Genomic DNA, 55,780 nt, shown 5'->3' on the forward strand with positions numbered 1-55,780 from the left:
TGGCAGGCCGGGCAGCTCGATGGATACGGTCTGGAAGTGCGGCGGGTAGCACACGCCCAGGTCCGCGCAGCCCTGCGAGCGCGCGGTCAGCTCGATGCTGGTGCTGTCGGCCGCCTTGATCGGCAGCTCCACCTGAACCTGGCCGCGATAGGTCTCGACGCGCCCGAAGAATTCGTCCTCCTTGACCTCGCCGTCCGGGATCTCGGCCTCGCCCAGTTCCAGCCCGTCGCTTTCCGGGGTGAAGTCGAACTGCTCGCGGTACATGTAGTACTCGTCCGCGATGTCCCAGGTCAGCCGTACCGTGTCGGCGTCGATCGCCTCGGCGCTCAGGGCGAAGGCGTCATCCGGGTCCAGCAGGTCGTCCTCGAAGAGGGCGTGCGTCAGTCCCGGGGCCAGCAGGAGTGCGACCAGCAGGGTTGCCAGCCAGGTGCGCGGATTCATGAGGTGCATTGCGTTATCCAGTCCAGGTAATCGGGCAGCCCGCGTTCAATCGGCAGGGCGATGATCTCGGGTGTGTCGTAGGGGTGTTGTTCAGCCAGCTGCGTCTGAAGATCGTTCAGGCGCGCAGGCGCGGTCTTGATCAGTAGAGTGACTTCGGAGTCGATTTCGATATTCCCTTTCCACATGTAGACCGAGCGTCCGGGCGGGAGGATATGCACGCACGCGGCCAGACCCTGTTTCACCAGGGTGCCGGCCAGGCTGTCAGCCGTGTCCGGGTCGTCGAGTGTGGTAATGACCAGCCAGGCGCGGGCGCTGGATGGCGATTGCTCATTGCTCATGTATCAGGAATCCCGTTCGATCCGTGCGGGCTGACCCGGGCGCAGTGGTGTGTCGTCCGCCGGCGAGAATTCGACCTCGACGCGGTAACCCCGCTCGGGCTCTTCGCCGGTCGGCTCCCAGCCGATGGTCGCAATGGTGCCGGAAAGACGCTGGTCGCCGACTACGACCGTAACGGTCTCCCCGGGTTCCAGGTCGGCGGCGGTGGCGGCCGGGACGGTGGCCACGGCGCGCATCGGGTCGGTCGTGCCAAGGATCGCCAGGACCGGCGGTAGCAACGCCGGATTGACGTACTGCCCCGTATTGGCGTCGATGCGCACCAGGCGCCCGCTGGCCGGGGCGCGGATGGTCGCGTCCTCGAGATCGGCGCGGATGCGGTCGCGCTGGGCGCGGGCCTCGGCCAGGCGGGCCGCGACGGTCGCGTAATCGATACGTGCCAACTCCAGTTCGCGGGCGGCGATCAGGGTTTGGTCGTAGAGATCCTCGGCCTTGTCGCGCTCGCGCTCGGCTTCGTCCAGCTCCATCTGCAGGCGTTCCATGGTCGCGCGGGCGGCGCGCAGGTCGGCATCACTGCGCCGGGTATCCAGCCGGAACAGGACGTCGTCGGCCTCGACCCGGTCGCCGGCGCGGGCCTCGATTGCCTCGATGCGGCCCGCGATCGGGGCAGTAATGCGGTGGCGCTCACCCCAGTCGAGTTGGGCCGCGAAGCCTTCCTCGGCCAGTAGAGGTATGGGTGCCAGGGCGAGCAGGGCCAGCAGGCCGCCGGTGGTCAGCAGGGATGGGACATGGAATACGCGGGGCATGGTCAGGTCTCCCGTCCGGTCGCCGGTGGTTGGGCGGCTCAAGGGTTTTCGTCCGTGGCGCGGAACGGGCTCAGTTCGTCGCGCCCGCTCAGCAGGGCCAGGCGCTCGTAGGCCAGGGCCAGTTGGAATTCGGTGCTTGCATTGAAGTGCGCCGCGGCGCTTTGCTGGACCATCGAATCGCCCAGGTCGGCCTGGTCCTCGATGTCGTACAGGTAGCGCGCGCGGTCGATGTACAGCTCGCGGTAGTCCATGCGCCAGGCGGCCTCGTCGCGCTGGGTTCGTAGTGCGCGGATCTCGTCGTACAGCTCGCGCAGGCGGTTGCGCGCCTCGATGCGGGCCTCGCCCAGTTCGGCCTCGGCTCGATGGCGGGCGGCGACGGCCTGGCCCACCCGGCTGTCGTGGCGGCGGCCCTCGTACAGCGGGATTTCCAGGACCAGGCCGGCGGCGAACGGGTTGCGATCGCTGCCGCCCAGGTCGCGGTGCCACCAGCCGGATTCGGCCTCGGCGTACAGGCGCGGGCGCCGCTGCGCGCGCGAGGCTGCCACCTCGCGGCTGGCGGCCTCGACGTGGCGGCGCTCGGCCATCAGGCGCGGACTGGTGTTGTCGAGTTCGGCGAGCAGCGCATCCAGATCGGGCAGCTCGGGCAGATCCAGGGGCAGCATGGGGGCGAGTACGGTACGCACGCGCCGGTCCGGGCGGTTCAGGGCCTCGGCCAGCGCGGCCCGGGTGCGGGCCTGGTCCTGCAGGGCGCGGGTACGTTGCACGCGCAGGGTCTGGTATTCGGATTCCAGGCGGAAGACCTCGATGTCCGAGACCTGGCCGCGCTGGTTGCGCTCCTCGGCCCGTTCCTTGGATACGTAGGCGGCGGCCATGGCCTCGGTGTCGCGGGCGAAGGCGAGATCCGCCAGCAGCACGTCGAAGTAGCGCTCGAGGACGTGGATGCGGTGACGGGCATGGGTCAGCGCTTCCTGCTGGTGGGCCGCCTCCAGGCGCTGCTCGCTGGCGGACTCGCGCGCATGGGACTGGCCGAAGTCGCTCAGCAGCTTGCGCGCGACGATGGCGGCGCGGGAGTCGTTGCGGGTGCGGTCTTCGACCAGGTCGTTGGGCTCGATCCAGCGGGCCTCGAGCCGCGCGTCCACGCGCGCATCGCGCTCGGCCCGAGTCGCCTCCAGGGCGGCGCGGGCCTGTTCGCGGTCGGCGCGCGCCTGACGCACCCGGGGGTGCAGGGCGTCGACCCGCTCCAGGGCGTCACCCACCCGCATCGGGTTGGGCAGCGGGCCGAGGCCGGTCGCGCCGCCGGCTTCCTGCGCAGTCGCCGGCCCGGCCAGGGGCCACAGGAGCAGACTGGCCAGTAGCAGGCGAGCCAGGGGCCGCCGGCGTCCGGTGCAGGACGAGCGGGGGTGCATCGGCGACATCAGGCGTCGATCCTCGGGAGTGGCAAGAAGAGGGGTTTAGCGGCCGTCTTGCTCGCGCTTGAAGCGCGTGAAGTTCTGGTCCTTGTAATGCCCCTCGGCGACAAACTCGCCCAGTTGCAGGAATTCGCGGGAGTCGCGGGTGGCCCCGGTGAAGCGGGCGATCGGTTCGCCCTCCAGGTTGAAGAACTGGAACACCGGTGTGGCGCGCACCCGGTAGTCGCGGGTGGCCCAGTCCATCTGGGTCTTGGTCTCGCCCTCGAAGGTGACGATCTCGATGGCGCCCTCGACATCGACGCTGAACACCCGGAAGTGCTCGCTGAAGTATTCCTGGACCTCGGGCTGGTTCAGTACCTGGTTTTTCATGCGGTGGCAGAACGGGCAGTCGGCCATCTCGAAAAAGATCAGGATGCCTTTCTTGCCGGCCGCGCGCGCCTCTTCCAGCTCTTCGGGGAATTCGCCGAAGGTCGGGTCGAAGAAGTGGTGTGTCGGATCGCGCGGGTCTTCGACCGCGGCGGTGGCCAGAGCGGGGACAAGGAAGGCCAGCAGGGCCAGCATCAGGATTGGATTACGCAACATGAGCCGTCACTCTCCGAATATGTAGATAGCCGTATGCACCAATGACGTGCAGGAGACTGGCTTAATTCCCTTTGCCGTGCAAGGACAACGGAGGCGGGCCCCCGCGGGCGCTCTTGATGATATTGGAGTGTCCACGTATCAGCGAGGTTCCAATCGACACCACCCGGGGCGCATGTTCCAATAAACAGGCCTGATCTGCGGAACCCTTGCGATGCGCAACCCCCTCTTTCCCCTGTTTGTCTTTCTCGGTCTGGTGCTGCTCGAGATCTTCGGCTTCGCCTGGGTGGGCGATGCCGTGGGCGCCCTGATGACGGTGGTGCTGGTGATCGTCACGGCGGCGGCCGGGCTGATGTTGTTCCGATTGCAGGGCTTCTACCATTGGCGGCGGCTGCAACAAAGCCTGGCGCGGGGGGAGGTTCCGGCGCGCGGGCTGGTCGAGGGCTGGCTGCTGATGTCGGCCGCCGTGCTGCTGTTGCTGCCGGGGTTCTTTACCGATGCCGCCGGCTTCGTGCTGTTGATTCCGCCGCTGCGCCGCTGGGCGGCCGCCGGCATCCTGCGCCGCGGCATGGTCCGCACGCGCACCGGCGGCCCTGGTGGGCCGCCGGGCGGCGGTACCATCGAGGGCGAATTCCGCCACCACGACGACCGCCCCGAGACGCCCGACGATCGGCTGGACCACGACGACCGTCGCTGATTCACGTTTCTGGCCCCGCTTTCGTAACGCGCGCTCTTGACTCGCCCTTGTGTGCCCCTATTATTAGCACTCGTCAGGGGTGGGTGCTAACAGGGTGCCTGCCCGACAAACCAATTTTCCTGTTTGAGACATTCTAATAAGGAGTTCGCGCCATGAACCTGCGTCCTTTGCACGATCGAGTCATCGTGAAGCGTATGGAAGAAGAACGCACCACCCCCGGCGGCATCGTGATCCCGGATTCCGCGGCCGAGAAGCCGATCCGTGGCGAAGTGGTTGCAGTAGGCAACGGCAAGATCCTGGACAACGGCGAAGCCCGTCCCCTGGACGTGAAGGCTGGTGACACGGTCCTGTTCGGCAAGTACTCCGGCACCGAGGTCAAGGTCGATGGCAACGAAGTCCTCGTGATGCGCGAAGACGACATCATGGCCGTCATCGAGGGCTGAACGCCCCGAACCGCGACCGTCTAACACGAATTTTCAGGAGTAGAACGAATCATGAGCTCTAAAGAAGTACGCTTTGGTACCGACGCCCGTACCCGCATGGCCAAGGGCGTGAACACCCTGGCCAACGCCGTGAAGGTCACCCTCGGTCCGAAGGGCCGCAACGTGGTCCTGGACAAGGCCTTTGGTGCCCCGACCGTGACCAAGGACGGCGTGTCCGTGGCCAAGGAAATCGAGCTGGAAGACAAGTTCGAGAACATGGGCGCCCAGCTGGTCAAGGAAGTCTCCTCGCAGACCTCCGACACCGCCGGTGACGGCACTACCACCGCGACCGTGCTGGCCCAGTCCATCGTCCGCGAGGGCATGAAGGCGGTCACCGCCGGCATGAACCCGATGGACCTCAAGCGCGGCATCGACAAGGCCGTGAAGGCCGCCACCGAAGAGCTGAAGAAGCTCTCCAAGCCGTGCACCGAGCACAAGGCGATCGCCCAGGTGGGCTCGATCTCTGCGAACTCCGACACCGCGATCGGCGAGATCATTGCCGATGCGATGGACAAGGTCGGCAAGGAAGGCGTGATCACCGTCGAGGAAGGCTCCTCGCTGGAAAACGAGCTGGATGTCGTCGAAGGCATGCAGTTCGATCGCGGCTACCTGTCGCCCTACTTCATCAACAATCAGCAGAACATGAGTGCCGAGCTGGAGGATGCCTACATCCTGCTGTTCGACAAGAAAATCGCGAACATCCGTGATCTGCTGCCGATCCTCGAAGGCGTGGCCAAGGCCAACAAGCCGCTGCTGATCATCGCCGAGGACATCGAAGGCGAAGCCCTGGCGACCCTGGTCGTCAACTCCATGCGCGGCATCGTCAAGGTCGCCGCCGTGAAGGCCCCGGGCTTCGGTGATCGCCGCAAGGCCATGCTGCAGGATATCGCCGTGCTGACCGGTGGCCAGGTGATCTCGGAAGAAGTCGGCCTGTCGCTGGAGAAGACCACGGTGGAAGACCTGGGCCGCGCCAAGAAGGTGCAGGTGACCAAGGAGAACACCACGATCATCGACGGCATGGGGTCCAACAAGGACATCAAGGGCCGCGTCGACCAGATCCGTGCGCAGATCGAGGAAGCGAGCTCCGACTACGACAAGGAAAAGCTGCAGGAACGCGTGGCCAAGCTGGCCGGCGGTGTGGCCGTCATCAAGGTCGGTGCTGCCACCGAGATCGAAATGAAAGAGAAGAAGGCCCGCGTCGAAGACGCCCTGCATGCCACGCGTGCGGCGGTGGAAGAAGGCGTGGTCCCCGGCGGTGGCGTGGCCCTGCTGCGTGCCTGCGCCGCGATCACCAAGCTCAAGGGTGACAACGACGAGCAGACCGCCGGTATCAACATCTGCCGTCGTGCGATGGAAGAGCCGCTGCGCCAGATCGTCTTCAACTCCGGTGACGAGCCGTCCGTGGTCCTCAACCAGGTCCTGGAAGGCAAGGGCAACTACGGCTACAACGCCGCGAGCGGCGAGTTCGGCGACATGATCGACATGGGCATCCTGGACCCGACCAAGGTGACCCGTTCCGCGCTGCAGAACGCCGCATCGGTCGCTGCCCTGCTGATCACCACCGAGGCCATGATTGCCGACATCCCGAAGAAGGATGACGGTGGCGGCGCCGGTGGCGACGACATGGGCGGTATGGGTGGCATGGGCGGCATGGGTGGCATGGGCGGCATGATGTAATTCGCCGCTTTACCCGTGCATCGTTGATGTACCTAGGGACCCCGCTTCGGCGGGGTCTTTTTGTCTGACCGGTACCGTTTCCTGGGGTCCGAGTTCGGGTGCCAAATCCGCGGTTTCAGGAACCCTTAGCAGGGTTGTGTGTCTCCCGGAGTACAGCTTGCCGGAATGTCTCTGTGCGATTCGGGTTCTGTCTGTTGCAATATCGAAACAGGGCAGTCGAAAGTCACTGGATATTCGGAAATTTACGGAATGTGACGATGTTGTGATGTCGACACATAATTTGCGTTCCGATGCGTGCAAAACCCGAACTTGTGTGCCACTATCAGGGTACTGTAGGGGGCTTGGCGCAAGGAGCTCGCTGCTTTGGATTGCGGTCGCGGCGCGTACCATGGTGGTCGCGCGGTTCAACCCGGGTCCGACGTCTATTGTTTTTACAAGGAGGCTTTGCAATGAATCATAAGCTCGTTAAGAATCTTCTGGCCGCTTCCGTGGCCTCGCTGGTGCTCGGCGCCGCCGGGCAGGTTGTGGCGCAGGAACCGCCGGCCGCCAACGTGACCGACCGTAGCGGCAAGGTTGTGGTCGATCGCTCCGGCGAATGCGTGCGTACGCGCTCCTGGACGGAAGAAAACGTGAAGTTCCCGCATTGCGCGGGCTACATCGAAGAAGTTGCCGAGGCCCCCGAGCCCGAGCCGGCGGCTGCCCCGGCGCCGGAGCCGGAGCCGGAATTCACCACTACCACGCTGAGCGCCCAGGCCCTGTTCGACTTCGACAGCGCTGATCTGCGTTCCGAAGGTCGTTCCGCCCTGCGTGATCTGGCCCGCAGCCTGACCTCCGACGACGCCGAATACAGCTCGGTGCTGGTCGAAGGCCACACCTGCACCATCGGCCCGGCCGACTACAACCAGGGCCTGTCCGAGCGTCGTGCCCAGGCAGTCACCGACTTCCTGGCCAGCGAAGGCGTGCGTGAAAGCGACATCCGCACCGTCGGCTACGGTGAAGACCGCCCGACCGCCGACAACTCCACCCAGGAAGGCCGCGAAGCCAACCGCCGCGTGGAAGTGACCTCCGACGTGCGCCAGCGCGCCAACTAAGGTCGCCGGCAAGACCCTGACCGCCGGTTCGCCGGCGAGTTGGAATCAGGCCCCGCTCCGGCGGGGCCTTTTTTGTGGGCAACTCGCGGGCGCCCTTCGGCGGACCTTCGGGCCGGCCGGAGCGGGGGCGCGGTTGCTGGCCCTTCAGCCTGCGTTAATGTGGCGGCCCTAGACTGGTTCCAAACACCCAAGGATCCACGATGACCATGACCCTCAATACGAACCTTCCCCGCTCCCCGTTCGGCCCGATGCTTCTGCGCTCCGGTGCCTTGTTGGTCGGCATGCTGCTGGCTACTGCGGTCGCGGCGGGCGGCGTCGAACGCGCAACGGACCTCCAGGCGCTGAACACCCAGGGCGATGGCAAGGCGACCGTGATCATGTTCGCGTCGACTAGCTGCCCGTACTGTGATCGTGCCGAACAGCGCTATCTCGGCCCGATGACCGCGGACCCGGCCCTCGAGGGTGTGAATATCCGCAAGGTCATGCTGGATCGCGAAGAGGTGCGCGATTTCGACGGCACGACCAAGCTGGGCAGTGAGCTGGGTCGTGCCTACGGCGTGCGGGTGGTGCCGACGATCATGGCGTTCGATGCCGAGGGCCAGCCGGTCGGGCGTCCCCTGGTGGGCATCCCCAACGAACAGCTCTACCGCAGCCAGATCCGCGTGCGCATCGACGCCGCGCGCAACGGCGCTCGCGATACCTCAAGCTAGGGAGACTCTGGTCAACGCGCACTTCGCGATCGCGCCAGAAGTGGTGTGGGTATGGAATGACAGGTTTGTCGTTCTGGGCTCAGCGAGGCCACCCCGAAAGTCCGCTGGGTTGCATTCCACGGAGATCGCCACGGCGCTTCGCGCCTCGCGATGACGGGCCAGCACCGGCATTGAGAAGATCTTCAAGGTGAAATCATTCGAGCGCCGATCACCACCGAGAGCAGGTTTGAGCGCCTCCGTGAACTCCGTGTCCTCTGTGGTTAAACCGGCATGGACCTTCTTCGTGTGCTTCGTGGTGAAAAAGGCCTTTGATCCTTAGTCCGCAGCGTCCTCCTAACGCTCGAATCGATAGATCAGGTCTACCGACTGTTCCGTCGTCCCGGAGGCGGTCTCGACGCTCAGGTTGCGGGTCAGTTCGTAGCGCAGCAGGACCTTCGATGTGTTGTCGAACAGCCCGATGGAGTAGCGCAGCAGCAGGCGCGGCGAGAGGTACAGGCCCAGTGTCAGCGCGCTTTCGTCCAGCCCGCCCTCGGTGTCCAGCTCCACCTCGTCCAGTCCCAGTTCGCGGCCGATGCGTTCGGTAATCACGGCCCCTTGTTCCAGCCCGTACGCGGCCGCGGCGGCGGCGATCATGTTGCCGTCGGACTGCGAGGCGCCGGATAGCGGGCGTCCGGTCAGCAGGTAGGACATCGCCTCGGTCTCGTCCATCGGCGGGTCCGAAATCACCCGTGAACGCAGGTTGTCCGGCGTGCCGCGGATCTCCAGCCCGACGGTCACGTTGTACTCGCGCACGGTGCGTACCGCGCGCAGGTCCAGTTCCGGGTTCTCCGCCGGTCCCTGGAAGACCAGGCTGCCGCGTTCCACCCGCAGGTCCTGGCCGTAATCGCTGTACTCGCCTTCGGGGATCGTGATCTCGCCGAACAGCTGGGTCGGTTGCCCGGTGACCTCCTCGACATCCACCTCGCCGGCGAAGCGTGCGGTCAGACCGAAGCCGTCGAAGCGCACGTCATCCCCCAGGCGGATCCGAATGCGGATGTCGGTCTTGAGTCCCTGCGCCTCCGTGATCTCCTCCCCGAGGATGATCTCGTCGCCGGAGACGCGGATCGCTCCGGGCGGAAGATCCGGCGGACGGATGCGCGCCCAGGGCAGGAAGACCTCGCCGCGCACACGAATGCCGTCGTCGGGGGTGAAGACCAGTTGCAGGTCCGGTGTGATGCGTGCCTCCGCGTCGATCCGGTTGACCACCAGGAAGTCCTCGCCGGTCAGGCTCAGCTCGGCACGGGGCCCGGCGTCGCCGAGCTCCACGCGACCGTCGAGGTCGATGCCGCCGTCCCCGGATACCAGGCGGCCGGTCAGGGTGAGCTGCTCGGCCGAGACGACCCGGGCGGTGATCTCAGGGATCAGGATATCGATCCCGGCCTCGGGGATCAGGACCCCGCCGTCACGGAACGCCACTTCGCCCTCCACCAGTGGCGCGTCCAGGCGGCCGCCGAAATCCAGGCGGGCGATGAGCGAGCCGCGCAGGCGCTGGATCTCGGGGCTCAGGGCGCCCAGCCAGGAGAGATCGTCGAGACGCGCCTCGAATTCGCCGTCGAGACGCAGGTCGTCGCCGTCCGGGCGTAGTTGGATATCGCTGCGCGCCGTCCCGCCATCCAGGAAGTCGAGCCGCAGGGAGACGTCCACGTCGCGATCGCGCACCCGGGCGGTCAGCCGCACATCCCGGTAGGGTACCTCCTCCAGGTCTCCGTCCTCGTCGCGGACGATCAGGTGGCCATCGGTCGGGCTCACGATCAGGTCGGCCGTCAGGAGGCCATCCGCGTCCATGCGACCGCTGGCGTCGGCATTCAGCTGGCCCGCGATGGCGAGTTCCGGCGGCAGGAAGGGTTCCAGCCAGGCCAGGTCCACGGCCCGGGCCTCGGCGGCGAACTCGGCCCCTGCGGACCTACTCCAGCGCCCCTCGGCACACAGCCGTCCGTCGTCGCGTGCCAGGCACAGACGTTCGAGGTGTGCGCGTTCCGGCCCGCCCTCCAGTGCGACCGGTTCGGTCAATTGCCAGGGGCCAGCCGTGGGCTGATCCAGTTCCAGATCCGCGATCAGGCCACGCCAGTACAGGGTATCGGGGTCCAGTGCTCCCCGCAGGGTCAGGTCCACCGAGCCCAGGTCCCCCGCATCGGCCATCAGCGTGACACGATGTTCGTCGATGCGACCGGCGGCGCTCAGCCGAAGGCGCTCCACACGCATCCCGTCGTTGCCCTCGAGGCCGGTCAGGCGCAGATCGATCTCGGCCGGGGCGGCGACCTCGAGACCGGCATCGGCCTCCAGTTCCAGGCGCTCCAGGGTGATGTCCGCAAGACGCAGCCCGGAACCGGTGCCACTCGCCACGACGCGCGGTCGGTCGGGCTCGCCGGTGATGTGCGCATCGAGTTCCAGTCGGCCGGCGAGGTCGGGCCAGACCCGATCCAGCTCCGGGGCATCCAGGCGCAGCTCGAAATCCAGGGCCTCGGCCCATTCGCCGTTGGCGGTCAGGGTGTTCCGGCCCAGCGCCAGATCCAGCTGGTCCACTTGCAGATGTCCCCCCTCCAGCTGCAGTTGGCCCTGACCGGATACGGGCTGGTCGCGCAGCGTACCCTCCAGCCGCTGGAGTTGGGCCTGCACGCGCGGGGTGCCGTCGGCGTCGAGGTGCCCCTGGCTGAGCAGGGAAAGGGCGATCTGGCCGGGGGCCTCGGCGACCACCAGCGACGGATCCAGCCCGTCGCCTTCCAGCGCGAGGTCCCAGCGCAGGCCCTCGGACCAGTCGAGATCACCATTCAGGGCGAGCCGGACACCTGTGTCGGTGGCGAGTTGCAGCCGCTCGATCTCGCCACCCGTCTCGGTCAGCGCGATCCGTGCATCGCCCGTGATGTCGATCCCGCGCAGTCGGGCGCGCAATGGGTCCAGGCCAAGCTGCGCGCTCAGGGCGCCGCTGGCGGGGGTGTAGTGGCCGTCCAGCACGAGTCGCAGTTGCTCGATCTGCCCGTCCAGCTCCGAGTGCAGGCGCGCCAGATCCGGGGCCTCCAGATCCAGCCCGAGGTCGAAGACGAGGCGGTGATCGGGGTCGCTCAGGTCGCCCGCGAGGCCCGTGGCCGAAGCGTTCAGGTCCAGCTGCGCGGTATCGCGGATCGTCAGGTGCGTGTCCTCGATCCGCGCCTGACCGTCGACCAGCCAGGCGTTCAGGCTGCCGGTGATGGGTTCACCCTCGTAGTGCCCGGTCAGCTCGTCAAGGGTGAGGCTCGCGTCCAGGGCCGCCAGAGGCGGGGTGTCGGTTCCCAGCGGCAGGGTGCCCTGCAACCGTCCCTTCAGGCGTTCGACCCCGGCATCGAACTCCACACCCATTCCGGACGTGGTCAGGTCCTCGGCCTCCAGGGTGAGGTCCCAGTCCAGGGTGTCGACAAAGCGAATGGGCCCGGCGAGCGTGACCCGCCCGGCCTCGGACTCGATATCCAGGGCTTCGATCTCCAGCGATTCGAGGTCCCCGTGCGCCCGGGTGTTCAGCACAAGCCGTGGCCAGGGCGTCAGGGTGGCCGCGGTCTGCAGACTGAGCGCCCAGTCCTCCGGCGTCCCCTGCAGGTCGAGGCGGCCGGCTTCCAGGGCGATGTCCTGTTCCGGGTCGAGGTGGTAGGTGAAGGGTTGCCACTGCGCCGCCAGTTCCAGCGCCGGGGTGGTGAACAGTTCGTGGGCGCTGGCCTGCAGGTTCAGCTCGATCCCGGCGCGCAGGTCATGTTCGAGCTGCACACGTTCGCGCAAGGCCCCGGTGATCTCCAGCTCGCCCCGCGCCTCTTCCGTGCCCAGGCCCTCGGCCAGGGCCACGGGCAGGGGCGCCTGCCACTGACCCCGCAGGTCCACGGGGTAGTCGCCATCGGCCTCGAGTGATCCGGCCAGCCGGGCCCGGATCTCCGGCATGTCCAGCTCCAGGGCGTGTAGCTCGATGCGTGAGCCGCTGGCCCGCGCATCGGCCGTCAGGCGGGTGATCGAGGCCAGGGGTTCGCCCGCCAGCCGGATCTCCAGGTCCTCCACCTGGAGCTGGCCCAGGCGCACCGCCAGCGGCAGCCGGAAGGAATCGGGCAGGGCGAAGGGTTCGTCCGCGGGTGGTGCATCCGGGTCGGGTGGTGGCAGGTCCACGCGCAGCCCGGTGGCGGCCAGTATCCGGATGTTCAGCTCGCCGCGGAGCAGGCTGCGGGCGCTGATCCCGACGCGTCCGGTGGGCAGGTCGATCACCGGGCCGTCGGGCAGAGCGAGGTGCAGCCCGTGCAGGTGCAGCTCGGTGAACAGGGTCCCGTCGACCCGGTCGATGCGCAGTTCGACGGGGGCCAGGCGCTCGCCCTGTTCGACCAGCCAGCGGGTGCCCGATTCGGTCGCGAGCATGGCCCCGAGGGTGCCCAGCAGGATGATCACCAGGGTAAGGACCGTGGAGAGCCCCCACAGTGTGCCGCGCAACAGGGGTCTCAAAGGTCCGGACCCATGGAGAAGTGGATGCGAAAGTCATCGTCCGAGTCCGGCCCGTGGGCCAGGTCCACGCGGAGCGGGCCGACCGGGGAGCGCCAGCGCACACCGACCCCGACGCCGTAGACGGGGTCGAACTCGTCCCACTCGTTGACGACGTTGCCGGCGTCGACGAAGGCCGCGGCACTCCAGTTGCCGACGACCGGGTAGTCGTACTCGAGGCTGCCCACCACCTTGTGGCGCCCACCAATCACGTCGCCGCTGTCGTTGCGTGGCCCGACCCGCTGGTAGCCGTAGCCACGGATGCTGGCATCGCCCCCGGCATAGAAGCGTAGAGAGCTGGGGAGGTCGCTGACCGAGTCCACGTCGGTGAAGCCGGCATCCACGCGGGCCAGCACCCGGCCGGTGCCGAGGCCGCGGACCACCTTGCCGCTGGCCAGGACCTGGGCGAACGAGGTGCTGGACAGGATCTCTTCGCGCGCGCCCTGCACGGTGGTCTCGAAGCGGTAGCCACGGCGTGGGGTCATCGGTTCGTCCGCGTCCATGCGGCTGATGCGGTAGGACGGGATCAGCAGGTTGCTGCGGCCGCTGTCATCCTCGCCGGCGGTGTAGTCCTCGTACTCGTAGCGCAGCCCCTCGGTGGTCTGCCAGCCGCTGCGGCGCTGCAGGACCCGGTTGGCGCCGACCTGGAAGCGATCGGACTGCTGGGTGTCGGTGTCTTCCGTGCGGTAGGTGGTGAACAGGTTCAGGCGTTCGCGTAGCGGGTCGCGCAGCGGGATCTCGTAGTTGTAGCCGATCCCGGAACGCACCGGCGACGCCTCGATCTCGGCCTGGTAGCGATGGCCGATCCGGTTGGCGTAGCGATGCTCGTAGCGCAGCCGGATACGCGGGCCGATATCGGTGGAGTAGCCGATGCCGGCCTCGTAGCTATGGCGTTTGCGCGGCTCCAGTTCGACCAGGATCGGGACCTGCAGTCCCTCTGCCGCGTCGCGTTGCGGGCGCACACGGACGCCGCCAAAGTAGCCGCTGTCGTTCAGATTGCGCTGCAGCGCGATGATCTGGGCCGAGCTGTATGGGTCGCCCGCCGCGAACGGCACCATGCGCTGGACGAAGTCCTCGGCGAGGATGTCCTGGTCGATGTGGACCCGCCCCACGCGGTAGCGATCGCCGGTATCCATGTGCAGGCGGATGGTCGCGCTGCGGGTGTCGCGGTCCACCTCCAGGCGTCGGGTGTGGAGATCGGCGTCGAAATAGCCGCGATCCGACGCGATCCGCGTCATGCGGTTGCGCAGGGCCTCGTAGCGATCATGGCGCAGGGTGTCGCCCTCGCGGATCTCGGTCTGGCTGAGCACGGCCTCGAAGCCGAGATCGCCGGCTCCCTCGCCGGTGATCTGCAGGTCCACTTGCTCCACCGTGGTCGGCGGGCCGGGGTCCAGGGTGATGCGGATATCCCAGCAGGCCTCGTGGCGCTCGAAGTTGAGCACCAGCTCGGGGTCGTAGAAGCCGATCGCCCGCAGGGCATCGGTGGCGCGCGCCTCGGTGTCGCGCAACACGCGGCTCTCGCGAAACCCGAGCAAGTCGCAGGGGTGGCGAGCCAGGTTGATGCTGTTGCGGATATTGCTGCGCTGAGCGTCGGTACCCCCCTCGATCTGCAAGCCGGGGGTGGAGCCATCCTGGGCACCGGCCGCACCCGGGATGCCCGCCAGTGCGACGAGCAGCATCGCAACCACGCCCAGCCCGGTGCGGGCCGGGCGGCGGACAACAGGGGCGCGGGCGTGGGTCATGAAACGATGATAGCGGTTGCGGAAAGGGGAGCGTGTCGACATCGGAACGCGCGAAATCACGCGAGTTCCCGCTGGGCCTGCACCACCGACCCTGGCGGGCTGCGGAGCGCGCGCGGGTCAGGAGGCCGGGCAGTCGACCCCGCTGCCGCGCGAGAACACTACTAGGTGGGTGAAGTCGAGGCGCAGACGCACGTGCTCGCCGATGACGAAATTGTCGTGGCTGGGCGCCATGCACAGCACGCTGAGGCCGTCCGGCAGGCGCAGGGTGTAGAGGAAGTCCGCCCCGCGGAAGGCCTTGTCGAGGATCTCGGTGCGGATGGTGCCCGCTTCGTTGTCGATCGCGATGTCGTCCGGACGCACGAGGACGTCCACGGCGGTGCCGGGCGGCAGCTGTTCCGACAGCGTGCCCTCGATCTGGCCAAAGGCGGTATCGACCACGTGTTCGGCGCAGACCATGCCGGGGATCAGCGTACCCTCGCCGACGAAGTCTGCGACGAAACGATCCGCCGGGCGATGGTAGAGGTTGTAGGCAGTGTCCCACTGGGCCACGCGGCCCTGGTGGATCACCGCGATGCGATCGGCGAAGGCGAAGGCCTCGTTCTGGTCGTGGGTCACGAGGATGGCGGTGGTGTTCTCCGCGCGCAGGATGCGCCGGACCTCGCGGGCCAGTTCGCTGCGTAGCTCCACGTCCATGCTGGAAAATGGCTCATCCAGCAACAGCAGCTTGGGCCGCGGGGCCAGGGCCCGGGCCAGGGCGATGCGTTGCTGCTGGCCACCGGACAGGGCGTGCGGGTAGGACTCGCCATAGCCCGGCAACCCCACCAGCTTGAGGAGCGAGCGGATGCGCTCGTCACGATCCTTGCGGCTCCAGTCGCGGATGCCGAAGCCAATGTTGTCGGCCACGCTCAGGTGCGGGAACAGGGCGAAATCCTGGAACACCATGCCGACCCCGCGCTTCTCCGGCGGGATCGTGCTGCGGGCATCGCTGACGCTGCGCCCGTCCAGCTGGATGCTCCCCGCCATCAGGGGCTCGAAGCCGGCGATCGCCCGCAGCAATGTGGTCTTGCCGCAGCCGGAGGGACCCAGCAGGCAGCCGATCTGGCCCTTGGGCAGGGCCAGGGATACCTGGTGGACCACGGCGGTACCGTCATAGCCGATATCCACTCGATCCAGGGCGATCAGCGGGGTATGGGGCACCTGTAGTGTGGTTTCGATGGGCTGGGTCATGGCGTATTCGTCGTGCCTGCGGGCATGGCGAGGGGTTTTTGCGGCGATTCTTCGTCCGCCGCGCGGGTCGGGCCCTGCTGGCCGGGGCGCGAGCGGCCGATGGTCACCGACAGCAGGATAACGGGAACCAGCCCGACCAGCACGATGGCCAGGGCGGCGCTGGAGGATTCGGCCAGGCGCTCGTCACTGGCCAGCTCGAAGGCGCGCACCGCGAGGGTGTTGAAGTCGAACGGGCGCAGGATGAGCGTCGCCGGAAGCTCCTTCAGGACATCGACGAATACCAGCAGCAATGCCGTCAGCAGGGTGCCGCGCATGATCGGCAGGTGTACCCGGGTCAGGGTCTGCAGCGGGCGCATCCCCAGCGAGCGGGCGGCATCGTCCATGCTCGGCTGGATCTTGCCCAACCCAGCCTCAACTGTTTGCAGCGAGACCGCGAGGAAGCGCACGGCATAGGCGAACAGCAGGGCGAACAGCGTGCCCGACAGCAACAGGCCGGTGGATACCCCGAAGGTGTCGCGCATGAAGCCGTCCAGGGCGTTGTCGAAGGCGGCGAACGGGATCATCACGCCGATCGCGATCACGATGCCGGGTACCGCGTAGCCCATCCCGGCGACGCGCACGGCAGCCGCGGTGAAACGCCCGCCCTCCATGCGCCGCGCATAGGCAAGGACCAGGGCCAGGACGACCGCGATCACGGCCGCGGCGATGGCCAGCCAGAAGCTGTTGAACACCAGCCGCCCGAAGGCCGGGTTCATCCATTGTTCGGTGGTCTGCACGGTCCACAGTCCGAGCTGGAGGGCCGGCAGCAGGAAGCCCAGCAGGACCGGAAACAGGCAGCCGAGGAAGGCCGCGGTGGCCTTCCAGCCGCGTAGCTGGTAACGCGGCAGGGTCGAGTAGCGGCGGCTGGTGTGATGGAAGCGTGCCTTGGCCCGCGACCAGCGTTCCAGCACGATCAGTACGAATACGAAGGTCAGCAGCACGGCCGCGAGCTGGGCCGCTGCGGCCGGGTCGCCCAGGGCGTACCAGGTGCGGAAGATGCCAGTGGTGAAGGTGCTCACGCCGAAGTAGGCGACTGTGCCGTAATCGGCCAGCACTTCCATCAGCGCAAGGGTCAACCCGGCGATGATGGCCGGGCGCGCGAGCGGCAGGGCGACCCGGCGAAAGCCACCGAAGGGACCGGCACCGAGGGTGCGGGAGACCTCCAGTACGCAGACCGACTGCTCGAGGAAGGCGGCCCGGCTGAGCAGGTAGACATAGGGGTAGAGCACCAGCGTCAGCATGGCCATGGCGCCGCCCAGCGAGCGGATCTCGGGGAAGTAGTACTCGCCGTATCCCAGTCCCGTGAGCTCACGGATCAGGCTTTGTACCGGACCACTGAAATCCAGCATGCCGGTGTAGGTGTAGGCAATGATGTAGGCCGGCATGGCCAGCGGCAGCATCAGCGCCCACTGGAAGATCGAACGGCCGGGGAACTCGCACACGCTGACCAGCCAGGCAACCGGCACCCCGATCACCAGCACCCCGATCCCGACGCCAATCAGCAGGGCCAGGGAGTTGACGACATAGTCCGCGAGCACTGTCTCGCGCAGGTGGGTCCAGACCTCGCCGGCGGGGATGAACACGTGCCCGAAGATGACCAGGATCGGCAGGGCGAGTGTCAGCGCTACGACGATGGCGACTGCCGACCACGGGCTGAACGGCAGGCGCTGGCGAACCGCGGGGTTCGCAGGCGTCGCGGGCGGGTTGGTGGTCTGGGCGGTCATGGATTGCGAATAATAAAGGTTCTTGTTTCGAATACCACTATGGCCGCCTTGTGACTGGCGGATTGTCGTGGTGCTGCGTGACGTGGCTGTGGCCGGGTTGTTTCGGTTGAACTACGGAGGGCACGGAGGGCACGGATGTAGGATGTGTTGAGCGCAGCGAAACGCATCGGGCCTAACCCGCCGGCGCGATGATGCGTTTCGCTGCGCTCAACACATCCTACGTAGTTCCTGAATTTGCAGTTTTCTCCGTGTCCTCCGTGCGCTCTGGGGTGCAAAACAGAGCGCCCCCGGAGGACCGGGGGCGAGAGTGAGTGGGGTGTCGTGGGCGAGCATCAGCGCCAGCGGACGCGGTCCATGATGCGTACGGCCTCGGCGTTGTGGTTGCCCAGGCGGTAGAGCTCGATGTCGTCGGACCGGAATTCGCCGAAATTCTGGAGGATGTCGCTGGCCGGTACGTCGTCGCGGATTGGGTATTCCTGGTTGACCTCGGCGTACCACTCCTGCGCCTCGGTGGAGGACAGGAATTCCAGCAGGCGAATCGCGTTGTCCCGGTTCGGGGCATGCGCGGTGACGCCGGCGCCGCTGATGTTCACGTGGGTGCCGCGGCCGTCCTGGTTGGGCCAGAACACCCCGATCTGCTCGGCGACCTCGCGATCACGGCCCTCGCCGCCCAGCATCAGGCCCAGGTAGTAGGTGTTGGCAATCGCGACGTCGCAGACCCCGTCGGCCACGGCGCGGATCTGATCGCGGTCACCGCCCTGCGGCTGACGCGCCATGTTGGCCACGATCCCGGCGGCCCAGTCCTGGGCGGCCTCGGCGCCCTCGGTGGCGATCATCGCGGCCACCAGCGACTGGTTGTACACGTTGCTGGAGGAGCGGATGCAGATCCGGCCCTCCCATTGCGCATCGGTCAGGGCCTCGTAGGTGGAGAGTTCCGCCGGGTCCACGCGGTCCTTGTGGTAGAGGATGGGGCGCGCGCGCGATGACAGACCGAACCACTGTCCGTCCGGGTCGCGGTAGCGCTCCGGGATATTCTCGCGCAGCACGTCCGATTCCACCGCCTGCAGCACGCCGGCCTCGCTGGCCTGGTGCAGACGCGCTGCGTCCACGGTGATGAAGAGATCGGCGGGTGAGTTGCGGCCCTCGTGGCGCAGGCGCTGCAGCAGGCTGTCCGCCCCGCCGGTCACCAGATTGACCGGGATGCCGGTCTGATCAGTGAAGTCGTCCAGCAGCGGCTTGATCAGGTTTTCCTGGCGCGCCGAATAGAGGTTGACCTCGTCCTGGTCGGCGGGGCTGCAGCCGACCAGGGGCATGCTGACGGCGATGGCGGCGGTCGTGGCGATCAGCCAGGCAAACGGGCGAAAGTTCATGGCGAGCGATCCTCGTGTGGATTCATTCGGCGGATAGCCGTGTAGACGATAACGATTGTTATTTGTGTTCTCATCCAAGTCAATACCCCGCGACCGGTACGTGGCATGGGGTGGCCTCCCCGGGTCGCAACGCTGATACGCTTGGCACATGGACAAGCCCCTGCCCGAATCCCCCGCTCGCCTGTCGCCGCCGCTGGAGCAGGAGGTCCGCGATCTGCTGGCCGAGCTGGACGAAAAGCTCGCCTGGCCGGACACCTTCCTGGCGTCGACGCCGGCCCCGTTCGCCTTCAGCCACTACCTGATGCAGACAGTGCGTCAGCATCCGGAGTACTTGCTCGAGGCGCTGGATCCACACGGCCAAATACCGGCTTGTGACGATGCGGACTTCGAGCGCACGCTGCAGGCGCGCCTGGAGGCCGTGACCGACGATGCCGGGCTGCGTCACGCGCTGCGCGAAACGCGGCATCGCGAGATGATCCGCATCGCCTGGCGCGACCTGGCCGGGCACGCCGACCTCGACGAGGTCATGCACGACCTGAGCCGTCTGGCCCGCTCCCTTATCGAGGGTGGCCTGCAATGGCTGGACCGCCATTTGCAGGAGCGTTACGGCCAGCCGCGCAGCCCCGCGGGCGAGCCCCAGTCCATGGTTGTTCTGGGGCTCGGCAAGCTGGGTGGCAGCGAGCTCAACTTCTCCTCCGATATCGATCTGATCTTCGCCTTCGAGGAGGCGGGGGAGACCGATGGCAAGCGCGTGATCGAGAATCAGGAATTCTTCCAGCGCCTGGGGCGCCAGCTGATTGCAGCGCTGTCGGACGTGACTGCGGACGGCTTTTGCTATCGCGTGGACATGCGCCTGCGCCCGTTCGGGGATTCCGGACCGCTGGTGATGCACTTCGACGCGATGGAGGACTACTACCAGGCCCACGGCCGCGAGTGGGAGCGCTACGCCCTGATCAAGGCGAGTCCGCTGGCGGGCGACCCGGAGGCCGGGGCGCGCCTGATGCGCCGGCTGCGCCCGTTCATCTACCGGCGCTATCTGGACTACGGCACGCTGGCCAACCTGCGCGAGCTGAAGCAGATGATCAACGACGAGTCGGCGCGGCGCGGTCGCTTCGAGGACGTGAAGCACGGCGAGGGCGGGATCCGCGAGATCGAGTTCATCGCGCAGTCGTTCCAGTTGATCCGCGGGGGGCGCGACCAGGGGCTGCAGCGGCGTGACCTGCTGGGCGTGATGACGGCATTGCAGGAGCGCGACCTGCTGCCCGGCTATGCCGTCGAACAGCTGGAGCGTTCCTATCGCTTCCTGCGTCGGGTAGAGAACCGTCTGCAGATGCTGAATGACCAGCAGACCCACCGTCTGCCCTCCAATGGCCAGGACCGGCATCGACTGGCGCTGTCGCTGGGGTTCGACGACGAGGCGGCCTTCGAGATGGCGCTGTTGCGCGAGCAGCGGCGGGTGCATGCTCACTTCGAGCAGGTATTCAGTGCCCCGCAGCGCGCGGACGGGGAGGCCATGGAGGCCTCGCCCGAGACCGGGCGCGAGCAGCAGCTCAATCGTCTGTGGCAAGGCTCGCTGCCGGAGGCGGATGCCCGGGCGGTGCTGGAGGCGATGGACTTTCAGGATGCGGACGAGGCTCTGCGCGGGATCGCCGATCTGCGCGAGAGTCCGGGCGTGCGCGCGATGAGCGTGACCGGGCGCCAGCGCCTGGACCGCCTGATGCCGTTGCTGATCGGGGCGATCGCGGAGATGGACGCGCCGGATGCGGTATTGCCGCGGGCGCTGCAGATGGTGCGCACGATTGCCCGGCGCTCGGTGTACCTGTCGCTGCTGGTCGAGAACCCCCTGGCGCTGTCGCAGCTGGTCAAGCTGGTGGCCGCCAGCCCGTGGATCAACGAGCAGTTGACCCGCCACCCGGTGCTGCTGGACGAGCTACTGGACCCGCGCGCGCTGTACGCGCCGCCCGATCGTGACGGGCTGCGCGAGGAGCTGGAGGCCGAGCTGGCGCAGTTCCCCGGGCAGGACCACGAGCAGATGCTGGACCGGCTGCGCCAGTTCAAGCAGGTGCAGACGCTACGCGTGGCGGCCGCTGACATCATGGGCTTTCTGCCGCTGATGAAGATCTCCGACCATCTGACCTGGCTGGCCGAGGTGCTTCTGGAGCGGGTGCTGCAGCTGGCCTGGGACAAGATGGTGGAGCGCCACGGCGAGCCGCAGTGCGGGGCCACGGATGCGCGCCGCGTCGCGCGCTTTGCGGTGATCGGGTACGGCAAGCTGGGTGGCTTCGAGCTGGGCTATGGTTCGGACCTGGACGTGGTGTTCCTGCACGACAGCGAGGGCGACGAGGCGCAGACCGCGGGGCCCAAGGTGATCGACAACACCGAATTCTTCGCCCGCGTCGCCCAGCGGGTGGTGCACCTGCTGGGGGCCTTTACCCCGGCGGGCCGCCTGTACGAGGTGGATACCCGGTTGCGCCCCAGTGGTACCGCGGGTCTGCTGGTCAGCGGCTTGCAGGCGTTCCGGCGTTACCAGGACGAGTCGGCCTGGACCTGGGAGCATCAGGCGCTGGTGCGTGCGCGCTTCGTGACCGGGGATGCCGAACTGGGCGAGCAGTTCGATGCCCTGCGTCGCGAGGTGCTGACTCGTGAAAGGGATACCGATGCACTGCGCGCCGAGGTGGTCGAGATGCGCAACCGCATGCTGGCCGAGCACGCCTCGAAGCGGGGCCACGGCTTCCATCTCAAGCGCGACCGGGGCGGTATCACTGATATCGAATTCATGGTTCAATACTGGGTTTTGGTATCCGCTCACGATCATCCCGCCGTGTGTGACTGGCCGGACAAGATCCGCACGCTGGATGCACTGGGGCGCGAGGGCGTGATCGACGCGGCGTTGAGCGAGGCGCTGGCGGATGCCTACCGCGATCTGCGCAACCGCATCCACCGCCTGACGCTGGCGGGCCTGGACGCCCGGGTCGAGAAGCCCGACGACGAGCTCTGCGCCGTGCGCGATGGCGTGATCGATGCCTGGAATGACCTGTTCGGCGAGCCGGAATCGGCCGCGAACGCGACCACATAGAGGAACAAGACAATGTCGATGGCCGACCGCGACGGGGTGATCTGGCTGGACGGGCAGATGGTGCCCTGGCGCGAGGCGAAGACCCACGTGCTCACCCACACGCTGCACTACGGCATGGGGGTGTTCGAGGGTGTGCGCGCGTACAAGACCGAGCGCGGCCCCGCGATCTTCCGCCTGCAGGACCACACCCGGCGGCTGTTCAACTCGGCCAAGATCCTCGGTATGACCCTCCCCTATACCGCCGAGGTGCTGAACGATGCCCAGATCGCGTCCGTGCGCGACAACGGGCTGGAGAGCGCCTACCTGCGCCCGATGTGCTTCCTCGGCTCCGAAGGGATGGGCCTGCGCGCGGACAATCTCCTGGTGCATGCGATGGTTGCGGCCTGGCACTGGGGCAGCTACCTGGGTGACGAGGGCATCGAGAAGGGGATTCGCATTCGCACCTCCTCTTTCAGCCGGCACCACGTCAACGTGACGATGTGCAAGGCCAAGGCCAACGGCAACTACATGAACTCCATGATGGCCCTGCAGGAGGCCACCCGCTGCGGCTACGACGAGGCCATGCTGCTGGATACCGAGGGCTACGTGGCCGAAGGCAGCGGGGAGAACATCTTTATCGTGCGCGACGGCGTGCTGTTCACCCCGGACCTGACCTCCGCGCTGGACGGCATCACCCGCCGCACGGTCATCGAGCTGGCGCACGAGGAGGGCCTGGACGTCATCGAGAAGCGCATCACCCGCGACGAGGTGTACATCGCCGACGAGGCCTTCTTTACCGGTACCGCCGCCGAGGTGACCCCGATCCGCGAGGTCGACGACCGCGCGATCGGTTCCGGCACCCGCGGACCCATCACCGAGCGCCTGCAGTCGCGCTACTTCGATGTGGTACAGGGCCGGGACAGCCGCCACGAGGGCTGGCTGACCTTCGTCTGAGACGCCCAAATTTTCCGTCAACCGGATGCGAGAAAAACCATGGTGAACCCCGATACCGCCCACCACCAGGATCAGTACCCGACCGCGAACGCGCAGACCGAAATCACCGTCACGCGCAAGGACCTGCCGCTGCACTGCCCCACGCCGACGATGGCGCTGTGGTCCTCGCACCCGCGCGTCTTTCTCCCGATCGACGAGACCCCCGACGGCCGCTACCTGTGCCCCTACTGCGGCACCCAGTTCATCCTGAAAGACGACGACTGAATTGTCAGGTCTTCTTGATCTGATATCCAAATCCCGCCGCTCCAATTGACTCGGGGGAGTGGGGCGAAAGCCGTATGGCCAAAATCCTCGTAATCAAACACGGCGCCTTCGGCGATGTTGTCCAGGTGGATGGAGTGCTGCGCGACATCCGTCAGCAGCACCCGAGTGACGAACTCGTCGTATTGACGACTCCGCCATACCGATCGATCTTCGAACGTTGCCCTCACGTGGATCGCGTGTTGACCGAAACTCGGCCCAAGGCGCGCGAGCCCTTGCTGTGGTGGCGCCTGGCACGGTTGTTACGAAGCGAACACTTTGATCGTGTCTACGATCTCCAGAATTCCAGCAGGACGTCGATCTATCGCCGCTATATCCTGAAACACGCCGACTGGGTCTTCGGCGAGCGCAAGCGTGGCGAAGAGTCGGCGCTCTCCGCCTTTCAGCGACAGCTCGCAGGGGCCGGGCTGGATACCCCCCACACCCTTGCGCCTGATATTGGCTGGATGGCGGATGATGTCACGTCCATCCTTCAGGCCCGCGGCGTGACCGGCAAGTACATCGTTCTGGTTCCAGGGTCCTCTGCCAGTCACCCCGAGAAGCGCTGGCCCCATTACGCAACCCTTGCGTCTGCGATCGCCAATCAGACGGAGTATCAGGTGGTGACCGTCCCGGGGCCCGACGAGATCGAGCTATGTCGAGCGATCCCCGCGACGCCCCTGTTTGACACCCATGACAAAGTGCTGGACTGGTTCGGGTTGGCGGGGGCGATCCAGGGCGCCTCATACGTGGTCGGAAACGACACTGGGCCGACGCATGTCGCGGCGTGCCTCGGCAAGCCAGGGCTGGCCTTGTTCGGGCCGCATGCCTCGCCCGTCCGCACGGGGCTGTCCCGTGCCAACTTCCGGGCTATCGAGGCGGACGACCTGAAAGAGCTCCCGATGGAAACCGTGTTGCGGAAGGTGATTGCGGATCTGCGATCCGGCTAGCTCTTGTAGTCCGAATACGACTTTTCCTCAACAATCGCCGAGTTGCACAGCGTGTTAACGGCCTTCTTGATGCGGGCACGCTCGTCGTTGGTGATGTAGACCGAGCGCGCCAGTTCCACGAAGCGGTCGCCGAAGTCCTTCTTCGCCTCACACTCGCGGATTTCGTCCTCGATCTCCCAGAGCTTCGAGTTCACTTCGCGCAGGTCCCGCTCGAGACCTTCAACCTCGGGGCTGTCCAGCCCGGCCTGAACCCAGGTTTCCTGAAGTACATTCAGCTCATGGCGAATGTTCCGGAGCTTCTCGGCATCGTCGATGCGCTCGTTCTTGATCTTCAGGATCGTGATCTTGTCCAGCAGTTCACCCGCGCCGACCTCGACGGTGATGGTGCTGGCGTTTTTCGTTGCCATGAATCAGGCTCCTTATCCTAGTTTTCTTTCTGCGGCTGTGATTGGAAACGCTTGCATCGAGTCCCGCCACTCTTGGCATCGAGGCTTTTCAATCGCTCGGGCGACGGGTTCGAAGATCTTGAGGATGCGTGGGGAATGGCAACCATGCGGCGTTTTCCCCAATGATCATTTCAATGGCTCCGCGACTCTTTGCGCTCTCTATGCGGGTTCCACGGAATCGCTGCGCTGACCCTCCCGACTTGCTTGGAAATGGAGTGGTAAGCCATACCCGGTGAATTAACCTCCAGCCAGGTTTTCGTAGACACCAATGGTGCGTCGGCACATTGTGTCCAGATCCCACGCATGGGGCCAACGGGGAATTGGGTTGTCCCCTTTAGCCCATTTCGCGAGGCGGTCAGCGGCCTGCTGGGTTTTTCCGACTGGTATGGCCCCTTCCGGAAGCAGTTCGGCGAGCTGCTCGCCTACGCCGCCATGATCGTATCCGAGCACGGGGCGTCCCAGGCTAAGGGCCTCGAGGGTGGTCCGGCCAAAGGACTCTGGTTGCGTGGAGATGGATAGTACGGCATTCGAAATGGCTAGGATTTCGCGGAGGTCCGTCCGTTGCCCCGTGAAGGTCACATGGGGGGCAAGTCCGTCTGCCAAAATTCTGCTTTCCAGTTCTCTGCGGTAATTTTCTTTGCGCGGATCGGTACCGCCTACGAACAGCAGGTGCGCCGGGACGTTCCGATCTTGCAGCCCTTGCAAGATGTCCAGCGCGTCGAAGTGCCCCTTCAGGCGAGTGATGCGTCCCGGCAGTACGATTGTGTAACGTCCGGCAAGCTGCGGGAACGTCTTCTCCCACAGAGCCATCCAGTCCGATGAAGGCAGAAACCCGGGGTGGTATTCGCCGATATCAATCCCGCGATGGATCACTTCGATGCGGCCAGGGTCAAGGTGCGGGTAATGGCTCAGCAGGAACGAACGGAGGCTTTCGGATACCGTGACCACCCGCTCGCCACGCGTGAGGATCGCACTGTAACGATTGACCGAGTTGAAACCGTGTACCGACGTGACCAGACGCGGTCGTTCGCTGGGGGGCAGGCCTGACCAAGCCTTCCAAGCTACCCAGGCCGGCATGCGCGATCGAACGTCGATGACGTCCACCCGCTGTTCGCGTAGGAACTGGCGTAGTGGTCGAACAAGGCGAAACGTCCAGGGTGATTTCTTCCCGATGGGCCAGGCAAAGTGTTCGCTCCCCTGTGCCTCGAGTTCTGGCACCATCCGTCCGCCTGCAGACACCACCAAGGAGCGATGGCCGGCGGCCACAAGTGCTTGGCCAATCTCTAAGGTTCCGCGTTCCACACCGCCTGATTCCAGCGCGGGGACAATTTGGAGGACGCGTTTCATCTATGCCGCGGAATTGAGTCGGCCGTTGGAGTGTGTCGCTCGCTGCTCGCGAAAAGGGTCGTGCAGTAAACGCACCATGCTGCCCACCAGTATCATCATGAAAATAAGTCGGCCGGCCTCCATCGTCGATTCGAACAGGGCTCCGATCGCGAATGCGCTGAACACGAGGATCGCCGGTTCTCGGGTCGGTGGAGCAGTCTTGTAGACCAGTGCTGTTAGCAATGCCAGCCACGCAAGAAGGCCGGGTAAGCCGAATGTCGCAAAACTCTCGATGTACTGATTGTGGAAGTGAGTAAACTCAGTGATGATTCGGGGTTCGTAACCATGAGCGTCGAGTATTGCTTTCGCGGCGTTATAGATGTCGGTTCGGTCCGACCCAAGGCCTGTTAGTGGATTCCGGACCCCCAGTTCAGTCCCTGTATGCCACATTTGTATGCGGGTTCCCAGGCTGGAGTGGAGCTCTCCGGCTTGAATGAGCCGGATTTCGTCCAGTGAGTGGTCGATGCGGTCGTGTCCTGTTGACCAGATTATCCCAGTAGCACCCAGAAGCAAGATCACCAGTGGAATCCACTTAAGTGAAGTGCGTATGGTCGAACGGCGCAACCAGAATAGGGCTATGAGCGTCGCGCCCACCACCCAGATCAGCCAGGCCCCGCGAGTACCCGAGGCAACGGTCCCGGAGAAGGCGAGGCCAGAAAAAACAAAAAATGCCATGACGCCCGGCAGTCGTGGGTGGGTGGCGGCGCGGTACAGTGCAAGGGTACCAAGCGTGCTGAGCAGGAGGCCCAACGGTACCGGATTGAACCCGAGTGTGGCCCGTTTTGCGCCTTCTGTCACGACTTCGTTAATGGCCAGGACGCCCGCGACCGCTGCCCCTAGCCCGACCCCCCACCAGAACGCGGCGGGACTGAACCCGGTGCGAGCCAGGTGGAGAAATACGAGAACCCCGAGAAGGAAGCGAAGAGGCTTGCCAAGCTCGTCAATCGGCGTGCCGTGCAATAGCCCGAGTGCGATGCTGGAACCTCCATAGGCCATCAGGCCGAGTATCCAAGGCCAGTGGAGCCTGAAGGTTTCGGGGAATTCCTTGGCGAGGGGGTAGAGGGTCGCCAGTGCCAAGAGCAGGAGCGATGCTGTAAAAGGGCCATGCTCGTAGGCGATGATCCCTGTCAGGAAGGCGAACACGAGCAAAGAGTTCGCGTAGTGAAGAGGCTGTGTTCTCAGCAAATCCGCTATGTGGCGGAACGTTTCAGCGTAGCGGGGAGGGGGCACAAAGCGGCCTCGGCGTTTGAAGCTCGTGTATTCTAGACGATTTGCAAGGGCGAAAGAGAGTTGGTGTGTGTGCGGTCGGGATGACATGAGGGTTTTCGTAATTAGCCTGGACCGAGCCGTTGAGCGTCGTTCAGTGGTCAAGCGAAGGCTCGGGAGCTGCGGTGTCGAACCGGAGTTTGTTTCTGCGGTTGATGGGCGGGGCTTGTCTGACTCCGAGGCTCGCCATCGGGGGTATTGGGCGAGCCGAGTCCGTCAGCCGCTTCAGGCATCCGAAATCGGCTGTGTCCTCAGCCATTTTCAGGCTCTGAGGTTGTTTCTGGAAACGGGCGAAGAGTCGTGCGTGATTCTGGAGGATGATGCCGAGGTAGCGCCGAATTTCGTCGAACAGGTTCGAAGGCTGGAAAACGGGATCAGTGGCTGGGATCTAATTAAGCTGGAAAATCGCCCAGCTACTGTGAAGGGGCCGGTGGTCGCGCGCGTTGCAGGTATGGATGTCTTCGTGCCCCTGCGCTCAGGGTTTGGTGCGACGGGCTTCGTGTATTCCCGGCTTGGTGCCAAGAAGGTTCTGGACTCTTGGGAGACTGCTTTTTCGAGGCCATACGATACCTTGTTGTCGCAGGCTTGGAGAAAGCATATATGCATCGTTCAGGTTTTCCCCGCCCTGGTATGGGAGGACGGTGGTGACTCAATGATGGATGGCCGCGTATTTCATTCTTCGGGGCCGCCGGGGCTTTCCGGGTTAATACGTGGAATGGATCGATTGACCGATTCCGTCGGCAAACGGATACATGCCTGGGCCGCGAGTCGATGGATTATTCGGGTGTCCCGAAACTATCGACCTTGAGGCCTTGTGTTCGGTCGGCGAGCGATTGGTTTTCAGCGCGATGGGCCTGTTATGGTTCCGAAGATCCAAACTTTCGAGAAAGAAGGCATTCGCTGATGGATACAGCCGCTGTAGTGGCAGATCAGGTGAAGGCGTCGCTACGGCGTGCGCAGTCGGAGGTGTATCCGTATCGGCGGTGGTATCCGCAGGCGGTACTGCCCGAGGCGGCGGCGCGCGCGGTGGAGACGCTGCCGTTCGAGCCGCCCGCGATTGGCGATACCGAGGGCAAGCGCGAGACGCATAACAGTTCCCGGCGCTTCTTCGACGTCGAGAACCGGAAGGCCTTCGAGGTCTGCGAGAGCGTTGCGGCGGCCTTCGAGAGCCCGCAGGTGCTGGATACGATCTTTGATGTGTGTGGCGTGGACGTGAGCGGCAACTACCTGCGGATCGAGCATTGTCTGGATACCGAGGGTTTCTGGCTGGCGCCGCATACGGATCTGGGCGTGAAGAAATTCACCATGCTGCTGTACCTGTCCACCGATCCTGGCTACAAGAATTGGGGTACGGATGTGTACGTGGACGCGGACACGCACTACGAGACGGCGCCCGGCACGTACAACAGCGCGTTGGTGTTCGTGCCGGCCGACAACACCTGGCATGGCTACCATCGTCGCTCCCTGGAAGGCGTGCGGCGCTCTTTGATCATCAACTACGTGACCGAAGAGTGGCGCAATCGCCACGAGCTGGCCTCTCCCGACACGCCTGTGCAGCGCGGCCTGCCGGCGTGACCGCAGGCCCGGCGACGAGCGCTTCATTGTGACCGAGGCTTCCTGCTGGACACTGACGACCGGCGAGGCCGGGATGACCAGTCAGGTCCGTGGCCTGGCCGAGGCCGTGGGGCTGTCCTACGAACACAAGACAGTGGGGCTGCGTCCGCCCTGGCGCTGGATGCGCGGCTCCTTTGCGCCCGGTGTATTGCGGGGACTGACCTCCGATAGCGATTCCCTGGCGCCGCCCTGGCCGCGCCTCTTGATCTCCTGCGGGCGCCGCGGTGCCACGGTGGCCGTGGCACTCAAGCGCGCCAGCGGGGGTGCCATCATGACCGTGCATATTCAGGATCCGCAGATCGCCCCGCGGCATTTCGACTGGGTGGTTCCACCGCGCCACGATGGGCTGACCGGCCCGAACGTGATCGCGACGCGCGGCGCCCTGCACCGGGTGACGGCCGAGCGGCTGGAGTCGGCGCGTGCGGACCTGGGGGATGCCTGGGCTGCATTTCCCCGGCCCTGGATCGCGGTGCTGATCGGGGGTGCCACCCAGCGGGGAGATCTGGGCCAGGAGCGGCTGGATGCCCTGATCCGTGATCTGCGTTCGGCGGCCGGAGCCTCCGGGGGTAGCGTGCTGGTGACCCCTTCGCGGCGTACGGGCGAGGCCAGTACCCGACGACTGGTCGCGGGGTTGGCGGATGTCCCGGGGTTTGTCTGGGACGGGCAGGGCGAGAATCCCTTCATGGCGATGCTGGCAACGGCCGACCATATCGTGGTCAGTGCCGATTCCGTGTCCATGGTCTCGGAGGCGGCGGCGACCGGTGTCCCGGTGTATACCATGGCCCTGGGGCCGCTCGGCCGCCGCCTGCAGGCCTTCCATGCCGCCCTGGAGGCGGAAGGGGTAACCCGGCCATTCACCGGCGCGCTTGACCAGTGGGCCTACACGCCAGTGAATGACACGCCGAAGGTGGCGGCAGATATCCGCCGCGAACTGGGTCTGGAAGACTGATCGTGCGCGAGAGTCAGCTCGCGTAGGGGTCGGGCAGGCCCGCGCGTTTCTTGAAGCGCTTGTGGGTCCAGAAGTACTGCCCCGGGGCATCCATCACGGCTTCTTCGATGATGTGGTTGATGCGCAGGGTGTCGGCGTGGGCGTCCTCGGTGGGGAAGCCCTCGACTGGGGGGTGGATGGTCACGACGTAGTGGCCGTCTTCGCGCCGGTAGCCGAAGAAGGGGAGGACCGGGGCGCCGCTGACCCGGGCGATGCGATGCGTTGCGGTCTGCGTGTTCGCGGGTTCGCCGAAGAACGGGACCAGCTCGGTCTGGCGCCCGCTGGTGGCCTGGTCGGGTGCATACCAAACGGGCATGTTCTCGCGCAGGGTGCGCAGCAGACCCTTGACGTCGTCGCGTGCGATCACGCCGGCCGTGTGGCGGTTGCGATTGACCTTGAACAGGTAGTTGATCAGCGGGCGTTCGCTGGGGCGGTACATCGCGGCAAACTCCCGGTGCAGCGCCAGCAGGCGCCCGCAAAGCTCGAGTGTGGTGAAATGGGCGCTGACCAGCAGGGCCCCCTTGTCCTGCTCCAGTGCCTTGTCCAGATGTTCCAGCCCGTGGATTGTGTAATGCCCCTTGAGTTGCGCGTCGCGTCCCCACCAGGCCATGGCTATTTCCAGGACACCCATTCCGGCCGCCTCGAAGTGCTCGCGCAGCCACTGTTCGCGCCGTTCCGGCGGCTGGCCGGGGAAACACAGTTCGAGGTTGGTGCGGGCGATCGCGCGCCGCTTGCGGCCGTAACGGTAGAACAGCCGCCCAATGCCGCGCCCAAGCGCCTGTTGCCAGCGGATGGGCAACTGGATGACCAGCCGAGCCAGGCCGATCACCGCCCACATGGGCCAGGTGGCGGGGCCGCGGGGTGGGCGTTCGGTCGCGCTCGGATGTTCGGGGCGGGCCGTCACGGATCGGAGTCTCCCTGCGAATGACCCGCGTAGTCTACACGGCGCTGCTTGCGTTGCTGACCCCCTTGCTGCTGATCCGCCACGGACTGCGCAGTCGTCGGGCATCGGTGCGTGTGCGCCCGGGCGAGGTGATGGGCTGGGCCCCTCCGCCGGAGCCGGCGGAGATCTGGATCCATGCGGTTTCGGTAGGTGAAGTGCTGGCGGCGGAACCGCTCATTCGCCAGCTCCTGGCGTCCGGCCCGCGTCGCATCCTGGTAACCACGACGACGCCGACCGGCGCCGCGATGCTGACCGAGCGGCTCGGCGACCGGGTCATGCATCGCTTTATGCCCCTGGATCTGCCCTGGCTACAGGGGCGCTTCCTGCGAGCGCTGCGGCCGCGGTGCATCGTGGTGATGGAGACCGAGATCTGGCCGAATATGCTGGCGGCGGCCCGACGGATGGGTATCCCGGTCGTGCTGGCGAACGCCCGTATGTCCGGGCGCTCGGCCCGGCGTTATGCGCGGCTCCCGCGGCTGATCACGCCGGCATTGAGCGGGTTTGACTGGATTGCCTGTCGCAATCCGCTGGACCGCGAGCGCTTCGTCGCGCTCGGGGCCGTGCCTGATCGTGTGACGGTCAACGGCGACATCAAGTTCGATATCCGCGTCGAGGAAACCGACCGTCAGGAAGTCGAGTCCCTGCGCCCGTTGGTTGATGGGCGCCCGGTGGTCGTTCTTGCCAGCACCCATGCCGACGAAGAGGCCCAGTTGCTCTCGGGACTGCGCGCATTGCGCACCGAGTATCCACGCCTCCTGGTTGTGGTGGCGCCACGTCATCCACAGCGGTTTGCCGCAGTGGCGGACTTGCTGGAGCGTTCCGGCCACACCTTCGTGCGTCGCAGTGAAGGTCTGCCGGACGCCGCCACCCATTTCTGGCTCCTGGATACCCTCGGGGAACTGAAGCGCTTCTTCGGGCTGGCCGATGCGGCCTTCATAGGGGGGTCGCTGGTTTCGGTGGGCGGGCACAATCCGCTGGAGGCGGTGTTGTGGCACTGCCCGGTCGTGATGGGTCCGCACGTGGACAACTTCGAACTCCTGGTGGAGCGCATGCAGGCTGCGAATGTGCTGGGGCGAGCGGCCGACGCCGACGAGGCCATTACCCGTCTTCGGGCATTGCTGGTAATGGATGAACCCGGGCGTGAGGCCTTGCGGCGCCGCTCGGCCGCTTTTATTGCGGAGCATCAGGGGGCAACCGTGCGGCTGGTTGACTATATCAACAGCCACATGCCCCGGAATGATGGTGGCTCCTCAGGGCGCTCCGTCGTCGGAGCGCTTTAGCCATTCGCCGCATTGGCGGCACTGGTAGTGGTAGCCGCGTTTGCGAATAAGAAAGTGCCTGCGCGCGCTCAGTAGTTGAGGGCCGCAGGCGCACTCGTAGTTATATTGGCGCATCTTGCGTGTGGTCAGCGCGGTCGCATGTGTGACCCGGGGCTTTTGAAACCCCATCGCCTGCATGAACCCCCGCCATTCAGGGCCGTGGGGCCGAACCCTGCGCGCGCCGTAGGTGCGATATACCAGAGAGTGGGCGACTTCATGTGCCACTGTTTCCGGGAAATGTTGATTCCAGTCCAGACTGAAGGCTTCCGGATTGAAGCGCAGGGTTTCCGTGTTCTTTCTCAGGCGCCACTGGCCGGCCGCCCGGCCTTTCAAGTCAAAGTGAACGGCGGGAGGGTCGGATGCGCGCGTGCCCGCGGCCTGGTTATACAATCGGGCGACCTCTTCTCGTATGAGTGTGCGGTTTTCGCCAGAAAGTGTGTGTAGTCGCTCTTGTGTCGTGTGCGCCTTATTATGATCGTTACAGCATTTATCCATGGGGTGGTACTATTCTATGGTGATCAAATGTTAGAGGCTAGACTGAATAGCCGGAAACCCTTTGGTCTTAACCTGTAATCGCATCCGTTTTAAGAACCTGGGAGTTCTGTATGAGCATGGATAACAAGAAGGCCTCCGATCTGTCGGCCGAAGAACTGTACGCCCTCGCGCGCCAGCGGGAAAAGGAAGAAGCCGAGGGCAAGGAAGCCGAACGCCGCGAGAAGCGCGAGAAGCTGATGGAAAAGCGCAAGGAGATGGTGGCACGGCATCGCAAGGAACTCGGCGAGCTCGAGCGCCAGATCCGTGAACTGGGCGGGCGCGTGGGTCGTACCGCGGGCGGCGGACGTCGCGGGCGCCGGGCCGGTGGTGAGTCCATCAGCCAGAAGCTTTGCGATATCGTCGCCACCCAGCCGGAGATGGGCATCAAGGAGATCAAGGCACAGGCCGAGAAGGCCGGCCTGGATACCAAGAACATCAGCCAGACCCTGGCCTACCTGAAGCGCCAGGGTCGCCTGACCTCACCGCGCCGCGGGATCTACAAGGCCGCCTGACGCTACCGCTGCAGGTCCGCCAGGACGGCGATCACGGGCGGATCTGCAGCCCTTCCGCCGTACGTGTCAGTTCACCATCGCCCGCAAACCAGCGGGCGATGGTCTTTCCGGCGATCTCGTGACGCCAGCCGCTGCCCAGGCGGCTGCTCGTGCCGTCGCCCTTCAGGAGTTCGATGACATCCTTGCGCTGCGCAATAGCGCCGGCGGTGATCTGGTTGCGTCGCGCGCACTCGCGCAGTAGGGCCATGCCAATGTCCGCCAGGACCTCTTCCGCCTCGGTCAGCTTCGCCTTGTCCGGCAGTTGTGGCCATTCCTCGCGGGGCAGGGCCTGGCCCTCGCGGATGGCCTCCAGCAGCTCTTCCTGACGCGGCGGCTTCATGCCGTCGGGGAAGCCGCGCAATTGGTGCAGGGCGGCGGCGTCCTCCGGCGTGCGCCGGGCGATATCGACCAGGATGTCGTCGGCCAGGATCCAGCGGCGCGGGCGATCGCTCGCCTGCGCCGCGCGTTCGCGCCAGGCGGCCACGGTCTTGAGTACGCCGCGTTCGCGTGGCTTGAGCCTTTTGGCCCCGGAGACCCGCTGCCAGGCCGCCTCGGGGTTTGGTTCGTACAGGGCCGGGTCGCTCAGGGCCTCCATCTCCGGGCGCAGCCAGTGCATGCGGTCATGGCTTTCCAGTTCGTGCAGCAGGCGCATGAACACGGTGGCCAGGAAGCGTACGTCATCGGCGGCGTAAAGGATCTGTTCCTTGCTCAGGGGCCGGCGTGCCCAGTCGGTGCGGGTCTGGCTCTTGTCGAGGTCGCGATCGAGGATGGCCTTGACCAGGTTCGCGTAGCCGATCTGCTCGCCGTGGCCGAGCATGCTGGCAGCGATCTGGGTGTCGAACACCGGGGTCGGCACCCGCCCGAGTTCGCGATACAGGACCTCGAGATCCTGCGAGGCCGAGTGGAAGACCTTGGTCACGCCGGCATCGAACAGCAGGGGTTCCAGCAGCTTGATGTCGAGTTGCACCGGGTCGACGCAGGCGATCTGGTCCAGAGTTGCCAGCTGGATCAGGCACAGGCGCGGGTAGTAGGTCTTCTCGCGCATGAACTCCGTATCCAGCGCGATCCAGTCGGTCCCGGCGATGGTGTCGAGGAGGCCCTGCAGGGCCTCCGGGGTCTCGATCAGGCCGTGATCATGCATGGGGCGATTTCTGGCTGGCCTCGAAGGCGGCCTTCTGCTCCGGCGTCGCCTCCTTCTGGTAGCGCTCTTTCCACTCGCTGTAGGGCATGCCGTAGACGATCTCGCGGGCACCCTCGTAGTCGATGGACTCGCCGCGTTCTTCGGCGGCGGCCACGTACCACTTGGACAGGCAGTTGCGGCAGAAGCCGGCCAGGTTCATCAGGTCAATGTTCTGCACGTCCTTGCGTTCGTCCAGGTGCTGCAGCAGGCGGCGCAACACGGCGGCTTCGATCTCGGTTTGCTTGTTCGGGTCCATGCAAGGCTCCTTGTTTCGGTTCGGACACAGTATGCGTGACAGTCCCGGTTTGCTTCGACCGGGATGGGGTCGGCGTTTTCCTCAGGTGAGGTGCAGCAGCCAGCGCCGACGCAGGTCGCGCAGCAGGGAGAAGATCAGGGGCCAGACCAGGGCGCTGGTGAGGACCGGCGCCCAGTACCAGAGGCTGCCCGGCGGAAACCCGGTGATGCCCTGTGGCCACAGGGCCAGCAGCTTGAACAGGGCCATCAGGATGGCGACCACCATCATCTGTTGCCAGACCGGATAGACCCGCAGGCGCGGGTGAATCTGCAGCACGATGTAGATGACGACTGCCAGGGCGATGGCGTTCTGCCCCAGCAGCTGACCCTGCAGGGTATCCAGCAACAGGCCGGCGACGAAGGCGGTCAGGATGCCGATGCGCGACGGGAAGGCCATGGCCCAGTAGATCAGGATGAGCGCCAGCCACTCCGGGCGCGCCGGACGCAGGATATCCGGGACCGGCACGATGGCGAGGGCCAGAGCTGCCAGCAGGGTCAGCGCCACCGGCCAGGGGATGCCGATGGCACGGGTCACGGTGTCCCTTCGGCCGGTTCTGATTCGAGCGCGTTCGGGGCCGTCTCCAGGTCGTTGTCCAGACTGAGCGGGGCGATCGCTGAAACGGCGCCGTCGGTCCACAGCAACAGGACCTCGCGGGAGCGGTCCAGGGCCGCCAGCGGTTCGGCCTCGATGCTCAGGAATGGTTGGCCCTGCGGCCGCTCGACCGAGGTGACCCGGGCTACTGGGTAGTCGGCCGGGAAACGGCCGCCCAGCCCGGAGGTCAGCAGCAGGTCGCCGGGCTCCACATCCTCCTGCAGCGGGACGTGGCGCATCTCCAGGCGTTGCGGGTTGCCGGTGCCGACCACCAGACCGCGCAGCCCGGTGCGCGCGCTCAGTACCGGCAGCGCGTGGCTGGGGTCGGAGATCAGCAGAGCGATCGAGCTGGTCAGACGGGTCGACAGAACCTGACCGATCACGCCGTCGGCATTGATGACCGGCTGGCCGGCATAGACATCGTCATTGCGCCCCTTGTTGAGCACGATCTGCTGGCGAAAGGGGTCGAGATCCACGGCCAGCAGCTTGGCGATCTCGACCCGCTCTTCGGCCTGCTCGGCGGTATTCAGCAGGGCGCGCAGGCGGTCGTTCTCCAGCTGCAGGGCCTCGAAGCGCAGCTGACGCGCGCGCAGCTCGGCATTCTCGCTGCGCAGGATGCGGTTCTCGGTGATCAGGTCTTCGCGGCTGGTGAACGACTCGAACACCCGGCTGACCGCGCGGACCGGTGCGTCCACCGCGACCTGCAGCGGGTAGGTGACGGTGGCCAGGGCGCCGCGGACAAACTGCAGTTCGTTGACGCGGTGATCCAGCGCCATCAGCGCCAGGCCCAGCAGGACCACCGCGAGCAGGCGCAGAGTGGGCGAGACACCCAGTCTGAACAGCGGCTTGCTGATGGCGTGACCTCCGGTTCCGGATCGCGTCGACAAGGCAAAGCCGCTGCGGAACCCCGTCCCGTGCGGCTTTGCCGACCTGTTGCGGCCCGGAGTGTAACCCGAACCAGACCCGCGCCGTGGCGACGCGGGCGGGGTGGTCCGGCCTTATTCCATTGCGAGGAAGTCGACCCGTTTCTCGTCGAGCATCTCCAGCACCCGGCCGCCGCCGCGGGCGACGCAGGTCAGCGGGTCGTCGGCGATGACCACCGGGATGCCGGTCTCTTCCATGATCAGCCGGTCCAGCTGCTGCAGCAGGGCGGAGCCGCCGGTCAGCACAATGCCGCGCTCGGCGACGTCCGCGCCGAGTTCCGGCGGGGTCTGCTCCAGGGCGGTGCGTACGGCAGAGACGATGCCGTACAGCGGATCCTGCAGGGCTTCCAGGATCTCGTTCGAGTTCAGGGTGAACGAGCGCGGCACGCCCTCGGCCAGGTTGCGGCCCTTGACCTCGATCTCGAGCAGTTCCTTGCCCGGATAGGCCGAGCCGACGGTGTGCTTGATGCGTTCGGCGGTCGCCTCGCCGATCAGTACGCCGTAGTTGCGGCGTACATAGGCCATGATCGCCTCGTCGAAGGTGTCGCCGCCGATGCGTACGGATTCGGAATAGACAATGCCGTTCATCGACAGCACCGCGACTTCGGAGGTCCCGCCGCCGATATCCAGCACCATGGAGCCGACCGCCTCGTCCAGCGGGATGCCGGCGCCGATGGCTGCGGCCACGGGTTCCTGCAACAGGTAGACCTTGCGTGCCCCGGCGCCGAAGGCGGATTCGCGGATCGCGCGGCGTTCCACCTGGGTGGCGCCGCAGGGCACGCAGACCAATACGCGCGGGCTGGGGCGGAAGATCCGCCGCTCGTGCACCTTCTTGATGAAGTACTGCAGCATCTTCTCGGTAGTGGTGAAGTCGGCGATGACGCCATCCTTCATCGGACGCACCGTCACCACGTGCTCCGGCGTGCGGCCGAGCATCTTCTTGGCCTCGATCCCCACCGCCTCGATGGAGCGCGGGCCGCCCGGGCCGCGATCCTGGCGAATGGCGACCACGGAAGGTTCGTTCAGGACAATGCCCTGGCCGCGCATATAGATGAGGGTGTTGGCGGTGCCGAGATCGATGGAGATGTCGTTGGAGAACAACCCCAGAAGGCGTTTGAACATGAAGAAGAAACCTGCTTGAGTGGGCGGGCGGGAAAGCCGTCGACTCTAGCAAGCGCCCGGGGTTTGGGCAACAACGGCTTTGTGGTAAGTTTGCGCTCCGTTTCGCCCAATGAATCCGAACGCTACAGGACCCACCCTGCCATGTCCGTCGATACCTCCGAAGTCCGGCGCATCGCCCATCTCTCCCGTCTGGCCATGGACGACGACCAGGCCCGGGATTTCGCGGGTGGGCTGAGCGACATCTTTGACTTTGTCGAACAACTGGATGGTGCGGCCATCGAGGGTGTCGAGCCGATGGCCCACCCGCTGGACGCCGAGCAGCGCCTGCGCCCGGATGCGGTGACCGAGCCGGATCGGCGCGAGGTCTTCCAGGCCATCGCCCCGGCTGTCGAGGGTGGTCTGTACCTGGTCCCGCGCGTCATCGAATGATCCGCGCCGTCGCCGTTCTGTTGAACCCGTCACGCTTCTAGCCAGCAAGAGTCCCCGAAACCATGGCCCAGGAAACCCTGTCCGGCTGGGTGCGCAAGCTCCAGGCCCGCGAGATCAGCTCGCGCGAATTGACCCAGCTGTATCTGGACCGGATCGAGCGTCTCGATCCGCAGTTGAACAGCTTCATCACCGTGACCGCCGAGCAGGCGCTGGCGCAGGCCGATGCCGCCGATGCGCGTCTGGCGAAGGGTGAAAAGACCCCGCTGCTGGGCGTGCCGGTCGCGCAGAAGGACATCTTCTGCACCGAGGGTGTGCGCACCTCCTGCGGCTCGCGCATGCTGGATCCGTTTGTCTCGCCCTACAACGCCACCGTCGTCGAGCGCATGAATGCCGCCGGCGCGGTGATGCTGGGCAAGACCAACATGGACGAGTTCGCGATGGGCTCGTCCAACGAGACCAGTTACTACGGCCCGGTGCGCAACCCCTGGGATACCGGGCGGGTCCCGGGAGGCTCCTCCGGCGGCTCCGCCGCCGCGGTGGGGGCGCGCCTGGTGCCGGGTGCCACGGGTACCGACACCGGTGGTTCGATCCGCCAGCCGGCCGCGTTCTGCGGCATCACCGGGCTCAAGCCGACCTACGGCCGCGTCTCGCGCTACGGGATGATCGCCTTCGCCTCCAGTCTCGACCAGGGCGGTCCGATGGCCGCGACTGCCGAGGACTGCGGGCGGATGCTGAATGCCATGGCCGGGTTCGACGAGCGCGACTCCACCAGCGTCGAGCGCCCGGAAGAGGACTTCACCGCCGGACTGGAGCAGGACCTGAAGGGCCTGCGCATCGGCCTGCCGACGGAATTCTTCGGCGAGGCCGGACTGGACGAGGGCGTGCGCGGCGTGATCGACGCCGCCATCGAGGTGCTCAAGGGCCGCGGTGCCGAGGTGCGCGAGGTCGGCCTGCCGAACAGCCACCTGTCGGTGCCGGCCTATTACGTGGTCGCCCCGGCCGAGTGCTCCTCCAACCTCGCGCGCTTCGACGGCGTGCGCTACGGCTACCGCTGCGAGAATCCCGAGGACCTGATGGACCTCTACACCCGCTCGCGCGGGGAGGGCTTTGGCGACGAGGTGAAGCGCCGCATCATGGTCGGCACCTACGTGCTGTCCGCCGGCTACTACGACGCCTACTACCTGAAGGCGCAGAAGGTCCGGCGCATCATTGCCGACGACTTCCGCCGTGCCTTCGAGGACGTCGACGTGCTGCTGGCGCCGACCACCCCGGAGCTGCCGTTCGCGCTGGGTGCCAAGGCCGATCCGGTCAGCATGTACCTGTCGGATATCTACACCATCGCCGCGAACCTCGCGGGGCTGCCGGCGATGTCGCTGCCGGCCGGCGAGATCGACGGCCTGCCGGTCGGGTTGCAGTTGATCGGCAACTACTTTGACGAGGCGCGCCTGCTGGGCGTTGCTCACCAGTATCAGCAAGAGACCGACTGGCACGCCCGCGTGCCGGCGGCCTTCGCCTGAGGGCCCTGCACATGGAATGGGAAACCGTCATCGGGCTGGAGATTCACGCCCAGCTCAATACCGTCTCCAAGATCTTCTCCGGGGCGCCCACCGCCTACGGCGCCGAGCCCAACCGCCAGGCCTGCCCGGTGGATCTGGGCATGCCCGGCGTGCTGCCGGTGCTGAACCAGGGCGCGGTGGAGCGGGCCGTGATGCTGGGGCTGGCGATCAATGCCGAGATCACCCCGCGCTCGGTGTTCGCGCGCAAGAACTACTTCTATCCGGACCTCCCCAAGGGTTACCAGATCTCGCAGTTCGAACTGCCGATCGTGGGCCTGGGGCATCTGGATATCGAACTGGAAGACGGCACCATCAAGCGCGTTGGCGTGACCCGCGCGCACCTCGAGGAGGACGCCGGCAAGAGTCTGCACGAGGGCTTCGAGGCGATGACCGGCATCGATCTCAACCGCGCCGGCACCCCGCTGATCGAGATCGTCTCCGAACCGGAGCTGCGCTCCGCGAAGGAGGCCGTCGCCTACATGAAGAAGATGCACTCGCTGGTGCGCTATCTGGATATCTGCGACGGCAACATGCAGGAAGGCAGCTTCCGCTGTGACGCCAACGTCTCGGTGCGGCCCAAGGGTCAGACCGAGTTCGGCACCCGCGCGGAGCTGAAGAATCTGAACTCCTTCCGCTTCGTCGAGCGCGCCATCAACTTCGAGGTCGAGCGTCAGATCGACCTGATCGAAGGCGGCGGTTCGGTGGTGCAGGAGACCCGCCTGTACGACCCGGATCGCGACGAGACGCGCTCCATGCGCAGCAAGGAAGAGGCAAACGACTACCGCTATTTCCCCGATCCGGACCTGCTGCCGCTGGTCGTGGATAACGCATTCATCGACTCCGTGCGCGAGAAACTGCCCGAGCTGCCGGACGCCAAGCGGGCGCGCTTCGTCGAACAGTACGGCCTGTCCGACTACGACGCCGGCGTACTGACCGCTGCGCGCGACATGGGCGATTTCTACGAGGTTGTGGCTGCCGGTTGCGGCGCGCCCAAGCTGGCCGCCAACTGGGTGATGGGCGAGTTCTCCGCCGCGATGAACCGCTCCGAGGTCGAGCTGGCGGATGCCCCGGTCAATGCCGAGGGTCTGGCCGGCCTGCTCGCTCGCATCCAGGACGAGACCATCTCCGGCAAGATCGCCAAGGAAGTCTTCGAGGCGATGTGGAATGGCGAAGGCGACGCCGATGCCGTGATTGAGGCCAAGGGGCTCAAGCAGATCACCGATACCAGCGCGATCGACACCATCATCGACGAGGTGATGGCCAACAACCCGCAGCAGCTCGAGCAGTATCGCGGCGGCAAGGACAAGCTGTTCGGTTTCTTCGTCGGCCAGGTGATGAAGGCGACCCAGGGCAAGGCCAACCCGGCCCAGGTCAACGAGCGCCTCAAGGCCAAGCTGGACGGTTGATGCAGTTGCGTATTCCGGAGTCCTGCCACCATGCGTGAGACCGACACCCTCCACCGCTTCATGCTGGAGGAGGCCGGGGTCCGCGGCGAGTGGGTGCACCTGGACGCCTCCTGGCAGGCCCTGCTGGAGCTTCACGAGTACCCGCCCGTGGTGCGCGACTTGCTGGGCCAGGCCTATGCGGCCGTTGCCCTGACCGCCGCCACGCTCAAGTTCGACGGCTCGCTGATCCTGCAGATCACCGGCCCCGGGCCGGTGCACATGATCGTCGCCCAGGCCGATGGCCAGGGGCGGCTGCGTGGCCTGGCGCGCTTTCGCGAGACCCCGCCGGAGGGCGCGACCCTGGCCGAATGCGCCGGCGAGGATGCACGGCTGATGCTGACGCTGGACCCGGGCGACGGCAGCGAGCGCTATCAGGGCGTCGTGGAGCTGGAGGGCGATTCGCTGGCGGAGGCGATGAACGTCTACTTCGAGCGCTCGGAACAGCTGCCGACCCGGTTGTGGCTGGCGAGCGGGGCGCAGTCCGCCGCCGGTCTGCTGTTGCAGGCGCTGCCGGCCGAGGGTGGCAATGCGGTGACGCGTGACTCGGAGGAGTGGAACCGCGCCACGATCCTGGCCGAGACCACCACCGCCGACGAGCTACTGAAGCTGGACGCTGGCGCCCTGCTCGGCCGGCTGTTCGCCGAAGAGCGGGTGCGCCTGTTCGACGGCACGCCGGTGACTTTCCATTGCCCCTGCTCGCGCGAGCGCATCGCCGAAACCCTGCGCAGTCTGGGGCGTGACGAGATTCGCAGCATCATCGAGGAGCAGGGCGCCGTGGAGGTGACCTGCGAGTTCTGCAACGCGCATTACCACTTCGATCCGGTCGACGCCGAGGCCCTTTGTGCGCCCGAGGTTGCCCAGCCGCCGATCCCGGATACCCGCCAGTAGAAAGGGCTTTCCGGGGTGCCCCCGATCCCGAAGCCTTTCCCGGACTCCCCTCGTTAGCCTGTCGTGACGTTCGGCAACTCTGCCGCAGGGACCCGTGGTCCCCATCGTCCCCCGGTCTTGCTATAGAACAGACTGACCTTGCAGCAGTCTGCAGACGAGGGCGCGATGTATTCCCGGCACACCGAAATCCCGACCCTGGATGTCCGCCCCGGCTGGCTGGTGGAGGCGCGCTATTTCAACCAGGTGCGTCGCGCCCTGGCTCGGCTGGGACCGGAGATCCGCCTGTCGCCGTCGGGGCTCAAACAACTGGACCTGATCCTCCAGCGCGATGCCTGGATCGTCGTGGACCGGGTGCTGAACGATATGCCGGTGGTTGCCTGGACGGCCTTCCATTCCCGTGGTCGGCGCAGCCTGCATCGCCCGGTCGCCTGCGAGCTGTTGCTGTTCCATGCCATGGCCAGCATGGTGATGAACCGCACGCTGTCTGCGATGGAGGCGGAGCTGAACGCGGCGATTTCCGAGGTCGCTCCACCGTCATCACCCGGCAAGGTCCTGCCCTTTCATCCCCGCTCCTGCGCCTGATCCGCGCGTATCCGTTCGCTTCAGGCCGGGGCGTGGCGGTGGCTGCACGCCGGGCAGGCGGGGTCGCGGCGCAGCCGGATCTCGCGGAACTGCATGGCGAGCCCGTCGAGGATCAGCAGCCGGCCGCTCAGGATCGGCAGACCCATGAGCAGCTTCAGGGCCTCGGTTGCCTGCAGGCTGCCGACCACACCGGGCAGGCTGGCCAGCACGCCGTTGGCGGCGCAGGTGTCCTCGTCGCCGCCCCCCTCGCCGTACAGGCAGTGGTAGCAGGCCGCCTCCGGGTTGCGGTAGTCGAAGGTGGTCAGTTGTCCCTCGAAGCGGATTACCGCGCCGGAGACCAGCGGCGTGCCGGCCGCCAGTGCGGCGCGGCTGATGGCCCCGCGCGCGGCGAAGTTGTCCGTCCCGTCCAGTACGACGTTGGCGCTGGCGAACAGCCGGGTCATCGCCGCGTCATCCAGGCGCTCGGCGCGCGTCTCCACCTGGCAGCCGGGGTTCATGGCCGCCACGCGATCGGCGGCCGAGGCCACCTTGTCGCGGCCGATGTCCGCATCGGTATGCAGGATCTGGCGCTGCAGGTTGGTCACCTCCACATGATCCGGGTCGACCAGCGTCAGCCGGCCCACCCCGGCGGCGGCCAGGTAGGCCGCCACCGGTGAGCCCAGCCCGCCGAGCCCCATGATCACTGCATGCGCCTGCTGCAGGGATTCCTGCCCTTCGATGCCCACGCCGGGGAGCATGATCTGGCGGCTGTAGCGCAGGAGCTGGTCGTCATCCATGGAGCAGGTCTCCGGAGAAAGGCAGAAATTGTAACCGGCGTCACGCTCGCAGACGGCTTCAGTTGGGTACCGTTCAGGAACACGCAATAGGCTGAATCCTGGCAATCCTGCCACAACCGGGGCCGGCGGACGCTTCAGGTGTTGCCCCGCAGGACCCGAATGGAAGGAGGGAACACCCCATGAAACGACTCGCGGTACTCGCGCCGGCGGCCCTGCTGGCGCTCGCCCTGTCCGCTCCCACCCACGCGGCCCAGCCGGTCACTGGCGCGTTGCCGGCGGTGAGCGGCGCCAGCTTCGACGCCGCCGCGCTGCAGCCTGTGCGGCATGGCCACTCACGGGGCCACAAGCACTACCGCGGCCACCCGGGTGCCCACGGCCACAAGCAGGCCAAGCGTGCGAATCAGCGCGGCCGTGGCCATCACAAGCGCTCGCGCAGCTACGAGCATCACCACTACCACTACTACGACAACCGCTCGAGCCGCTACCGCCACCGCTCTTCGCCCAGCGGCTCGGTCAACCTGCACCTGCGCCTGCCGCTCTGATCCGGACGCAGCCTGATGCAACCCGAGCCCCGGCCCCTGGCCGGGGCTTTTTTGTGGTGAAGATCGAGGGCGTCGTGAGACGCGGTGCTTCGCGTTTCCCTTATCTTCCAAATCGATCACATTTATGTAAATATTAGGATATAAGACCCCGCCGATGGAGCGGGGTTTTTTTTGGGGTGGCTCCCCATGGTGGCACCGGTATCTCGGGGCCGCTTGTCTGTGCGGAATGGCGAGAGCGTTTGGTTTGGCGTTTTGGTTCCGCGCGTCTAACAGGGTTTTATTGATCAGGGAGAAAAAACACATGAAGAAAGGACTAGGTGTCCTTGCGGTATCGGTATTGCTTGCAGGTTGTCTGGCTGCACCAGAGCCCCGTCCTGTGCAGCAGGCGGAACCGGAAAAGTCGTCTGGTGGCGATGATTACGAACGAGCCCTGGCCCTTCTCGAGGCGATGGGGGCGGCGCAGCAGCGGCATCCGCAGCAGTCATCGGGCGTTGCCGCATCCGGATTCGGGCAGATGGGTTCCGAAGAAGTTGCTGAACGGTTGGCACCTATGTGGGCATCCGACAACCAGGGCGCCCGGTTTGAACGTCGCCGAGACGGTTTCCTGATCGATGGTGTCGCATATGTGGAACCGCAGGGAGAGATTTCCTCTTACGGATTCGATACGACGACCGGTGCGGTCACCTACCTGATGGCTCTCACGGACCGCCAGTACCAAGTGAGAACTGCGAATCCATCCAATGGCCTTGCGCCGGTCACGATTGCGTACGCCGAACGTGGCCGCACAAACTGGAGTATCCGGACGGTGACAGGGGAGACGCTGAGGGGGTCGCACTTGATGCCGACATCACGAGGCTTCGCTGTCGCGCGAGACGCGAATGCCTTTGTCTATGCTCCGGGCGAGGGTGTGAGTACGGTTGGCGTCCCGAACGGGTTTCACCTTGCGGCTCACCAGAATGGCGATATTGCCTCCACTGGATACATTCTGATCGAGCGGAATCGGGCGCGAAGCAGTGGAGAGTCGATGATGCGCACGATGCGCGCTCTCGGGGATGCACTGGGAGGTAGCTCGGCCGAAGATTACGCGTTGATCAACTACCGTGACCAATCAGTGGTTCCGATCAACATTTCGGCCGAAGGTGGGAAGGTAAATGTGTACTCCGAGTGCCGGCAGCGCAATTCGATCGTGAACGAATGCGCCAATATGCACTCGTTCGAGTCTTTGTATGACCCTCGAACCGGGCGTCGCAATGAGGGCCACTATTTTTGGCGACTGCACTGGTTTGCGACTGAGCAAGGTCCGATTGCCGTGACTCATGAAGCCGGATTGCGACGCATTGCGGTAACGCGTCTTGATACCGGCGAGAAGGGCGTGGCCTTCAGTCGTGGTATGGGAATTGCCTCCATGGACGCCGAGCAGTATCCGTCGGGACGGGTCAAGGTCACAGGAGGCTGGGCTTTCAGAACCCATGAACTCACAGATGCATTCGAGGCTTTCGACACAAGCGATGGCTGATGAGGCCAGGGGCCGTAGGGATTACTGCATTTGACCGGGCTGTCTAACCCGAGTTGGGGAATACCCCGTCACGGAGGCCTGGTGAGCGGTGATTTGATGGTTTGTGCCCCGTCGTTTGTGCGCGATTGGCCCCGGTACTTTGTGCCGGGGTCTTTTTGTTGGGGGTGCGTCGAACGAAGGGGCCTCCATGCTGTTATCCATCATGTGCGCCCCAAAACTCACCGGAAGGGGGCAGCCTGTGGTATGCGACAAGGGTGCGGGGTGGCCCGCGCCTCGGTTATTCAGGCTCGTCTTTGTGGTGCAAGGCCCTTTGTGATGCGTTCGTGTCCGCCGGTGTCGATGTGTGACCGGATGGCGGTGTAGCCGGCATCCTCGAACATCGAACGTACGGCATGGGCCTGGTCGAAGCCGTGTTCCAGAAGCAGTGGGGCGGATGGCGCCATGTGCTCGCCGGCGGTGTGGATGATGGTGCGCAGGTCCGCCATGCCGACATCGGCCGCGACCAACGCAGAGGGAGGCTCGAAGCGCAGGTCGCCGCGGGTCAGGTGAGGATCGTTCGGCGCGATGTAGGGCGGGTTGCTGACGATCAGGTCGAACGTGTCCCCTGGTTTGAGTGGCTTAAGCCAAGACCCTTGCAGGAAAGCCACATCGAGCCCCAGTGTGGCCGCGTTGGCGCGAGCCTGGCGCAGAGCCTCCAAGCTGCGGTCGGAGGCGACGGCCTCGATGGCCGGACGTTCTGCTTTCAGTGCCAGAATGATCGCCCCGCTCCCGGTGCCAAGATCCAGCACCCTCGGGTGCCTGTGGCTGCAGTTGTCAATGGCCGCGAGGGCCTGTTCCACCAGCAGCTCGGTTTCGGGGCGCGGGATCAGGCAGGCGGGGGAGACCCCCAGGTCCAGTGTCCAGAAGCTGCGTCGGCCGAGGATGTGGGCCATCGGTTCGCCGGCGCAGCGGCGCTGGCAGAGCGTGTCGGCGCGGGCGGCCTGCTCGGCCGTGGCGGGGTCGGTGCCGTGGGCGATCAGCTGCGCGGTGTCCAGGCCGGTGGCGGCGCCCAGCAGCATGCGGGCCTCCAGTCCGGGCGTCTCGATCCCGGCGGCCTGCAGGCGGCTGCGCAGTTCCTGCAGCAACGCGTCCAGGGTCGAAGTCGCGGGCATCAGGCTTCGGCGAGGGTGGCGAGCTGCTCGGCCTGGTATTCGTGGATCAGCGGGTCGATGACCGGATCGAGGTCGCCGGCCATCACCTGTTCCAGCTTGTACAGGGTCAGGTTGATGCGGTGATCGGTTACGCGGCCCTGCGGGAAGTTGTAGGTGCGGATGCGCTCGGAGCGGTCGCCGCTGCCGACCAGACCCTTGCGTTCGGCGCTCTGCGCGGCCGCCTGGGCCTCGCGCTCGGTCTCGAAGATGCGCGCCGCCAGGTAGGTGAGCGCCTTGGCCCGGTTCTTGTGTTGCGAGCGTTCTTCCTGGCACTCGACCACGATGCCGGTGGGCAGGTGGGTCAGGCGCACGGCGGAGTCGGTCTTGTTGATGTGCTGTCCGCCGGCGCCGGAGGCGCGGAAGGTGTCCACACGCAGGTCGGCCGGGTTGATGTCCGGCATCTCGACCTCCTCCAGTTCCGGCAGGATGGCAACCGTTGCGGCGGAGGTATGGATGCGGCCCTGGGACTCGGTCTCGGGGACGCGCTGCACGCGATGGGCACCGGATTCGAACTTGAGCCGCGAGTAGGCGCCTTGCCCTGCCAGGCGTGCGATGACCTCGCGGTAGCCGCCGTGCTCGCCTTCGCTGGCGCTGAGGATCTCCAGCTTCCAGCGCTGGTTTTCGGCGTAGCGGGTGTACATGCGTAGCAGGTCGCCGGCGAAGATCGCGGCCTCGTCACCGCCGGTCCCGGCGCGGATCTCCAGGAACACGTTGGCGTTGTCGTGCGGGTCGCTCGGGATCAGGTGGCGGTAAAGCTCCGCCTCCAGCGCCTCGGTCTGTTCGGTCAGGGATTCGATCTCGGCCTCGGCCATGGCGCGCAGATCGGCGTCGTCGTCCTCGAGCATCGCGCGCGCCTCTTCCAGCGCCGCGTGGTTGTCGTGCCAGGCCTTCCAGGCCTCGGCCACCGGTTCCAGCTGGCTGTATTCCTGTGACAGGCGGCGCAGCTGGTCCGGGTCCTCGGCGGCGTCGGGGGTGGCCAGCAGCTGCGCGATCTCGGCGTGGCGTTCGGTCAGGCCCTCGAGCTTGGTGCGGAACGAGGCCTTCACGAGCGGGCGCCGGAGTCGGAATCGTCGCCGGGGTCGTCTTCCGGGGCGGGCAGCTGGAACAGCCGGTGCGCGGCCTCCAGCAGGCGGGCGTCGCCCTCGTGCGCGGCGGTGTTCAGCGACTTGCAGGGGGCATGCATCAGCTTGTTGGTCAGGTTGTGCGCCAGCAGCTGCATGGCCTCCTCGGGCGACTTGCCGGCGCGCAGCATGGCCTCGGCCTTGGCCAGCGCCTCGGCCTTCACGCTGTCGGCGCGCTGGCGCAGCTGGCGGATGCTGTCCACCGAGTCACGGGCACGCAGCCAGCGCATGAACTCGCCGGCGCGCTGGGTGATGATCTCTTCGGCCTGTTCGGCAGCGGCCTGGCGCGAGGCCATGTTCTCGTCGATGACCTCCTGCAGGTCGTCCACGGTGTAGAGGTAGACGTCCTCGAGCTGGCCGACCTCGGGCTCGATGTCGCGCGGCACGGCGATGTCCACCATGAACATCGGTTTGTGCCGCCGCTTGCGCAGCGCGCGTTCCACCGCGCCCTTGCCCAGGATCGGCAAGGGCGCGGCGGTGGAGGAGATGACGATGTCGGCATCGGCCATGCGATCGGGGAGCTGGTCGAGGCTGATGGCCTCGGCATCGAAGCGTCCGGCCACCGCGCGGGCGCGCTCCACCGTGCGGTTGGCGACGATCACGTTGCCGATGCCGCCCCCGGAGAGGTGCTGCAGGGCCAGTTCGATGGTCTCGCCGGCGCCGATCACCAGGGCGGTCAGCGGCTTCAGGTCGCCGAAGATCTGGCGTGCCAGTGACACCGCAGCGAAGGCGACCGAGACCGCGCTCTGGCCGATGGCGGTCTGGGTGCGCACGTCCTTGGCGGTGGCGAAGGCGTGCTGGAAAAGACGCTCCAGCGAACGCCCGAGCGTACCGGCGTTGTGGGCGTGCTGGTAGGCGGTCTTCATCTGCCCCAGGATCTGCGGCTCGCCGAGGACCATGGAATCCAGCCCGCTGGCCACGCGCAGAGTGTGACGCACGGCCGAGCCATCGTGGTGCAGGTAGAGGTAGGGTTTCAGTTCGTCGCGGTCGATGCCGTGGTAGCCGCCGATCCAGTCGATGACGCGCTGCTCGCTTTGCTGGTCGTCCTCGCGGAAGTACACCTCGGTGCGGTTGCAGGTGGACAGGATCGCGGTTTCCGGCAATAGCACGCCGGAACGCAGCGAGTGCAGGGCCTCGCCGAGTTCGTGCTCGTTGACGGAGAGCCGTTCGCGAATGGCGACCGGAGCCGTCTTGTGATTGATCCCGAGAGTGAACAGCATGCTGGCGCGTATTGTGCCGGAAAACGCGGGCGCGTGGCCGAATTTCCCGATAGTGTACTGTGCTGTACGGTTAGCAGGAGGTGGCGCGCGCCGGCCGGACGTCTCCGTATACCCGTTGTGTGGAACCCGAGCTGTGGAACCCGAGTTGTGGAACCCTGGGGGCCGCTGCCCCGTCCCATCCGATATGGCCGCAATGATCCCGATTGGACACAACATGATTCGAAGCCTGCTCGCGCTCACCGCCGTGTTCTCCCTGGTGGGTTGTGCGCATACCCCGCTGGACGCCTCCGAACCGCCGGAGTCGGATCGCCCCGAGGTGCTGCCCTTGATGCAGACCCAGGATCCGGAGGCTGTGCTGATGTTCAGCGTCCTGGCCGCCGAGATCGCGGTGCGCTCCGGCGAGCATGCCGAGGCAGCGCGCTATTACGGAGCCGCGGCGTTGCTGAGCGACGATCCGGCCATCGCCGAGCGTGCCACCCGGATCGCCTTGTTCGCGCGCGAGCCGGAATACGCACAGCGTTCGGCCGACCGTTGGCTGCGTCTGGCCCCCGAGAGCACCGATGCCAGCCAGGTTTCGACGGTCCTGCGGATCAACGCCGGTGATGCCGGGCAGGCGGCCGAACAGCTGGATTCGCTGATGAATCGCGTCGTGGTGCAGGGCGGCGACCCCTACGCGACCCTGGGTGGTGTGATTGGTCAGGCTCAGGACCAGCAGGCGGCCATGGAGACCATGCACCTGCTGGCCGAGCGCCGCCGCGACGACGTGGGCGTGCATCGCGTGCAGGCCGAGGCCGCGCTGCGCTTTGGCGAGCCAGGTGAGGAGGTGCTTGCGGTGACCGAGCGGGCCGCCGAGCGCTTCCCGGAATCGGTCCAGCTGCGTTTGCTGCATGCGCGGGCCCAGAGCGAGGCCGGGCATGACGATGCGGCGGTCGAGACCCTGCGCGCGACCGTGGAGGCGCACCCGGACAGTCGCGAGGCCCGTCTGGGATACGCGCGGGTCCTGACCGAGATGGAAGATGACGTCTTCGCCCGCGAGGAGATGGACCGCCTGGTGGAGATGGCGCCGGAGGATGCCCAGCTCCTGTTGGCGCTTGCCCTGATGAACCTGGAGGCGGAGCAACTGGGCCCCGCGCGGGATTACCTCGAACGCCTGGATGCCATGGGTGAGCGCGAGAACGACGTCGCGTACTACCTGGGGCGCTTGCACGAGATGGCCGACGAGCCGGAAGCCGCCCTGGACGCCTACGCCCGCGTGGAGGCCGGCGACCATGCCGAGGATGCCCACCTGCGCAGCGCGCGCCTGACGCTCAAACACGACGGGGCCGAGGCCGCTCGTGACCTTTTCGACCCCATGCAGCAGGGCGTGGATGAGGATCTGGCCCGGCGCGCCTATTTGGCCGAGGCGAACGCCCTGCGTGAGCTGGGCGAGTATGCCGAGGCCCGCAGCCGGTTGAACCGCGGTCTGGTGCAGTTTCCGGGCAGTACGCAGCTGCTGTACCTGCGCGGGCTGGTCCACGAGCGCGAGGACGACATTACGGCGGCCGAGGCCGATTTCCGCGCGATCCTCGAGTCCGATCCGGAGAATATCGCCGCGCTGAACGCCCTGGGTTACACCCTGGCGGACCGAACCGATCGTTATGACGAGGCCTACGAATTGATCCTGCGCGCCTATGAGCGGGAGCCGGATGACGCCGCGATCATCGACAGCTATGGCTGGGTCCTGTACCGCCTGGGCCGCCTCGAAGAGGCCGAGACCCAGCTGCGGCGTGCCTACTCGCTGTCGGACGACGGCGAGATCGCCAGCAACCTGGCGGTGGTGTTGTGGGAGCGTGGCGAGCGTGCAGAAGCCCGGGAGGTCCTCGAGGCCGCGCTGGAACGCGAGCCCGGGCATAAGCGCCTGCAGCGCGTGCGCAACGATCTGATCGAATGAACGGGCACGGGACGACGCGATCGCCGCGACGGATCCGGGGCGCGGGGTGGCTGGCCGGGCTGGTGGGTGGCTGGGGGCTGTTGCTCGCGGGCTGTGCTGCCCCTCTGCCCGAGGCGGACACCTCGCCAGCGGCCGAGGCGGCCTTCGAGGAGCGCACCGAGCAGCTGGCGGCACTGGACAGCTGGCGGCTGGTGGCACGTCTGGGGCTGGCCTCCGGGGGGGAATACTGGTCGGCCCAGCTCAACTGGCGGGTGCAGGAAGGCCAGCATGTGCTGGACCTGTCCGGCCCGATGGGGCGCGGCGGCGGGCGTCTGACGCTCTCGGATAACGGGCGCGCGCTGCTGGTCACGCGGTCCGGCGAGCGCTTCCAGGCGCAGGACCCGGATACCCTGGTGGCCCGGGTGCTGGGCGAATCCATCCCGGTCAGCGGGATGATCTACTGGGTGCGCGGCCTGCTGCACCCGGAGGCCTCCTACCAGCTGGATATCGATGCGGACGGCCGCCCCCTGGAGATCCTGCAGTCCGGCTGGGCCATCGAATACACCGAGTTCGAAGAGATCAACGGCGTGCCCATGCCGGTCGCGATGGTCCTCGAGCGCGACGAGGTCGAGCTGCGCGCGCGCATCGGCCGGTGGCAGCTAGGGCCGGACGAGACGTGGTGAGTGCGGCGACGGGCGGGGGGTTCGGGATGCCGTTTCCGGCCCCGGCCAAGATCAACCGTTTCCTGCACATCACCGGCCGCCGGCCGGATGGTTATCATGAGCTGCAGACGGTGTTCCAGTTCCTCGGGCTGGAAGACCGCCTGCGCTTCGATCCCCTGCCCGAGGGACGCTTCGAGATGGCCGGCGAGGCCATCGATGGGCAGGACAACCTCTGCCTGCGGGCGGCCCGGCGCCTGGCCGAGGTGGCGGACAAGTCCTTCGGCGTGCGCATCCACCTCGACAAGCGGATCCCGGTGGGCGGCGGCCTGGGTGGCGGCAGCTCCGATGCCGCCACCACGCTGGTGGCCCTGAACTACCTGTTCGATCTGGCGTGTCCAGTCGAGCAACTGGCGGCGATCGGGCTGGAGCTGGGCGCCGATGTGCCGGTGTTCGTCGCCGGGCATGCGGCGTGGGCCGAAGGGGTGGGCGAACGACTTGCGCCCGTGGCCCCGGACACGGGCTGGATTCTGCTGATCGACCCGGGCGTTTCGGTTGCCACGGGGGCCATGTTCGGGTGTGCGGAATTGACACGCGACTGCGCCACCGAGACAATTTCGTCCGCGATCGATGCCGAGCGGTTCGTGAACGTGTTCGAACCGGTCGTTCGGGCACGCTATCCGGAGGTCGATCACGCGCTGGCCTGGCTGGCGGATCAAAGCCCCCGGGCGTATTTGAGCGGGAGCGGCGGCTGTGTGTTCGGGATGTTTCCCGATGAGGGGACGGCCCGGGCAGCGCAGTCCGCGCAGCCCGCCCCGTGGAAAAGTTGGGTGACGACGTTGCAGAACGCGTCACCCTTGCAGGCCTGGTTACCGCCATGCGGCGGTAACACCGAAAAAGAATAAGTCCACCTAAGGGTGGCGCGCAGCGCCATCATCCTGCCGGCCCGAATCGGCCTTGCCGATTCGCGGGGTGAGCCGGGCACGGCGCCGGTCAGGAAGTACAATAGAGTTCAGGGAGATATTGGGCCGTAGCCAAGCGGTAAGGCAGCGGGTTTTGATCCCGCCATGCGCAGGTTCGAATCCTGCCGGCCCAGCCATACAATCAGACCCGCGCCTCGGGCGCGGGTCACCCAAACTGCCGGGACGGCAGGATGAGAACCGGGTTCGACTCGAGCGGCATCGCCGCGAGAGAACGCCGCCGCAGGCGGCGGCCCGAAGGGCGGCGCGCAGCGCCGTAATCCTGCCGGCCCAGCCAACAATCGCTTCGCGCCAGAAGGGCGCGAAGCAAAACCACCAAGACCCCGGTCCCGATCCGGGGTCTATAATTTGGAGCTCGGGCGTTCTAGCGCGCTCGCTCCACTCCATCCAGACCGGGACGAACCGTGGTCGACAAGAATCGCATGATGATCTTCGCGGGCAATGCCAACCCGCGTCTCGCCCAGGCCGTTGCGGAGCACCTGGGGCTGCCGATGGGCAAGGCCATCGTGGGGCGTTTCAGCGATGGCGAGGTGCAGGTCGAGCTGCTTGAGAACGTGCGCGGCCGCGACGTCTTCCTGATCCAGCCGACGGGGCAGCCGACCAACGAAAACATCATGGAGCTGGTGATCATGGTGGATGCGCTGCGCCGCGCCTCGGCCGGACGCATCACCACGGTGATCCCGTATTTCGGTTATGCGCGCCAGGACCGTCGTGTGCGCTCGGCGCGGGTGCCGATCTCGGCCAAGGTGGTCGCCAACATGATCGAGGCGGTGGGCGCGGATCGCGTGCTGACCATCGACGTGCACGCCGACCAGGTTCAGGGTTTCTTCAACGTCCCGGTGGACAACATCTATGCCTCGCCGGTGCTGCTGGGCGACGTCTGGCGGCATGTCTCGGGCGATCTGACCGTGGTGTCGCCGGATGTCGGCGGGGTGGTGCGTGCCCGCGCCATCGCCAAGCGGCTGGATGACGCCGATCTGGCGATCATCGACAAGCGCCGCCCGCGTGCCAACGAGTCCGAGGTGATGCACATCATCGGGGATGTGCGCGGCAAGTCCTGCATCATCATTGACGACCTGGTGGATACCGCCGGTACGCTCTGCCAGGCCGCGAAGGCCCTGAAGGCACACGGGGCGCACTCGGTGATGGCCTATGCTACGCACCCCGTGCTTTCCGGCGCGGCAATTGATAATATAAACGGTTCGGCGCTTGACGAGCTGGTGGTGACCGACACCCTGGCCCTGCAGCCCAATGCGCAGGCCTGCGAAAAGATTCGTCAGCTGTCGGTCGCGGAGATGCTTGCGGAGACCATCCGCCGCATCAACCTCGAGGAGTCCGTCAGCTCGTTGTTCATGGACTAGGCCCGTGTGGGCTGGAGCTGTGGACCGGCGATAACCGATTTCGGGAGGCTTGCCTCCCATTCAGCGCCCCGCCTGGTCGCGGGCGGGGTGTGTTCAAGGCGCTTCGGGTGAAGCGCCTTTCATTTTGGAGACCGTAGCAATGAGCATGAGCTTTACCATTGAAGCCGAGAAGCGTGACGAACAGGGTTCGAGTGCGAGCCGCCGCCTGCGTCGCGCTGGCAAGCTGCCCGCCATCCTGTACGGAGCGGACAAGGACGCCGTGGCCATCACGCTGGATCACAATGCGATGGTCCATAACCTCAAGGAAGATGCGTTTTATTCGCACATCCTGAGCGTGAAGCTGGGCGGCAAGACCGAGAAGGCGATCCTGCGTGATGTACAGCGCCATCCGTTCAAGCCGACCATCTACCACGTCGACCTGATGCGCGTGAGCGCCAATCAGCCGATCCGCGTCAGCGTGCCGCTGCACTTCCACAACGAGGAAGAGTGCAAGGGCGTGAAGCTGGGCGGTGGCATGGTCAGTCGCATGATCAACGAGCTCGAGGTCGAGTGTCTGCCGGGCGATCTGCCCGAGTCCATCGATCTCGATGTGATCGAGCTGGATGTCGGTGACACCTTGCACATCTCCGAGCTGAAGCTGCCGGAAGGCGTGCAGAGCGTGGCCCTGATGCACGGCGAGGAATACGACTACGCCGTGGTCAGCGTGCTGCTGCCGCGTTCCGCGAAGGCGGAAGAGGAAGAGCTCGAAGGCGAAGAAGCCGCGGAAGCCGAGGGTGGCGCAGAAGCCGAGGGTGGCGACGAGACCGCTTCCGGCGACGAGTCGGAGTCCGGGGACAAGGAGTAAGCCTTGCGGCTTGCCGCCTGACTGATGGCGATCCAACCCGAACCGATCCGTCTCGTGGTCGGGCTGGGCAACCCGGGCCCGCGTTATGCCGAAACCCGGCATAACGCGGGTTTCTGGTTTGTGGATACCCTGGCCCGCCGCCATGGCACGGAGCTCCGCCCCGAGAGTCGCTTCGATGGCGAGGCGGCACGTCTGACCCTGCCGGACGGCGACTGCTGGCTGCTCAAGCCCATGAGCTTCATGAACAAGAGTGGCCTGCCGGTACGCAAGTGCGCGGCTTTCTACCGCATCCCGCCCGCGGCCATCCTGGTCGTGCATGACGAGCTGGATCTCGATCCTGGCGTAGTGCGGCTGAAGCTGGGCGGCGGCCATGGTGGACACAACGGGCTGCGCGATCTGCACCGCCACATGGGCGGGCCGGACTACGCCCGGCTGCGGGTCGGGATCGGCCACCCGGGGCATCGTGACGACGTGGTGCCGTTCGTGCTCGATCGCCCTGGGCGGGATGATGCCCGGGCCATCGAGGAGGCCATCGATACGGCCCTGGACCAGATCCCGGCCCTGGTGGCCGGGCGCTGGGACGAGGCCGTGCGCAATCTGCATGGGGGTGGGTCGAAGCCGACCGGCCCCAAGAACTCCGAGGAAGCCCGATGAGTCTGAAATGCGGGATCGTGGGCCTGCCGAATGTCGGCAAGTCCACCCTGTTCAATGCCCTCACGCGCGCGGACATCGCGGCGGAGAACTATCCCTTCTGCACCATCGATCCGAACGTGGGCGTGGTGGAGGTCCCGGATCCGCGGCTGACGCGGCTCGCCGAGATCGTTAAGCCCCAGCGCACGTTGCCGACCACGGTCGAATTCGTGGACATCGCCGGCCTGGTCGCGGGCGCCGCCCAGGGCGAGGGGCTGGGCAACCAGTTCCTGGCGCATATCCGCGAGACGGATGCGATCGCCCAGGTGGTGCGTTGTTTCGAGGATGACGACATCGTACATGTCGCCGGCAAGGTCGATCCGCTCGCGGATATCGAGACCATCAGCACCGAGCTGATGCTGGCGGATCTCGAGACGGTGAACAAGGCGCTTTCCCGTCTGGCGCGTGCGGCCAAGTCGCAGGACAAGACCGCCATCGCCCAGTTGCAGGCGGCCGAGAAGGTGTCGGCGGGCCTTGATCAGGGCATTCCGGCACGGGCGCAGGGTCTGGACGAGGACGAGCGGCGGGCCCTGTACGACCTGCACCTTCTGACCCTCAAGCCGGCGATGTACATTGCCAATGTGGACGAGGCCTCGCTGTCCGCTGGCAATGCCATGGTCGAGGCCGTGCAGGCGAAGGCGGCCGAGGAGGGCGCCGAGGTGGTCAGTGTCTGCGCCGCCATCGAGGCCGAGATCGCGGTGCTGGATCCCGGGGAACGTACCGAGTTCCTGGCCGACCTGGGTCTCGAGGAGCCGGGGCTGGACCGGGTGATCCGGACGGCCTACCGCCTGTTGAACCTGCAGACCT

General features: G+C 66.1%; 52 protein-coding genes, 1 tRNA gene and 1 other RNA gene (2 of these 54 running past the window's edge). 30 read left to right on the plus strand and 24 right to left on the minus strand.

Going from position 1 to position 55,780, the window contains the following annotated elements; genetic code table 11:
* The 5 genes in view from dsbD to G315_RS0108650 are tightly spaced (at most 38 nt apart) and all read right to left on the minus strand, a layout consistent with a single transcriptional unit that may run on beyond the window.
* On the minus strand, positions 1–450 hold the start of the coding sequence (dsbD, locus tag G315_RS0108630) for a protein-disulfide reductase DsbD (protein ID WP_019612324.1). 1,869 nt of this gene lie to the left of the window's left edge; only the first 450 of its 2,319 coding nucleotides appear in the window; it begins with the start codon at positions 448–450; the stop codon falls past the left edge of the window.
* Entirely contained in the window at positions 438–779 is a 342-nt protein-coding gene (cutA, locus tag G315_RS0108635; RefSeq protein ID WP_018145205.1) for a divalent-cation tolerance protein CutA, read from the minus strand. Before cutA ends, dsbD begins: the two co-directional genes overlap by 13 nt.
* A 3-nt stretch (positions 780–782) precedes the next feature.
* Positions 783–1,580, minus strand: a complete 798-nt coding sequence (locus tag G315_RS0108640) for an efflux RND transporter periplasmic adaptor subunit (protein WP_019612325.1) — start codon at positions 1,578–1,580, stop codon at positions 783–785.
* 38 nt (positions 1,581–1,618) lie between these two features.
* Positions 1,619–2,995 carry a TolC family protein gene (locus tag G315_RS0108645; protein ID WP_019612326.1) on the minus strand — a complete coding sequence of 459 codons (1,377 nt, stop codon included), beginning with the start codon at positions 2,993–2,995 and terminating at the stop codon, positions 1,619–1,621.
* Positions 2,996–3,031: 36 nt separating this feature from the next.
* Positions 3,032–3,571, minus strand: a complete 540-nt coding sequence (locus tag G315_RS0108650) for a thioredoxin family protein (protein ID WP_026304737.1) — start codon at positions 3,569–3,571, stop codon at positions 3,032–3,034.
* Positions 3,572–3,782: 211 nt separating this feature from the next.
* Here G315_RS0108650 and G315_RS0108655 point away from each other — a divergent pair, with 211 nt between their 5' ends.
* The 5 genes from G315_RS0108655 to G315_RS0108675 all read left to right on the plus strand — a co-directional run bounded on the left by G315_RS0108655 (position 3,783) and on the right by G315_RS0108675 (position 8,225).
* The gene (locus G315_RS0108655) at positions 3,783–4,265 is read left to right on the plus strand and encodes an FxsA family protein (RefSeq protein WP_018145209.1); all 483 of its coding nucleotides are present in this window, start codon (positions 3,783–3,785) and stop codon (positions 4,263–4,265) included.
* A 152-nt stretch (positions 4,266–4,417) separates the two neighbouring features.
* Positions 4,418–4,708 (plus strand): co-chaperone GroES, encoded by a 291-nt coding sequence (groES, locus tag G315_RS0108660; RefSeq protein ID WP_018145210.1) that lies wholly within the window; start codon positions 4,418–4,420, stop codon positions 4,706–4,708.
* Between the two features lie 51 nt (positions 4,709–4,759).
* Positions 4,760–6,424, plus strand: coding sequence for a chaperonin GroEL (gene groL / locus G315_RS0108665; protein ID WP_018145211.1), 1,665 nt, complete (start codon positions 4,760–4,762; stop codon positions 6,422–6,424).
* Between the two features lie 449 nt (positions 6,425–6,873).
* On the plus strand, positions 6,874–7,515 hold the full coding sequence (locus G315_RS0108670) for an OmpA family protein (protein ID WP_019612328.1): 642 nt from the start codon (positions 6,874–6,876) through the stop codon (positions 7,513–7,515).
* A 200-nt stretch (positions 7,516–7,715) separates the two neighbouring features.
* The gene (locus G315_RS0108675; protein WP_019612329.1) at positions 7,716–8,225 is read left to right on the plus strand and encodes a thioredoxin fold domain-containing protein; all 510 of its coding nucleotides are present in this window, start codon (positions 7,716–7,718) and stop codon (positions 8,223–8,225) included.
* Positions 8,226–8,558: 333 nt separating this feature from the next.
* On the opposite strand, the gene G315_RS0108680 is transcribed toward G315_RS0108675, so the two are convergent.
* From G315_RS0108680 to G315_RS0108700, 5 genes are all read right to left on the minus strand, one after another.
* Entirely contained in the window at positions 8,559–12,698 is a 4,140-nt protein-coding gene (locus G315_RS0108680; RefSeq protein WP_019612330.1) for a translocation/assembly module TamB domain-containing protein, read from the minus strand.
* Between the two features lie 8 nt (positions 12,699–12,706).
* Entirely contained in the window at positions 12,707–14,530 is a 1,824-nt protein-coding gene (locus G315_RS0108685) for an autotransporter assembly complex family protein (protein WP_019612331.1), read from the minus strand.
* A gap of 75 nt (positions 14,531–14,605) precedes the next feature.
* Positions 14,606–15,715, minus strand: coding sequence for an ABC transporter ATP-binding protein (locus tag G315_RS0108690; protein WP_018145216.1), 1,110 nt, complete (start codon positions 15,713–15,715; stop codon positions 14,606–14,608).
* Positions 15,712–17,478, minus strand: a complete 1,767-nt coding sequence (locus G315_RS0108695) for an iron ABC transporter permease (protein WP_018145217.1) — start codon at positions 17,476–17,478, stop codon at positions 15,712–15,714. The genes G315_RS0108690 and G315_RS0108695 overlap by 4 nt, the downstream gene beginning before the upstream one ends.
* A gap of 332 nt (positions 17,479–17,810) precedes the next feature.
* The gene (locus G315_RS0108700; protein ID WP_018145218.1) at positions 17,811–18,848 is read right to left on the minus strand and encodes a Fe(3+) ABC transporter substrate-binding protein; all 1,038 of its coding nucleotides are present in this window, start codon (positions 18,846–18,848) and stop codon (positions 17,811–17,813) included.
* Between the two features lie 148 nt (positions 18,849–18,996).
* Between G315_RS0108700 and glnE the strand changes: the two genes are divergently transcribed.
* The 4 genes from glnE to G315_RS0108720 all read left to right on the plus strand — a co-directional run bounded on the left by glnE (position 18,997) and on the right by G315_RS0108720 (position 24,107).
* Positions 18,997–21,924 (plus strand): bifunctional [glutamate--ammonia ligase]-adenylyl-L-tyrosine phosphorylase/[glutamate--ammonia-ligase] adenylyltransferase, encoded by a 2,928-nt coding sequence (gene glnE / locus G315_RS0108705; protein WP_019612332.1) that lies wholly within the window; start codon positions 18,997–18,999, stop codon positions 21,922–21,924.
* 12 nt (positions 21,925–21,936) lie between these two features.
* Entirely contained in the window at positions 21,937–22,857 is a 921-nt protein-coding gene (locus G315_RS0108710; protein ID WP_019612333.1) for a branched-chain amino acid transaminase, read from the plus strand.
* A gap of 39 nt (positions 22,858–22,896) precedes the next feature.
* On the plus strand, positions 22,897–23,121 hold the full coding sequence (locus tag G315_RS0108715; protein WP_018145221.1) for a zinc-finger domain-containing protein: 225 nt from the start codon (positions 22,897–22,899) through the stop codon (positions 23,119–23,121).
* 74 nt (positions 23,122–23,195) lie between these two features.
* Positions 23,196–24,107, plus strand: a complete 912-nt coding sequence (locus tag G315_RS0108720) for a glycosyltransferase family 9 protein (RefSeq protein ID WP_019612334.1) — start codon at positions 23,196–23,198, stop codon at positions 24,105–24,107.
* Here G315_RS0108720 and G315_RS0108725 read toward each other — a convergent pair.
* From G315_RS0108725 to G315_RS0108735, 3 genes are all read right to left on the minus strand, one after another.
* Positions 24,104–24,514 (minus strand): DUF6165 family protein, encoded by a 411-nt coding sequence (locus G315_RS0108725; protein ID WP_019612335.1) that lies wholly within the window; start codon positions 24,512–24,514, stop codon positions 24,104–24,106. The genes G315_RS0108720 and G315_RS0108725 overlap by 4 nt on opposite strands.
* A 276-nt stretch (positions 24,515–24,790) precedes the next feature.
* Positions 24,791–25,900 (minus strand): glycosyltransferase family 4 protein, encoded by a 1,110-nt coding sequence (locus tag G315_RS0108730; protein ID WP_026338854.1) that lies wholly within the window; start codon positions 25,898–25,900, stop codon positions 24,791–24,793.
* Positions 25,901–27,082: an O-antigen ligase gene (locus G315_RS0108735; protein WP_231370711.1), complete on the minus strand. Its 1,182-nt coding sequence runs from the start codon at positions 27,080–27,082 to the stop codon at positions 25,901–25,903.
* Between the two features lie 172 nt (positions 27,083–27,254).
* Between G315_RS0108735 and G315_RS14230 the strand changes: the two genes are divergently transcribed.
* From G315_RS14230 to G315_RS0108745, 3 genes are all read left to right on the plus strand, one after another.
* Entirely contained in the window at positions 27,255–28,013 is a 759-nt protein-coding gene (locus G315_RS14230) for a glycosyltransferase family 25 protein (RefSeq protein WP_081624465.1), read from the plus strand.
* A gap of 95 nt (positions 28,014–28,108) precedes the next feature.
* Positions 28,109–28,780: a 2OG-Fe(II) oxygenase gene (locus G315_RS0108740; protein ID WP_026338856.1), complete on the plus strand. Its 672-nt coding sequence runs from the start codon at positions 28,109–28,111 to the stop codon at positions 28,778–28,780.
* 28 nt (positions 28,781–28,808) lie between these two features.
* Positions 28,809–29,768, plus strand: a complete 960-nt coding sequence (locus G315_RS0108745; RefSeq protein WP_019612339.1) for a mitochondrial fission ELM1 family protein — start codon at positions 28,809–28,811, stop codon at positions 29,766–29,768.
* Between the two features lie 13 nt (positions 29,769–29,781).
* On the opposite strand, the gene lpxL is transcribed toward G315_RS0108745, so the two are convergent.
* A complete protein-coding gene (gene lpxL / locus G315_RS0108750) occupies positions 29,782–30,711 on the minus strand; it encodes an LpxL/LpxP family Kdo(2)-lipid IV(A) lauroyl/palmitoleoyl acyltransferase (RefSeq protein ID WP_255349440.1) in 930 nt (309 codons plus the stop codon).
* Positions 30,712–30,731: 20 nt separating this feature from the next.
* Between lpxL and G315_RS0108755 the strand changes: the two genes are divergently transcribed.
* Positions 30,732–32,030 carry a 3-deoxy-D-manno-octulosonic acid transferase gene (locus G315_RS0108755; RefSeq protein WP_019612341.1) on the plus strand — a complete coding sequence of 433 codons (1,299 nt, stop codon included), beginning with the start codon at positions 30,732–30,734 and terminating at the stop codon, positions 32,028–32,030.
* Here G315_RS0108755 and G315_RS14235 read toward each other — a convergent pair.
* Positions 32,001–32,564, minus strand: coding sequence for a SprT-like domain-containing protein (locus tag G315_RS14235; RefSeq protein ID WP_081624466.1), 564 nt, complete (start codon positions 32,562–32,564; stop codon positions 32,001–32,003). The genes G315_RS0108755 and G315_RS14235 overlap by 30 nt on opposite strands.
* A 110-nt stretch (positions 32,565–32,674) precedes the next feature.
* Between G315_RS14235 and G315_RS0108760 the strand changes: the two genes are divergently transcribed.
* The gene (locus G315_RS0108760; protein WP_018145243.1) at positions 32,675–33,115 is read left to right on the plus strand and encodes a hypothetical protein; all 441 of its coding nucleotides are present in this window, start codon (positions 32,675–32,677) and stop codon (positions 33,113–33,115) included.
* Positions 33,116–33,146: 31 nt separating this feature from the next.
* Here the strand turns inward: G315_RS0108760 and rnd are convergent, their stop codons facing one another.
* The 5 genes from rnd to G315_RS0108785 all read right to left on the minus strand — a co-directional run bounded on the left by rnd (position 33,147) and on the right by G315_RS0108785 (position 37,265).
* Positions 33,147–34,295 (minus strand): ribonuclease D, encoded by a 1,149-nt coding sequence (rnd, locus tag G315_RS0108765; RefSeq protein WP_019612342.1) that lies wholly within the window; start codon positions 34,293–34,295, stop codon positions 33,147–33,149.
* Complete coding sequence (locus G315_RS0108770; protein WP_018169024.1) at positions 34,288–34,590, minus strand: DUF1244 domain-containing protein; 303 nt, start codon at positions 34,588–34,590, stop codon at positions 34,288–34,290. The genes rnd and G315_RS0108770 overlap by 8 nt, the downstream gene beginning before the upstream one ends.
* An 81-nt stretch (positions 34,591–34,671) precedes the next feature.
* Positions 34,672–35,163, minus strand: coding sequence for a rod shape-determining protein MreD (gene mreD, locus G315_RS0108775; RefSeq protein ID WP_018169025.1), 492 nt, complete (start codon positions 35,161–35,163; stop codon positions 34,672–34,674).
* Positions 35,160–36,107, minus strand: a complete 948-nt coding sequence (gene mreC / locus G315_RS0108780) for a rod shape-determining protein MreC (protein WP_019612343.1) — start codon at positions 36,105–36,107, stop codon at positions 35,160–35,162. Before mreC ends, mreD begins: the two co-directional genes overlap by 4 nt.
* Positions 36,108–36,218: 111 nt before the next feature.
* Entirely contained in the window at positions 36,219–37,265 is a 1,047-nt protein-coding gene (locus G315_RS0108785) for a rod shape-determining protein (RefSeq protein ID WP_018142132.1), read from the minus strand.
* A gap of 141 nt (positions 37,266–37,406) precedes the next feature.
* Between G315_RS0108785 and gatC the strand changes: the two genes are divergently transcribed.
* The 5 genes from gatC to G315_RS0108810 all read left to right on the plus strand — a co-directional run bounded on the left by gatC (position 37,407) and on the right by G315_RS0108810 (position 42,165).
* On the plus strand, positions 37,407–37,694 hold the full coding sequence (gene gatC, locus G315_RS0108790; protein WP_018145248.1) for an Asp-tRNA(Asn)/Glu-tRNA(Gln) amidotransferase subunit GatC: 288 nt from the start codon (positions 37,407–37,409) through the stop codon (positions 37,692–37,694).
* Positions 37,695–37,756: 62 nt separating this feature from the next.
* Positions 37,757–39,211, plus strand: a complete 1,455-nt coding sequence (gene gatA / locus G315_RS0108795; protein ID WP_019612344.1) for an Asp-tRNA(Asn)/Glu-tRNA(Gln) amidotransferase subunit GatA — start codon at positions 37,757–37,759, stop codon at positions 39,209–39,211.
* 11 nt (positions 39,212–39,222) lie between these two features.
* Positions 39,223–40,656, plus strand: coding sequence for an Asp-tRNA(Asn)/Glu-tRNA(Gln) amidotransferase subunit GatB (gene gatB / locus G315_RS0108800; protein ID WP_018145250.1), 1,434 nt, complete (start codon positions 39,223–39,225; stop codon positions 40,654–40,656).
* 30 nt (positions 40,657–40,686) lie between these two features.
* Positions 40,687–41,583, plus strand: a complete 897-nt coding sequence (gene hslO / locus G315_RS0108805) for an Hsp33 family molecular chaperone HslO (protein WP_018145251.1) — start codon at positions 40,687–40,689, stop codon at positions 41,581–41,583.
* A 165-nt stretch (positions 41,584–41,748) separates the two neighbouring features.
* Positions 41,749–42,165: a hypothetical protein gene (locus G315_RS0108810; RefSeq protein ID WP_018145252.1), complete on the plus strand. Its 417-nt coding sequence runs from the start codon at positions 41,749–41,751 to the stop codon at positions 42,163–42,165.
* Positions 42,166–42,185: 20 nt separating this feature from the next.
* On the opposite strand, the gene G315_RS0108815 is transcribed toward G315_RS0108810, so the two are convergent.
* Positions 42,186–42,941: a molybdopterin-synthase adenylyltransferase MoeB gene (locus G315_RS0108815; protein WP_018145253.1), complete on the minus strand. Its 756-nt coding sequence runs from the start codon at positions 42,939–42,941 to the stop codon at positions 42,186–42,188.
* A 179-nt stretch (positions 42,942–43,120) separates the two neighbouring features.
* Between G315_RS0108815 and G315_RS0108820 the strand changes: the two genes are divergently transcribed.
* Both G315_RS0108820 and G315_RS0108830 read left to right on the plus strand, forming a co-directional pair.
* The gene (locus G315_RS0108820; protein ID WP_018145254.1) at positions 43,121–43,483 is read left to right on the plus strand and encodes a hypothetical protein; all 363 of its coding nucleotides are present in this window, start codon (positions 43,121–43,123) and stop codon (positions 43,481–43,483) included.
* A 301-nt stretch (positions 43,484–43,784) separates the two neighbouring features.
* Positions 43,785–44,999, plus strand: a complete 1,215-nt coding sequence (locus G315_RS0108830) for a hypothetical protein (RefSeq protein ID WP_231367507.1) — start codon at positions 43,785–43,787, stop codon at positions 44,997–44,999.
* Positions 45,000–45,280: 281 nt separating this feature from the next.
* On the opposite strand, the gene prmC is transcribed toward G315_RS0108830, so the two are convergent.
* Genes prmC through hemA form a run of 3 tightly spaced genes read right to left on the minus strand, consistent with a single transcriptional unit; the run spans position 45,281 to position 48,530 of the window.
* Positions 45,281–46,150 (minus strand): peptide chain release factor N(5)-glutamine methyltransferase, encoded by an 870-nt coding sequence (gene prmC / locus G315_RS0108835; RefSeq protein ID WP_018145257.1) that lies wholly within the window; start codon positions 46,148–46,150, stop codon positions 45,281–45,283.
* Positions 46,150–47,235, minus strand: coding sequence for a peptide chain release factor 1 (gene prfA, locus G315_RS0108840; RefSeq protein ID WP_019612345.1), 1,086 nt, complete (start codon positions 47,233–47,235; stop codon positions 46,150–46,152). The genes prmC and prfA overlap by 1 nt, the downstream gene beginning before the upstream one ends.
* Positions 47,232–48,530, minus strand: coding sequence for a glutamyl-tRNA reductase (gene hemA, locus G315_RS0108845; protein ID WP_018145259.1), 1,299 nt, complete (start codon positions 48,528–48,530; stop codon positions 47,232–47,234). Before hemA ends, prfA begins: the two co-directional genes overlap by 4 nt.
* Positions 48,531–48,714: 184 nt before the next feature.
* Here hemA and G315_RS0108850 point away from each other — a divergent pair, with 184 nt between their 5' ends.
* From G315_RS0108850 to ychF, 9 genes are all read left to right on the plus strand, one after another.
* On the plus strand, positions 48,715–50,460 hold the full coding sequence (locus G315_RS0108850) for a tetratricopeptide repeat protein (RefSeq protein WP_018145260.1): 1,746 nt from the start codon (positions 48,715–48,717) through the stop codon (positions 50,458–50,460).
* Positions 50,457–51,122 (plus strand): lipoprotein insertase outer membrane protein LolB, encoded by a 666-nt coding sequence (gene lolB, locus G315_RS0108855; protein ID WP_019612346.1) that lies wholly within the window; start codon positions 50,457–50,459, stop codon positions 51,120–51,122. The genes G315_RS0108850 and lolB overlap by 4 nt, the downstream gene beginning before the upstream one ends.
* Before the next feature lie 26 nt (positions 51,123–51,148).
* Entirely contained in the window at positions 51,149–52,003 is an 855-nt protein-coding gene (gene ispE, locus G315_RS0108860; protein ID WP_051069925.1) for a 4-(cytidine 5'-diphospho)-2-C-methyl-D-erythritol kinase, read from the plus strand.
* A gap of 119 nt (positions 52,004–52,122) precedes the next feature.
* A tRNA-Gln gene (locus G315_RS0108865) sits at positions 52,123–52,197 on the plus strand.
* Positions 52,198–52,230: 33 nt separating this feature from the next.
* A non-coding RNA gene (locus G315_RS14240) (RtT sRNA) lies at positions 52,231–52,355 on the plus strand.
* A gap of 145 nt (positions 52,356–52,500) precedes the next feature.
* Positions 52,501–53,439, plus strand: coding sequence for a ribose-phosphate diphosphokinase (locus tag G315_RS0108870; RefSeq protein WP_196799408.1), 939 nt, complete (start codon positions 52,501–52,503; stop codon positions 53,437–53,439).
* 139 nt (positions 53,440–53,578) lie between these two features.
* Positions 53,579–54,283, plus strand: a complete 705-nt coding sequence (locus tag G315_RS0108875) for a 50S ribosomal protein L25/general stress protein Ctc (RefSeq protein ID WP_018145264.1) — start codon at positions 53,579–53,581, stop codon at positions 54,281–54,283.
* Positions 54,284–54,307: 24 nt separating this feature from the next.
* Positions 54,308–54,937, plus strand: a complete 630-nt coding sequence (gene pth / locus G315_RS0108880; RefSeq protein ID WP_019612347.1) for an aminoacyl-tRNA hydrolase — start codon at positions 54,308–54,310, stop codon at positions 54,935–54,937.
* Positions 54,934–55,780, plus strand: the 5' portion of a protein-coding gene (gene ychF / locus G315_RS0108885) for a redox-regulated ATPase YchF (RefSeq protein WP_019612348.1). Its footprint extends 248 nt past the window's final position; only the first 847 of its 1,095 coding nucleotides appear in the window; the start codon lies at positions 54,934–54,936; its stop codon lies beyond the right edge, outside the window. The genes pth and ychF overlap by 4 nt, the downstream gene beginning before the upstream one ends.

Origin of the sequence: Thioalkalivibrio sp. AKL7 (assembly GCF_000381705.1) — a bacterium.
Classification (GTDB): domain Bacteria; phylum Pseudomonadota; class Gammaproteobacteria; order Ectothiorhodospirales; family Ectothiorhodospiraceae; genus Thioalkalivibrio; species Thioalkalivibrio versutus.

Bases quoted from the DNA above. Each gene is read 5' to 3' on its own strand.
- G315_RS0108710 (WP_019612333.1), top strand. From the start codon at position 21,937: ATGTCGATGGCCGACCGCGACGGGGTGATCTGGCTGGACGGGCAGATG.
- G315_RS0108815 (WP_018145253.1), bottom strand. From the start codon at position 42,941: ATGGATGACGACCAGCTCCTGCGCTACAGCCGCCAGATCATGCTCCCC.
- G315_RS14230 (WP_081624465.1), top strand. From the start codon at position 27,255: ATGAGGGTTTTCGTAATTAGCCTGGACCGAGCCGTTGAGCGTCGTTCA.
- G315_RS0108700 (WP_018145218.1), bottom strand. From the start codon at position 18,848: ATGAACTTTCGCCCGTTTGCCTGGCTGATCGCCACGACCGCCGCCATC.
- G315_RS0108640 (WP_019612325.1), bottom strand. From the start codon at position 1,580: ATGCCCCGCGTATTCCATGTCCCATCCCTGCTGACCACCGGCGGCCTG.
- G315_RS0108730 (WP_026338854.1), bottom strand. From the start codon at position 25,900: ATGAAACGCGTCCTCCAAATTGTCCCCGCGCTGGAATCAGGCGGTGTG.
- lolB (WP_019612346.1), top strand. From the start codon at position 50,457: ATGAACGGGCACGGGACGACGCGATCGCCGCGACGGATCCGGGGCGCG.
- pth (WP_019612347.1), top strand. From the start codon at position 54,308: ATGGCGATCCAACCCGAACCGATCCGTCTCGTGGTCGGGCTGGGCAAC.
- G315_RS0108720 (WP_019612334.1), top strand. From the start codon at position 23,196: ATGGCCAAAATCCTCGTAATCAAACACGGCGCCTTCGGCGATGTTGTC.
- hslO (WP_018145251.1), top strand. From the start codon at position 40,687: ATGCGTGAGACCGACACCCTCCACCGCTTCATGCTGGAGGAGGCCGGG.
- G315_RS0108695 (WP_018145217.1), bottom strand. From the start codon at position 17,478: ATGACCGCCCAGACCACCAACCCGCCCGCGACGCCTGCGAACCCCGCG.
- G315_RS0108850 (WP_018145260.1), top strand. From the start codon at position 48,715: ATGGCCGCAATGATCCCGATTGGACACAACATGATTCGAAGCCTGCTC.
- G315_RS0108655 (WP_018145209.1), top strand. From the start codon at position 3,783: ATGCGCAACCCCCTCTTTCCCCTGTTTGTCTTTCTCGGTCTGGTGCTG.
- G315_RS0108760 (WP_018145243.1), top strand. From the start codon at position 32,675: ATGAGCATGGATAACAAGAAGGCCTCCGATCTGTCGGCCGAAGAACTG.
- G315_RS0108830 (WP_231367507.1), top strand. From the start codon at position 43,785: ATGAAGAAAGGACTAGGTGTCCTTGCGGTATCGGTATTGCTTGCAGGT.
- G315_RS0108645 (WP_019612326.1), bottom strand. From the start codon at position 2,995: ATGTCGCCGATGCACCCCCGCTCGTCCTGCACCGGACGCCGGCGGCCC.
- G315_RS0108785 (WP_018142132.1), bottom strand. From the start codon at position 37,265: ATGTTCAAACGCCTTCTGGGGTTGTTCTCCAACGACATCTCCATCGAT.
- ispE (WP_051069925.1), top strand. From the start codon at position 51,149: ATGCCGTTTCCGGCCCCGGCCAAGATCAACCGTTTCCTGCACATCACC.
- G315_RS0108810 (WP_018145252.1), top strand. From the start codon at position 41,749: ATGTATTCCCGGCACACCGAAATCCCGACCCTGGATGTCCGCCCCGGC.
- G315_RS0108675 (WP_019612329.1), top strand. From the start codon at position 7,716: ATGACCATGACCCTCAATACGAACCTTCCCCGCTCCCCGTTCGGCCCG.
- G315_RS0108870 (WP_196799408.1), top strand. From the start codon at position 52,501: ATGATGATCTTCGCGGGCAATGCCAACCCGCGTCTCGCCCAGGCCGTT.
- G315_RS0108740 (WP_026338856.1), top strand. From the start codon at position 28,109: ATGGATACAGCCGCTGTAGTGGCAGATCAGGTGAAGGCGTCGCTACGG.
- G315_RS0108875 (WP_018145264.1), top strand. From the start codon at position 53,579: ATGAGCATGAGCTTTACCATTGAAGCCGAGAAGCGTGACGAACAGGGT.
- rnd (WP_019612342.1), bottom strand. From the start codon at position 34,295: ATGCATGATCACGGCCTGATCGAGACCCCGGAGGCCCTGCAGGGCCTC.
- G315_RS0108725 (WP_019612335.1), bottom strand. From the start codon at position 24,514: ATGGCAACGAAAAACGCCAGCACCATCACCGTCGAGGTCGGCGCGGGT.
- gatA (WP_019612344.1), top strand. From the start codon at position 37,757: ATGGCCCAGGAAACCCTGTCCGGCTGGGTGCGCAAGCTCCAGGCCCGC.
- G315_RS0108755 (WP_019612341.1), top strand. From the start codon at position 30,732: ATGACCCGCGTAGTCTACACGGCGCTGCTTGCGTTGCTGACCCCCTTG.
- hemA (WP_018145259.1), bottom strand. From the start codon at position 48,530: ATGCTGTTCACTCTCGGGATCAATCACAAGACGGCTCCGGTCGCCATT.
- gatC (WP_018145248.1), top strand. From the start codon at position 37,407: ATGTCCGTCGATACCTCCGAAGTCCGGCGCATCGCCCATCTCTCCCGT.
- G315_RS14235 (WP_081624466.1), bottom strand. From the start codon at position 32,564: ATGGATAAATGCTGTAACGATCATAATAAGGCGCACACGACACAAGAG.
- gatB (WP_018145250.1), top strand. From the start codon at position 39,223: ATGGAATGGGAAACCGTCATCGGGCTGGAGATTCACGCCCAGCTCAAT.
- groES (WP_018145210.1), top strand. From the start codon at position 4,418: ATGAACCTGCGTCCTTTGCACGATCGAGTCATCGTGAAGCGTATGGAA.
- cutA (WP_018145205.1), bottom strand. From the start codon at position 779: ATGAGCAATGAGCAATCGCCATCCAGCGCCCGCGCCTGGCTGGTCATT.
- groL (WP_018145211.1), top strand. From the start codon at position 4,760: ATGAGCTCTAAAGAAGTACGCTTTGGTACCGACGCCCGTACCCGCATG.
- G315_RS0108820 (WP_018145254.1), top strand. From the start codon at position 43,121: ATGAAACGACTCGCGGTACTCGCGCCGGCGGCCCTGCTGGCGCTCGCC.
- G315_RS0108670 (WP_019612328.1), top strand. From the start codon at position 6,874: ATGAATCATAAGCTCGTTAAGAATCTTCTGGCCGCTTCCGTGGCCTCG.
- G315_RS0108650 (WP_026304737.1), bottom strand. From the start codon at position 3,571: ATGTTGCGTAATCCAATCCTGATGCTGGCCCTGCTGGCCTTCCTTGTC.
- G315_RS0108770 (WP_018169024.1), bottom strand. From the start codon at position 34,590: ATGGACCCGAACAAGCAAACCGAGATCGAAGCCGCCGTGTTGCGCCGC.
- G315_RS0108715 (WP_018145221.1), top strand. From the start codon at position 22,897: ATGGTGAACCCCGATACCGCCCACCACCAGGATCAGTACCCGACCGCG.
- glnE (WP_019612332.1), top strand. From the start codon at position 18,997: ATGGACAAGCCCCTGCCCGAATCCCCCGCTCGCCTGTCGCCGCCGCTG.
- G315_RS0108685 (WP_019612331.1), bottom strand. From the start codon at position 14,530: ATGTCGACACGCTCCCCTTTCCGCAACCGCTATCATCGTTTCATGACC.
- G315_RS0108690 (WP_018145216.1), bottom strand. From the start codon at position 15,715: ATGACCCAGCCCATCGAAACCACACTACAGGTGCCCCATACCCCGCTG.
- prmC (WP_018145257.1), bottom strand. From the start codon at position 46,150: ATGCCCGCGACTTCGACCCTGGACGCGTTGCTGCAGGAACTGCGCAGC.